The sequence below is a fragment of the Miniimonas arenae genome, from assembly GCF_006351005.1.
GTDB classification, from domain to species: Bacteria; Actinomycetota; Actinomycetes; order Actinomycetales; family Beutenbergiaceae; genus Miniimonas; species Miniimonas arenae.
This window is the reverse complement of sequence record NZ_VENP01000026.1, coordinates 1-47,586: the sequence shown is the minus strand read 5'-3', so window position 1 is coordinate 47,586 and position 47,586 is coordinate 1. Positions and strand designations below refer to the sequence as shown.

Annotated in this window: 34 protein-coding genes and 2 pseudogenes; 15 read left to right on the top strand and 21 right to left on the bottom strand. The window is 72.6% G+C overall.

Going from position 1 to position 47,586, the window contains the following annotated elements:
• Positions 1 to 286: 286 nt before the first annotated feature.
• A complete protein-coding gene (gene xylB / locus FH969_RS08350; RefSeq protein ID WP_139986903.1) occupies positions 287 to 1,720 on the bottom strand; it encodes a xylulokinase in 1,434 nt (477 codons plus the stop codon).
• Positions 1,721 to 1,857: 137 nt separating this feature from the next.
• Positions 1,858 to 3,039, bottom strand: coding sequence for a xylose isomerase (xylA, locus tag FH969_RS08345; RefSeq protein WP_139986901.1), 1,182 nt, complete (start codon positions 3,037 to 3,039; stop codon positions 1,858 to 1,860).
• A gap of 100 nt (positions 3,040 to 3,139) precedes the next feature.
• On the opposite strand from xylA, the gene FH969_RS08340 reads away from it, so the two are divergent.
• The 3 genes from FH969_RS08340 (at position 3,140) to FH969_RS08330 (ending at position 5,332) form a co-directional block, all read left to right on the top strand.
• Positions 3,140 to 4,342, top strand: coding sequence for an ROK family transcriptional regulator (locus FH969_RS08340; protein WP_180359723.1), 1,203 nt, complete (start codon positions 3,140 to 3,142; stop codon positions 4,340 to 4,342).
• A gap of 97 nt (positions 4,343 to 4,439) precedes the next feature.
• Complete coding sequence (locus FH969_RS08335; protein WP_234417820.1) at positions 4,440 to 5,120, top strand: DsbA family oxidoreductase; 681 nt, start codon at positions 4,440 to 4,442, stop codon at positions 5,118 to 5,120.
• Positions 5,117 to 5,332: a hypothetical protein gene (locus tag FH969_RS08330; protein ID WP_108718190.1), complete on the top strand. Its 216-nt coding sequence runs from the start codon at positions 5,117 to 5,119 to the stop codon at positions 5,330 to 5,332. Before FH969_RS08335 ends, FH969_RS08330 begins: the two co-directional genes overlap by 4 nt.
• Here the strand turns inward: FH969_RS08330 and FH969_RS08325 are convergent.
• Entirely contained in the window at positions 5,313 to 6,644 is a 1,332-nt protein-coding gene (locus FH969_RS08325; protein WP_108718191.1) for an MFS transporter, read from the bottom strand. The genes FH969_RS08330 and FH969_RS08325 overlap by 20 nt on opposite strands.
• A gap of 67 nt (positions 6,645 to 6,711) precedes the next feature.
• On the opposite strand from FH969_RS08325, the gene FH969_RS08320 reads away from it, so the two are divergent.
• A complete protein-coding gene (locus FH969_RS08320; RefSeq protein WP_108718192.1) occupies positions 6,712 to 7,287 on the top strand; it encodes a winged helix-turn-helix domain-containing protein in 576 nt (191 codons plus the stop codon).
• Positions 7,288 to 7,492: 205 nt separating this feature from the next.
• Here FH969_RS08320 and FH969_RS08315 read toward each other — a convergent pair.
• The 8 genes and pseudogenes from FH969_RS08315 to rhaI form a co-directional block, all read right to left on the bottom strand.
• Positions 7,493 to 9,547: pseudogene (locus FH969_RS08315) on the bottom strand (bifunctional aldolase/short-chain dehydrogenase).
• Positions 9,548 to 10,071: 524 nt separating this feature from the next.
• Entirely contained in the window at positions 10,072 to 10,836 is a 765-nt protein-coding gene (gene kduD / locus FH969_RS08310) for a 2-dehydro-3-deoxy-D-gluconate 5-dehydrogenase KduD (RefSeq protein ID WP_139986897.1), read from the bottom strand.
• Between the two features lie 132 nt (positions 10,837 to 10,968).
• Positions 10,969 to 12,129, bottom strand: coding sequence for a beta-galactosidase BglB (gene bglB, locus FH969_RS08305; protein WP_199916534.1), 1,161 nt, complete (start codon positions 12,127 to 12,129; stop codon positions 10,969 to 10,971).
• 88 nt (positions 12,130 to 12,217) lie between these two features.
• Entirely contained in the window at positions 12,218 to 13,552 is a 1,335-nt protein-coding gene (locus tag FH969_RS08300; protein WP_246071784.1) for an MFS transporter, read from the bottom strand.
• A gap of 503 nt (positions 13,553 to 14,055) precedes the next feature.
• Positions 14,056 to 14,433: an L-rhamnose mutarotase gene (locus FH969_RS08295; RefSeq protein ID WP_139986895.1), complete on the bottom strand. Its 378-nt coding sequence runs from the start codon at positions 14,431 to 14,433 to the stop codon at positions 14,056 to 14,058.
• A 1-nt stretch (position 14,434) separates the two neighbouring features.
• Positions 14,435 to 15,259, bottom strand: a complete 825-nt coding sequence (locus FH969_RS08290; protein WP_139986894.1) for a class II aldolase/adducin family protein — start codon at positions 15,257 to 15,259, stop codon at positions 14,435 to 14,437.
• A gap of 118 nt (positions 15,260 to 15,377) precedes the next feature.
• On the bottom strand, positions 15,378 to 16,907 hold the full coding sequence (locus FH969_RS08285; RefSeq protein ID WP_139986892.1) for a rhamnulokinase: 1,530 nt from the start codon (positions 16,905 to 16,907) through the stop codon (positions 15,378 to 15,380).
• Positions 16,908 to 16,912: 5 nt separating this feature from the next.
• Entirely contained in the window at positions 16,913 to 18,100 is a 1,188-nt protein-coding gene (gene rhaI, locus FH969_RS08280; protein ID WP_108718198.1) for an L-rhamnose isomerase, read from the bottom strand.
• A 370-nt stretch (positions 18,101 to 18,470) separates the two neighbouring features.
• Here rhaI and FH969_RS08275 point away from each other — a divergent pair, with 370 nt between their 5' ends.
• The 3 genes from FH969_RS08275 (at position 18,471) to FH969_RS08265 (ending at position 21,487) form a co-directional block, all read left to right on the top strand.
• The gene (locus FH969_RS08275; RefSeq protein WP_108718199.1) at positions 18,471 to 19,145 is read left to right on the top strand and encodes a rhamnogalacturonan acetylesterase; all 675 of its coding nucleotides are present in this window, start codon (positions 18,471 to 18,473) and stop codon (positions 19,143 to 19,145) included.
• Positions 19,146 to 19,173: 28 nt separating this feature from the next.
• A complete protein-coding gene (locus FH969_RS08270; protein WP_139986890.1) occupies positions 19,174 to 20,232 on the top strand; it encodes a LacI family DNA-binding transcriptional regulator in 1,059 nt (352 codons plus the stop codon).
• Positions 20,233 to 20,467: 235 nt separating this feature from the next.
• Entirely contained in the window at positions 20,468 to 21,487 is a 1,020-nt protein-coding gene (locus tag FH969_RS08265) for a LacI family DNA-binding transcriptional regulator (protein WP_234417824.1), read from the top strand.
• Between the two features lie 51 nt (positions 21,488 to 21,538).
• Here FH969_RS08265 and FH969_RS15975 read toward each other — a convergent pair.
• Together FH969_RS15975 and FH969_RS08255 are read right to left on the bottom strand one after the other, a co-directional pair.
• Positions 21,539 to 22,234 (bottom strand): annotated as a pseudogene (locus FH969_RS15975) (LD-carboxypeptidase).
• Positions 22,235 to 22,290: 56 nt separating this feature from the next.
• Positions 22,291 to 23,292, bottom strand: coding sequence for a LacI family DNA-binding transcriptional regulator (locus tag FH969_RS08255; protein ID WP_108718202.1), 1,002 nt, complete (start codon positions 23,290 to 23,292; stop codon positions 22,291 to 22,293).
• Between the two features lie 129 nt (positions 23,293 to 23,421).
• On the opposite strand from FH969_RS08255, the gene FH969_RS08250 reads away from it, so the two are divergent.
• The 4 genes from FH969_RS08250 (at position 23,422) to FH969_RS08235 (ending at position 28,996) form a co-directional block, all read left to right on the top strand.
• Positions 23,422 to 24,744: an ABC transporter substrate-binding protein gene (locus FH969_RS08250; RefSeq protein WP_108718203.1), complete on the top strand. Its 1,323-nt coding sequence runs from the start codon at positions 23,422 to 23,424 to the stop codon at positions 24,742 to 24,744.
• A 104-nt stretch (positions 24,745 to 24,848) separates the two neighbouring features.
• Entirely contained in the window at positions 24,849 to 25,784 is a 936-nt protein-coding gene (locus tag FH969_RS08245; RefSeq protein ID WP_342777003.1) for a carbohydrate ABC transporter permease, read from the top strand.
• Positions 25,781 to 26,680, top strand: a complete 900-nt coding sequence (locus FH969_RS08240; RefSeq protein WP_108718204.1) for a carbohydrate ABC transporter permease — start codon at positions 25,781 to 25,783, stop codon at positions 26,678 to 26,680. Before FH969_RS08245 ends, FH969_RS08240 begins: the two co-directional genes overlap by 4 nt.
• Before the next feature lie 9 nt (positions 26,681 to 26,689).
• Entirely contained in the window at positions 26,690 to 28,996 is a 2,307-nt protein-coding gene (locus FH969_RS08235; protein ID WP_139986888.1) for a beta-xylosidase/alpha-l-arabinosidase, read from the top strand.
• On the opposite strand, the gene FH969_RS08230 is transcribed toward FH969_RS08235, so the two are convergent.
• From FH969_RS08230 to FH969_RS08200, 7 genes are all read right to left on the bottom strand, one after another.
• Entirely contained in the window at positions 28,983 to 31,112 is a 2,130-nt protein-coding gene (locus FH969_RS08230; RefSeq protein WP_139986886.1) for a beta-galactosidase, read from the bottom strand. The two genes, FH969_RS08235 and FH969_RS08230, sit on opposite strands and share 14 nt — an antisense overlap.
• Entirely contained in the window at positions 31,105 to 31,806 is a 702-nt protein-coding gene (locus FH969_RS08225; protein WP_159096406.1) for a DUF624 domain-containing protein, read from the bottom strand. Before FH969_RS08225 ends, FH969_RS08230 begins: the two co-directional genes overlap by 8 nt.
• A gap of 5 nt (positions 31,807 to 31,811) precedes the next feature.
• Positions 31,812 to 33,347 carry a GH39 family glycosyl hydrolase gene (locus FH969_RS08220; protein ID WP_313554618.1) on the bottom strand — a complete coding sequence of 512 codons (1,536 nt, stop codon included), beginning with the start codon at positions 33,345 to 33,347 and terminating at the stop codon, positions 31,812 to 31,814.
• Between the two features lie 117 nt (positions 33,348 to 33,464).
• Positions 33,465 to 35,153: an ABC transporter substrate-binding protein gene (locus FH969_RS08215; RefSeq protein ID WP_108718208.1), complete on the bottom strand. Its 1,689-nt coding sequence runs from the start codon at positions 35,151 to 35,153 to the stop codon at positions 33,465 to 33,467.
• 66 nt (positions 35,154 to 35,219) lie between these two features.
• On the bottom strand, positions 35,220 to 36,155 hold the full coding sequence (locus FH969_RS08210; RefSeq protein ID WP_425462455.1) for a carbohydrate ABC transporter permease: 936 nt from the start codon (positions 36,153 to 36,155) through the stop codon (positions 35,220 to 35,222).
• Positions 36,152 to 37,132, bottom strand: coding sequence for an ABC transporter permease (locus FH969_RS08205; protein ID WP_108718210.1), 981 nt, complete (start codon positions 37,130 to 37,132; stop codon positions 36,152 to 36,154). The genes FH969_RS08210 and FH969_RS08205 overlap by 4 nt, the downstream gene beginning before the upstream one ends.
• Positions 37,129 to 39,477 (bottom strand): beta-xylosidase/alpha-l-arabinosidase, encoded by a 2,349-nt coding sequence (locus FH969_RS08200; RefSeq protein ID WP_139986882.1) that lies wholly within the window; start codon positions 39,475 to 39,477, stop codon positions 37,129 to 37,131. Before FH969_RS08200 ends, FH969_RS08205 begins: the two co-directional genes overlap by 4 nt.
• Positions 39,478 to 39,654: 177 nt before the next feature.
• Between FH969_RS08200 and FH969_RS08195 the strand changes: the two genes are divergently transcribed.
• From FH969_RS08195 to FH969_RS08180, 4 genes are all read left to right on the top strand, one after another.
• On the top strand, positions 39,655 to 40,668 hold the full coding sequence (locus FH969_RS08195; protein WP_108718211.1) for a LacI family DNA-binding transcriptional regulator: 1,014 nt from the start codon (positions 39,655 to 39,657) through the stop codon (positions 40,666 to 40,668).
• 11 nt (positions 40,669 to 40,679) lie between these two features.
• Positions 40,680 to 42,116 carry a serine hydrolase domain-containing protein gene (locus FH969_RS08190; RefSeq protein WP_139986880.1) on the top strand — a complete coding sequence of 479 codons (1,437 nt, stop codon included), beginning with the start codon at positions 40,680 to 40,682 and terminating at the stop codon, positions 42,114 to 42,116.
• Positions 42,117 to 42,153: 37 nt separating this feature from the next.
• Positions 42,154 to 44,250, top strand: a complete 2,097-nt coding sequence (locus tag FH969_RS08185) for an alpha-glucuronidase (protein WP_108718213.1) — start codon at positions 42,154 to 42,156, stop codon at positions 44,248 to 44,250.
• Positions 44,251 to 44,510: 260 nt separating this feature from the next.
• On the top strand, positions 44,511 to 47,318 hold the full coding sequence (locus FH969_RS08180; protein WP_180359720.1) for an endo-1,4-beta-xylanase: 2,808 nt from the start codon (positions 44,511 to 44,513) through the stop codon (positions 47,316 to 47,318).
• An 82-nt stretch (positions 47,319 to 47,400) separates the two neighbouring features.
• On the opposite strand, the gene FH969_RS15235 is transcribed toward FH969_RS08180, so the two are convergent.
• On the bottom strand, positions 47,401 to 47,586 hold a 186-nt coding region (locus FH969_RS15235), incomplete at its 5' end, for a hypothetical protein (RefSeq protein WP_180359719.1).

Here is a 47,586-nt window from a genome sequence, read left to right as displayed (position 1 = left end):
CGTCCACCCCAGACGCGGCAACAGCTCCCGCGGCGCGCCTGCGGTGGACACCGCCACCGCCACGTCCACCCCAGACGCGGCAACACCTCCCGCGGCGCGGCCCACGTGGACACCGCCACCGCCACGTCCACCCCAGACGCGGCAACACCTCCCGCGGCGCGGCCGGGGTGGACACCGCCACCGCCACGTCCACCCCAGACGCGGCAACAGCTCCCGCGGCGCGGGCCCACGTCGACAGGCCCCCGCCGGGGAGGGCGGGGGCCTGTCGCGGAAGCGGGAGGTCGCCTCAGCGCGAGAGGAAGAGCTCCTGCGCGCGGGCGTACTGCTCGCGCACCACGGGCGCGCTCGGCGCGCTCGCGACCTCGGTCGCGGTGTGCGCGAGCGCGGTCCAGGCGGGCAGGTCCGCCGTCGGGTCCTCCTGAGCGTCGAGTACCCACGCCGCCTGGCGCGCGGCGCCGTCGGCCACGTACTCCCCCGGCGCGGGCAGGAGGATGTCCTGACCGAGGACGCTCGGGGCGACCTCGCGCAGCGCGGGCGACTTCGCCGCGCCCCCGACGAGGCGCAGCGAGGCGACCTCGAGGCCGAGCGCGCGCACGGCGTCGAGCCCGACGCCGAGCCCGCAGACGATGGCCTCGAACGAGGCCCGCGCGAGGTTCTCCCGCGTGTAGCTCGCGTGCGTGACGCCGTGGAGCGCACCCATCGCGTCGGGCCGGTTCGGGGTGCGCTCACCGTTCAGGTACGGCACGAACGTCAGGCCCTCGCTGCCCGCGGGGGCGGCGAGCGCGAGGCGCGCGAGCTCGTCGTGGTCGAGGCCGAGCAGCGCGCGCGTGGCGTCGAGCACCTGGGCGCAGTTCACGGTCGCCACGAGGGGCAGGTAGTTGCCGGTCGCGTCGGAGAACCCGGCGACCAGGCCGGTGGCGTCGGCGGGCGGGTCGGCCACGATCGCCGAGACCACGCCGGAGGTCCCCACCGAGAGCAGGACGTCGCCGGGCCCGAGGCCGAGCGCGAGGGCGGCGCCGGCGTTGTCACCGGTTCCGGGGCCGACGAGCGCGTCGGCGCCGAACGTCGTGGTGCGGCCGACCGCCTCACGGAAGCCCGCGACGCGCGGCAGCACGATGTCGTCGCGGCCGAACGCGTGCGCGAGCAGGTCGAGGCGGTACTCGCCGGTCCGACCGGAGAAGTACCCGGTGCCGGACGCGTCGGACGCGTCGGTGGTGAGGTCGCGCAGGTCGCTGGACCCGCGCAGGCGCCACGTGAGGTAGTCGTGCGGGAGGCAGACGGCGGCGACCCGGGCAGCGTTCTCGGGCTCGTTCTCGGCGAGCCAGCGCAGCTTCGTCGCGGTGATCGAGGCCACCGGCACCGTGCCGGTCTCCTCCGCCCAACGCTGCGCGCCGAGCTCGGCCACGAGGTCGGTTGCCTGGCGGCCGGAGGAGTTGTCGTTCCAGAGCATGGCGGGACGGACGGGCTCGCCGTCGGCGTCGAGCGTCACCATGCCGTGCTGCTGGCCGCCGACGGCGACGGCGACGACGTCGGCGATCCCGCCCGCGCGCTCGACGGCGAGCTCGAGGGCCTCCCACCACACGCGCGGGTCGACCTGGGTGGTCTGGGGGTGGCTCGCGGCGCCGCTGCGCACGAGCGCGCCCGTGTCGGCGTCGCGGACGACGACCTTGACGGACTGGGTGGAGCTGTCGATCCCGGCCACGAGGCGGCGAGCGGACATGGGTGTTCCTTCGAGGTGTGCTGGTGGGCCGGGCGGGAGCACGGCCCGGGGGCCGGGCGGGACGAGCAGGGACGGCCGGGCTCCCGGCAGCGCGGGCGGCGTACGCGCCGCCCGCGCCGCCGGGAGCCCCGGAGTCGTCAGCCGATGAGGTGCTCCAGCGCGAGCTGGTTGAGCGCGACGTAGTTCGTCTCGCGGGCACCCGCGGCGTCGGCGTCGAAGTCCTCGAACGCGCTGCGGTCGGCGAGCAGGTCGGCGAGGGTCTCGCCCTCGGCGAGGGTCGGCTTCGCGGCCTCGAAGATGCCGGCCGCCTCGAATGCCGCCTGGGTGCGCGGGTCCTCGCGGTACGCCTTGGCCTTCTCGGCGAGCAGCAGGTAGGTGTCGATGTTCGCCTTCGCCGACGCCCACACGCCGTCGAAGTTCTCGGTGCGCGAGGGCTTGTAGTCGAAGTGGCGCGGGCCGGTGTAGCGCGGGCCGCCGTTCGGGAAGCCGTTCTCCACGAGGTCGACGGTGAAGAACGCCGACAGCAGGTCGCCGTGGCCGAACACGAGGTCCTGGTCGTACTTGATGGACCGCTGGCCGTTGAGGTCGATGTGGAAGAGCTTCTCCGCCCACAGCGCCTGGGCCAGGCCGTGGGTGTAGTTCAGGCCCGCCATCTGCTCGTGGCCGGTCTCGGGGTTGAGGCCCACGATGTCGCCGTGCTCGAGCTCGGCGATGAAGCCGAGCGCGTGGCCGACCGTCGGCAGGAAGATGTCGCCGCGGGGCTCGTTGGGCTTGGGCTCGAGCGCGATGCGCAGGTCGTAGCCCTTCTCCTTGATGTAGCCGGCGACGGTGTCGATGCCCTCGCGGTAGCGGTCGAGCGACGCGTTGACGTCCTTGGATCCGTCGTACTCGGCGCCCTCTCGCCCGCCCCACATGACGAACGTCGAGGCGCCCAGCGACGCCGCGAGGTCGACGTTGCGGATGACCTTGCGCAGGCCGAAGCGGCGCACCGAGCGGTCGTTGGCCGTGAAGCCGCCGTCCTTGAACACGGGGTGGCTGAACGTGTTGGTCGTGACCATCTCGATGACGAGGCCGGCCTCGTCGGCCGCCTTCTTGAAGCGCTCGAGGATCCGCTCGCGCTCGGCGTCGCTCGTGCCGAACGGCACGACGTCGTCGTCGTGGAACGTCACGCCCCACGCGCCGGCCTCGGCGAGCGGGCCGAGGTAGGCCCACGGGTCGAGCTCGGCCCGCGTCGGGTCGCCGAACTGGTCCTTGCCCGCCCATGCCACGGTCCACAGACCGAACGAGAACTTGTCCTCGGGGGTTGCTGCGCGCACCATCACTGCCTCTTTCGTCGGCATCCTTGCTCGACGGCGTCGATCGTCGTCGATTTGATTTACCGGATGAACTTATAGCCGGATGTGCGCTACGGTCAACCCCGTGGACGAGGATCTCGGCGAGCCGCGCGGCGTGTCGGCGTCGGCGCGCGACGCCTCACCGCGGGGGCGCCGCGACGCCGCACGCCAGGGCGCCCTGCGAACCCACAACCTCGCGCTCGTCCTCGAGCACGTCGCGCGAGCCGAGCCGCTGTCGCGCGCCGAGGTCGCCGAGCGCGCCGGCCTCACCCGCGCCACCGTCTCGAGCCTGGTCGAGCTCCTCCTGGCCGCGCGCATCCTCGAGTGGTCGCCGTCGACGACGGCGCGCACGGTGGGCCGCCCCGCCGCGCCCGTCCGTCTGGCCCGGGGGACGCTTGCCGGCCTCGGGCTCGAGGTCGGCGCCAACCACCTCGCCGCCGTCGTCGTCGACCTCACCGGCGCACGCCTCGCCCAGCGCGAGGTGCGGGGAGACTTCGCTGCGCCGTCGCCGGCCGACACCCTCGCCCGGCTGGCGACGCTCGCGTCGCTCACCTGGCAGCAGGCCGCGGCGCAGCACCCTGGGCTCACGCTCCTCGGCGTCGAGGTCGCGGTGCCCGGCATCGTGCGCGACGGCGTGGTGCTCGACGCCCCCCGGCTCGCCTGGGTCGACGTGCCGGCCGAGGCGATCGTCCGCGCGGCGCTGCGCGACGCCCGGGGCGCCGACGCGTCCGACGAGATCCCGGTCGCAGTGGGCAACGAGGCCTCGCTCGCCGCGGTCGCCGAGGCGCACGCACGCGGCGGCGCTTCGTTCCTCTACCTGTCCGGCGGGATCGGCGTCGGCGGCGCGCACGTCGTCGACGGCCGCGTGCAGGGCGGCGCGCACGGCTTCGCCACCGAGCTCGGGCATCTCACGGTCGACCCCGCCGGTCCGCGCTGCCGCTGCGGCGCGACGGGCTGCCTCGAGCAGTACGTCGGGGCCCAGGCGCTCGCGCGCACACCGCTGCCGGAGGCGGGCTGGGCGCTCGGCGTCGCGCTCGCGGCGGCGGTGAACCTGCTCGACGTCGAGACCCTCGTGCTCGGCGGCACGCTCGCCCCGCTCCTGCCGCAGCTGCGCGCCCCGCTCGAGGCCGAGCTGGCCACGCGCGTCCTCGCCTACCCGTGGGCCCGGCCGGCGCTCGACGCCGCGCGCGTGCACGACCTGCCGAGCCTGCAGGGGGCCGCGCTCGGGCCCGTGCTCGCGGTGCTCGCCGACCCCGAGCGCGTGGTCGTCGGGCACGGCACCGATTGAGGAGCGGCCTGGCGGGCGGCGTGACGGAAACGCCCGACGGAACGCCCGACGGAATGCGCAGCGCCGGCCACGGGTTGCACGCTGCGTGAGCGAAGCCGTGAGTCAACCCCTGGGTGAACCCCTGCAGGTCGAGGTCTGGTCGGACGTCCAGTGCCCCTGGTGCTGGATCGGACGCCGTCGGCTGCAGGAGGCGGTCGCCGCGACGGGCGAGGAGATCGAGCTGGTCTACCGCTCGTTCGAGCTCGCCCCCGACGTCCCCGTCGACTACGACGGCACCTCGGTCGACTTCCTCGCCGATCGCAAGGGCATGCCGCGTGACCAGGTGCGGGCCATGATGGCCCGCGTCACCGAGATCGCCGCGGGCGACGGCCTCGAGTACCACCTCGAGACCGCGCGCCAGACGAACACCGTGCTCGCCCACGAGTTGCTCCACCTCGCGCGCGAGCGCGGCGTCCAGGAGCACCTCAAGGAGCGGCTGTTCGGCGCCTACTTCACGGAGAACCGCCATGTCGGCGACGTCGAGGAGCTCGTCTCGCTCGCCGTCGAGAGCGGGCTGGACGCCGCGGAGGCCCGGGCGGCCCTCGCCGACCACCGGTACCTGCCCGCGGTGCGGGCCGACGTCGCGCAGGCGCGCGCCTACGGCATCAACGGCGTCCCGTTCACCGTGGTCGACGGTGCGCTCGGGGTGTCGGGCGCGCAGTCCGCGGACGTGTTCGCGGCCGCGCTGCGGCAGGCCCGCGCGGCGCGCGCGGGTGCGACGTCGGTGACCGCCTCGTGAGCGCGGCCTCGTCCGCGCGCGAGCCCACCCGGGCGGTGCACGACGGCGAGCCCACGCCGTCGCCCGTCCGCTCGCCCTTCGTCATGGTCGGGCACCCGGTGGCGGCCGCTCCGGCCACGGCGGCCGACGGGGACGGGGACGGCCTGTGCGTCAACGGCATCTGCGTGGTGCCGGCGCCGGCGAAGAGCGGCGTCAGGCCTGCGGCCGACTGACGTGGTCGGTGTCGACGGCGTTCACGGCGTCCTCAACCGCGTACTCGTCCTCCTCGGCCACGGGCAGCGCCCGCATCCGCCAGAACGGCCCCGCCACCACGAACAGGCAGGCCGGCACGCCCGCGACCGCGCCGAGCCACACCGTCGGCACCACCCCGAGCCACTCCCCCAGCACGCCCGCGAGCAGCGCGGCGATCGGCATCGTGCCCCACACGCAGAACCGGATCGAGGCGTTCATCCGGCCGAGCAGCCGGGCCGGCGTGATGCGCTGGCGGAACGAGACCTGCGTGACGTTGTAGACGAGGATCGCGGCGCTGGCGAGCATCCCCTGCGCCGCGAGCACGGGCACCACCCAGCCCGTCGGTACCAGCGTGACCAGCGGGAACGCGAGCCCGACCACGCTGAACGCGATCGCCGAGAGCGGGATCGCCCGGCCCTCCCCGACGGCTCGGACGAACCGGGGCGTCAGCGCGGCGCCGGCGAGCCCACCGACGCCGCCGAGGGAGAACACCAGCCCCCACGTCGCCGGCGACAGACCCAGGGTGCGCAGCACGAGGATCGGCGCGAGCGTCACGACGATCGTCGAGCAGAGGTTGGACACGGCCGTCGTGCCGACGATCCGGCGCAGCAGCGGGTGGCCGAGCACCCAGTGCAGCCCCTCCGCGATCTCGGTGCGCAGCGGCTCGCGCTCGTGCGCGGGCCGCACGACCTCGTGGTCGCGCGTGCGCAGGAGGGCCACGAACGACGCGACGTACGTGGCCGCCGTCGTGAGCACCGCGATCGGTGCGGACACGGCACCGACGAGCCAGCCGCCGAGGCTCGGCCCCGCGAGCGCCGCGAGCTGCTGCGTGGACTCCAGCTTGCCGTTCGCCTCGGGGATCGCGTCGCGGTCCACGAGCGCGGGGATCACGCTCTGGTAGGAGACGTCGAAGAACACCGTCGCCACGCCGATGACCAGCGCGACTGCGACGAGGTGCCAGACCGTGAGGTGCCCGCCCAGCCACAGCGCGGGGATCGCCAGGAGCACGACGGCGCGCACGGCGTCGGCCACGATCATCACCCGGCGCTTGCGCATCCGGTCGATCCACGCACCCGCCGGCAGCCCGACGACCAGGAACGCCGCCACCGACGCCGCGTTGAGGACCCCCACCTCGAGCTCGCTCGCGTGCAGGAGCACGACGGCGAGCACCGGCAGCGCGAGTCCGGTCACCTCCGCGCCGAGCTGGCTCAGCGCCTGGCCGCCCCAGAACGTACGGAAGTTGGCGTCCCGCCACAGGGAGCGATGCTCCCCAGCCGCGAGTGATTGGGTCATGTCAATCAGTATCGGGAGGGCGATTGAGTTCTGTCAATCACTGCCGGTGCGTCGGTAGGCTCGCGAGATGGCGGACGAGCGCGCGACGGACGAGCAGCCGGATACCGGACACCGGGGGGAGCGCCCGGACCCCGCCGACGACGACGCCCCCGCCGCCGAGGCCGTCGCCCGCGCGCTCAGCTCGCCCCTGCGAATGCGGATCCTGCGCCTGTGCGCGTTCGACGCGCGCACGAACAAGGAACTCGCCGAGCTGCTCGACCTCAACCCTGGCACGGTGCTGCACCACGTGCGCACGCTCGTCGACGTCGACATGCTCGCGCCGCAGGAGCCCCGGACGGGTCGGCGCGGGGCGAAGGAGATCCCCTACAAGGCGACGGGTCGCTCGTGGCACTCGCGCGTGCCGGGGATGTCGATCGTGCTGCTCGAGACGATGCGCCAGCAGCTGGCGGGCGTGGACCCGGACGAGGTCGCGACGACCTGGATGGGACTGCGGCTCAACGCCGCGCACAAGGCGGAGCTGGACCAGCGCCTCTACGGACTGATCCAGGAGTTCAAGGAGCGCGGCCCGGACCCCGACGGCGACGCCTGGTCCCTCGTCACGGTGCTGCACCCGGACCGCAACCCGGCCGGCCCGCCCGCCTGACGTCTCGAGCGGCTCGCCGCGTCGAAGATCCTCTCGCGAAAGGACGGACTTCCTCTCGCGAAAGGACCGACATCCTCTCGCGAAAGGACCGACATCCTCTCGCGAAAGGACCGACTTCCTCTCGCGAACGGGCTGGCGGGATGCACGACGGCGAGGCACGGATCGATCCGTGCCTCGCCGTCGGGGACGCGTGCGTCAGGGCGGGTCAGCGCAGGAACGCCGCCGCGACGCCGGAGTCGACCGGGATGTGCAGGCCCGTGGTCTGGACGAGGTCCGGACCGGTGAGCGCGGCCACCGCGGCGGCGACGTGCTCGGGCAGCACCTCCTTCTTCAGCAGCGTGCGCTGCGCTTAGTACTGGCCCAGCTCCTCCTCGGGCACGCCGTAGACGGCCGCGCGCTTGGCGCCCCAGCCGCCGGCGAAGATGCCCGAGCCGCGGACCACGCCGTCGGGGTTGATCCCGTTGACGCGGATCCCGTGCTCGCCGAGCTCGGCGGCCAGCAGACGGACCTGGTGCGCCTGGTCGGCCTTCGTGGCCGAGTAGGCGATGTTGTTCGGGCCCGCGAACAGGGAGTTCTTCGAGGCGATGTAGACGATGTCGCCGCCGAGGTTCTGCGCGATCATCGCGCGCGCCGCCTCGCGGGCCACGAGGAAAGAGCCGCGGGCCATGACGTCGTGCTGGAGGTCCCAGTCCTTCGTCGTGGTCTCCAGGAGCGGCTTGGAGATCGACAGCCCGGCGTTGTTCACGACGAGGTCGACGCCGCCGAACGCGAGCACCGTGGCCTTGACGAGCTCGGCCACGGCCTCCTCGGACGTGACGTCCGCCGCGACGCCGACAGCGACGTCGGGGCCGCCGATCTCGGCCGCGGCCGCCTGCGCCTTGGCCTCGTCGAGGTCGGCGATGACGACGCAGGCGCCGTCGGCCGCGAGCCGCTCGGCGATCGCCTTGCCGATGCCCGACGCCGCACCCGTCACCACCGCGACGCGCGTGGCGAGCGCCTTCGGCTTCGGCATCCGCTGGAGCTTGGCCTCCTCCAGCGCCCAGTACTCGATCCGGAACTTCTCGTTCTCGTCGATCGGGGCGTAGGTCGAGATGGCCTCGGCACCGCGCATCACGTTGATCGCGTTGACGTAGAACTCCCCCGCCACGCGCGCGGTCTGCTTGTCCTTGCCGAACGAGAACATCCCGACGCCGGGCACGAGCACGATCGCCGGGTCGGCACCGCGCATCGCGGGGCTGTCGTCGACCTTGTTGCGCTCGTAGTAGCCGGCGTAGTCGGCCCGGTAGGCCTCGTGCAGCTCGTGCAGGCGAGCGACGGCGTCCTCGAGCGGCGCGTCGGTCGGCAGGTCGAGCACGAGGGGCTTGACCTTCGTGCGCAGGAAGTGGTCGGGGCAGGAGGTGCCGAGCTCGGCCAGGGGGGCCAGCTTCTCGCGCGAGACGAAGTCCAGCACGACGTCGGAGTCGGTGAAGTGGCCGACCTGCGGCTTGTCGGCGGACGCGATGCCGCGGATCACCGGCGCGAGGGCGGCGGCGCGCTCGCGGCGGGCGGCGGCCTCGAGCGGCTCGAACCCGGCGCGCACCGCGCCGAAGGGGTGCTCGCCGCGGGCGGCGAGCTCCGCCGTCGTGCGCTCGATGTACGCCTCGGCGGTGCGGATGATGTCGAGGCTGCGCGCCTCGGCCTCCTCCGAGTCCTCGGCCCAGGCGGTGATGCCGTGGCCACCGAGGATGCAGCCGATGGCCTGCGGGTTGGCCTCCTTGATGGCGGCGATGTCGAGGCCGAGCTGGAAGCCGGGGCGGCGCCAGGGCACCCACACGACGCGGTCGCCGAAGATCTCGCTCGTGAGGCGCTCGCCGTCGGCGGACGTCGCGACGGCGATGCCCGCGTCGGGGTGCAGGTGGTCCACGTGCGCGGCGTCGACGAGGCCGTGCATCGCGGTGTCGATCGACGGCGCGGCGCCGCCCTTGCCGTGCAGGCAGTAGTCGAACGCGGCGACCATCTCGTCCTCGCGGTCCACGCCCGGGTAGACGTTCGGGAGCGCGCGGAGTCGGTCGAGGCGGAGCACGGCGAGGTTCTTCTCGGTCAGCGTGCCGAGGTCGCCGCCGGAGCCCTTGACCCACAGCAGCTCGACGTCCTCACCCGTGACGGGGTCGGTGGCGGAGCCCTTGGCGGACGTGTTGCCGCCCGCGTAGTTGGTGACGCGGGGGTCGGACCCGAGGCGGTTGGAGCGCGCGACGAGGGCCGCGGCCGGGGACTGGGACATCGGTGTCTCTCCTGGTCTCTGAATCGTTTCAGGGATCAGCGTATCCGGGACCTTGGTCCCGGTCAACCGGTTCGCTCTCCCGTGGGTGCGTGTCCGTGACCACAGCTCGGCTCTCATGGTTCCGGCCCTGCTCCAGCACCGGGGATCGAGCACCGCGGCGCGCCGACCGGATCCCCCGTCTCGAGGCGCGATGTGCCGTACCGCTGCGCGGCGTGCGCGCCGTGGACCAGCGCAGGCACGAGTCGTTCGCGGTAGTTCAGAGCCACAGCGCTGTGGCTGTGCACTCGAGCGAGGCCCGAGCTTCACCGGGGAGCCGGCATGCCGGAAATGGCGGGATCGCGCGGGTCCGCCAAGCGGAACCCGGGTCGCGAAGCGGCCGCGCGAGTAACAGCGCTGTCAGGCCGGCGCGAGGCGGTCCCAGCGCTCGACGCCGAGCCCCGCCCGCGGACGCGCGCCGGCCCCCGGCGCCGAAGCGCCGGGGGCCGGAACGAGAGCGCGCGACCAGCGCGCGGCGCGAGCGCGCGTCAGCGTACGAGCCACCCGCCGTCGACGGGGATGATCGCACCGTTGAGGTAGTCCGACGCGGGCGAGGCCAGGAACACGAACGGTCCCTGCAGGTCCGCGGGCGTCCCCCACCGCGCCGCCGGAATACGGTCCAGGATCGACTTCTCCCGCGCCTCGTCCGACCGGATCGGCGCCGTGTTCGCCGTCGCCATGTACCCCGGCGCGATCGCATTCACATTCACGTTGTGCGCCGCCAGCTCGTTCGCGAACGACTTCGTGATCCCCGCGACCGCGTGCTTGCTCGCCGCATACCCCGGCACCAGGATCCCGCCCTGGAACGACAGCATCGAGGCGATGTTGATGATCTTCCCACCGCCCTGCGCCACATACCGCCGCGCCGCCGCCTGCGACAGGTGGAACACCGCGTCCAGGTTGATCGCCAGCACGTCGTCCCAGTCCGAGGCCGGGTGCTCCAGCAACGGCGCCCGACGGATGATGCCCGCGTTGTTCACCAGCACATCGATACGCCCCAGAGAGTCCACGACCTCCTGCACCGCCGCGTCCAGCTCCTCCGGAGTCGCCTTGATCAGGTCCGCCTCGATCAGGTGCACCCGACGCCCGAGCGCCTCGATCTGCTCCGCGGTCTCGGTCGCCGGCGCACGGTCCAGCAGCGCGACATCCGCACCCGCCTCCGCGAGCGCAACCGCCGCACCCTGGCCCAGGCCACGGGACGAACCCGTGACAAGAGCGACCTTTCCATCCAGACGGAACGAGTCGAGAATCATGAGGATCCTTTCGAGAGGGGGACCCGGGCGCCGCCCGGGCCTTCGGTAGGTCAGTGGTCAGTCGGTCACATCGCGCACGGTCTCGTCGCGCGCGTCGACGTCGGGCACTCAGAGGCGCCCGACGGCGAACGATCAGTAGTAGGTCCGGCGGTACTCCGCGAGGCACAGGATGGCCATGGCCTGCCCGTACGGCATCGAGGTCAGCGGGATCTGGTGGTAGAAGTCCAGGCTGGGCCCCATGCCGGTGCCGAAGGAGACCTGCTGGAGCTCGCCGTCGTCGCTCACGTTGGCGATGATCGCGCGGATCGCCTTCTCGCCGACCGCGGCGAACCGCTTGTCGAGGTACCCCTTGCGCACGCCCTTGAGGATCCCGTAGGCGAAGCCCGCGGTGGCCGACGCCTCGAGGTAGGAGTCCGGGTCGTCCAGCAGCGTGTGCCACAGACCTGAGTCGTCCTGCAGGTCCGCGAGGGCTTCGACCTGGGCCTGGAGCACCTCGATCAGGAAGCGGCGCACCGGGTCGCCCTCGGGCAGGTCGAGCAGCTCGAGGAAGTCCGGGATCACCATGGTGAGCCAGGAGTTGCCCCGGGCCCACCGCGCGCGGGCGAAGTTGTGCCTGCCCTCGAAGGTCCAGCCGTGGAACCACAGGCCGGTCTCGCGGTCCATGAGATAGGCGACGTGTGTGAGGAACTGGAACGTCGCCTCCTGCACGTAGGCCGGCCGGTCCAGCAGCAGGCCGATCTTCGTCAGCGGCAGCACCGTCATCATGAGGGTGTCGTCCCACAGCTGGTGGTGGTTCTCCTCCGCGAGCGTGAGGTGCTGCATCCCGCCGTGCGGCGTGCGCGGCATGTCCCGCATGGCCCACTCGGCCCAGGCGTCCAGCCAGGGCAGGAGCGTGCGGTCGCGGGTCTCCTCGTAGCGGTACGCGAGCGTGAGGAAGGGCGCCATGGTGTTGACGTTCTTCGTGGTGCCCTCGGCGAACCGTGCGGTGAACCAGTCGTCGATGATCTGGCGCGTGGCCTCGTCGCCCGTCTGGTCGTAGTACTGCCAGATGCCGTAGAGCCCCACGCCGTGCGTCCACTCCCACCCGGCCCAGCCCTTGGTGTCGATGACGCGGCCGTCGTCGAGGCGGAGCAGGAACTGCCCCGTCTCGTCCGTGATGTGGACGAGGTTGTCGGTGAGCCGGTGGACGAGGTCGTCGATCTCGTCCCGCGTGGCGACGCGCTCCGGCGCCCGCAGCAGCGCGCTGTGCTTCACCGGCCACGCCTTCTGCACCATCGGGTTCCACTGCTCCATCTCCGGTCCTACGTCCTCTCCTCGGGCGCCACCGCGTCGGGGCGTCGTGTGTGGCTGGGGGGCGGCGTCGGGCGCCGCCCCCCAGGTGTCAGGCGGTCTCGAGCTCCGCGAGCGACTTGCCCTTGGTCTCCGGCGTCAGCAGCGTAGCGACCGCCGCCACGACGCAGATGCCGAACGTGACCAGGCCGATCGTGAGCGGGACGTTGGTCGACCCGGGAGGCGCGATGGCCGTGAAGAGCGCCGGGAAGAACGAGGCGAGCATGAGGCCGATGTTCTGCGACACGGCGAAGCCGGTGACGCGGATGCGCATCGGGAACTGCTCCTGGAAGAACGTCGCGAACGTCGCGTTCCACATCTGGAAGAAGATGCCCTGGACGATCACGACCATGACGAACACGAGGAACAGGTTCCGCGCGTCCACCGCGGCGAGGTAGACCCCGGCGAGCGCACCGCCGGCGATGCCACCGACGAGCATGAAGACGCGGCGGCCGATCTTGTCCGAGAGCGCCCCGAAGATCGGGATGGTGACGACGGCGGTGATGTTGGCCACCAGCGTGACCCAGAGCAGGTCGCTCTTGCTGAAGCCGATGTCGTACCCGTCCTGCGTGGCGTAGGAGACGCCGAACACCAGGGTCGCCATGCCGATGACGTTCGTGAAGGTCATGAGGATGCAGCGCACGACGGCCCACGGGTGGGTCTTCATCAGCTCGACGAACGGGAAGCGCCGCTTCGGGGCGTCGGCCTGGGCGAGGTACGCGGGCGGCTCCTGCACCCGGCGGCGGATGAGGTAGCCGGCGACGATCACGACGGCGCTCAGCAGGAACGGCACGCGCCAGCCCCAGGACTCGAAGTGCGCGTCGTCCAGCACGATCGACAGGGGCAGCATGACGCCGGTGGCGAGGATCGAGCCGACCTGCGTGCCCTGGAGGCTGAAGCTCGCGAAGAAGCCGCGGCGCTCGTCCGGGGAGTGCTCCACGATCATCGCGCTCGCACCGCCGAGCTCGCCGGCGACGGCGAAGCCCTGGATCAGGCGCAGCAGCACCAGCAGGATCGGGGCGAGCATGCCGACCTGCGCGTACGTCGGCAGGAGGCCGACGGCGAGGGTCGAGAAGCCCATGAGGAGCATCGCGAACACGAGGACGTTCTTGCGTCCCTTGCGGTCTCCCCACGCGCCGAGGACGACGGCGCCCACGGGCCGGGCGACGTACCCGACGGCGTAGGTCGCCAGCGAGGCGATGATCCCGACGGTCTTGTTCTCGCTCGGGAAGAAGATCGCCGGGAAGACCAGCGCTGCTGCCTGCGAGTAGAGCGCGAAGTCGTAGTACTCCAGCGCGCTCCCGATCCAGCCGCTCATCGCGGCGCGCTTCGGGTCCCTCGTGCCAGCGGCCACCTCGGCCGTGGTCACACTGTCGGTGTTGCTCATGGTTCTTCTTCCGTCATCGCTGACGAGGAGCCTGGCGGGCCCCTCCTGGGCTTGGTGCGTCGATGCACCGGGTTCCCTCCGTGCGGGGTGACTCCCGTGGCACCGTGCTGGTCACGGCGGTTGCCGTTCGGCCGATCGCGTTCTGACGAACGGGCCCGTTTCGTCCAGCGGAACGGCCGTTCCTCTGCGACTGAAACCATTCAAACACATCCCGCGCCGCCGCGGAAGGACCTTTTTGAATGGATTCAGGCCGATCGGGGTGGTAGGCGCGACGTGCGTCACACCCTGCGGCCGGCGCCCAGCGGCGAGCCGCGCGTCCGCTCGACCCGGTCCGCGCATCAACGCGGACGATTCCGGAGCGCCTGGCTCCGCAATCGTCCGCGTTGATGCGCGCGACACGACGGCCGACGCCGGACGCCCGTCCTGCACACCGGGCCGGCACGACGAAGGGCGCCCGCGCCGCTCGCGCGGCACGGGCGCCCTCGGGGTTCAGCGCTCGAGGTTCAGCGCTCCGGACGATCAGCGCCCGGCAGTCCGAGCCCGGACTCCTCCGCCGCGGCGAGCTGGTCGTCGAGGTTGAAGATCTCCGGGTGGTAGCTGAACCCCTCGTCGGGGTTCCCCTCCCCCACGAACAGCCGCGCCATCTCGGCCTGCCACCGTCCGTTGACCTCGGTGGCGGCCATCCGCGCCTGGGCGGCGTCGGCGTCATCGGCCTCGAAGAAGCCGATCAGCTGGCCGGTGTCGGAGAGGAAGAGCGAGTAGTTGCGCCAGCCCGCGTCCCGCAGGGCCCGCAGCATCTCGGGCCAGACCGCGGCGTGCGCGGCCTTGTAGGCGTCGAGGTGGCGCGGGTCGACCTGCGAGGTGAAGCAGTAGCGGGGCACGTCAGACCCAGCGCGAGTCGATGTTGAACTCGTTCGCGACCGAGGCGATCTCCTCGCGCGTGAGCCCCTCGGCGCGACCGCCCGCGGCGAGATCCATGTACTCGTACTTGGCGCCGGTCTCGGCGTACTCGATGCGGTCGACGGCGCGGGTCACCGACAGGTCCGACCGCGCCATCACGCCGTGCTTGCTCCACAGGGTGATCTCGAACTCGCGCAGGCCCTCGACGTTCGCGGCCATCATCTCGGCCGAGCCCGGGATGAAGAACGGGAGCACCTTGATGCCCTGGGACAGGGACACGATCGACTCCGGCTCCCAGCGCAGGATGCGGCGGTTCATCGACTCGTCGTCGCGGTACTCGGGAATGTGGGAGAGGTAGGTCAGGTGCGGCGGCTGGGCGTGCACGACGGCCTGGAAGTTCACCCCGCGGCGCGCGACCTGGTCCTCGTGGACGCCGAGGTGGGAGTTGAACTCACTGGTCAGGCGCTCGAAGAGGCGCTTCGGCGAGGTGTACATCGTGGCGTGCGTGCCGCCGTCGTGCACCTTCACGGCCGCGACGCACGACTCCGGGTCGGCGATGATCTGGCGCAGCCGGCGACCGGACCCCGTCACGAGCAGCGTGCCGCCCACGAGGTGCGGGGCGGGCAGCGGGAGCTCGATCTCCTCCTGGAGCGGGAACCGACGGCGCACCTCGGTGTCCCACCCGAGGTAGACCGAGATGTTGCCCGCGCCGGCCTCGGCGGCGTCGATCTCGGAGATGCGAGCGCCTGCCTCGCCCATGCTGTCGAGGATCTCCCCAAGACTGGGGCGAATGGGGGTGGTGCTCATCGGTGGATCCTTCCGTCGGTCGTTGACGTGGTTGAAACGTTTCATAGCGTACCGGGAGACATCGTCCTGGGGAAGGCCCTAGGTCCCCCCAGCGCGCGATCGTCCGCCCGCACCGCCATCACGGGTGCGCGCGACGCTCGGCGTCGTCCCAGGCGTCCGGCGTCGAGACGTCGCCCGCGCCGGGCTCGTACCGCCGCAGCGGCGTGGACCGCTCCACGACGCGCCGCAGGTCGCCGAGCGTGCCGTGCAGCACGCCGGCGGCACGCGCCTGGACGAGCACGTTGCCGAGCGCGGCGCCCTCGGCCGGGCCGGTCACGACCGGCACGCCGATCGCGTCGGCCGCGAGCTGCATGAGGGCCTCGTTGTGCACGCCGCCGCCGACCACGTGCACGACGGCGACGCTGCGGTCGGCCAGGGCGCTCACCTCGCGCACGGCACGCCGGTAGGCGAGGGCGAGCGAGTCGAGGATGCACCGCACCACCTCGCCGACGGTCTCGGGCACCGGCTGGCCGGTCGCCCGGGCGAGCGACGCGAGGCGCGCGGGCATGTCGCCAGGCGGCAGGAGGCTCGCGTGGTCGATGTCGACGACCGTGCGCAGGGGCTCGACGGTGGCGGCCTGCGCGAGCGCGTCGGCGAGCGGGACCTCGCGGCCCGCGGCCGCCCAGCCCCGCATCGTCTCGGTGAGCACCCACAGGCCCATGACGTTCTTGAGGTAGCGGATCGTGGCGTCCACGCCCGCCTCATTGGTGACGTTCGCGGCGCGGGAGGCCTCGGTGAGGACGGGCTCGTCGAGCTCGAGCCCGACCAGCGACCACGTCCCGCACGAGATGTACGCGGCGTCGGATCGGTCCATCGGGACGGCCACCACCGCGGAGGCGGTGTCGTGGGAGCCGACCGTCCAGACCGGCAGGAGCTCGCCGTCGGGCACCCCGAGCACGGCCGCGAGGCCGGGCCGGACGTGCCCCAGGAGCTCACCGGGCGCGACGAGCTCGGGCAGCACGCGGGCCGGCAGGCCGAGCCGCTCGGCGAGGTCGGTGGACCAGGTTCGGTAGGCGGCGTCGAGCAGGCCCGTGGTGGAGGCGTTCGTGATCTCGGCGCGCTCGACGCCCGTGAGCCAGGCCCCGAGCAGGTCCGGCAGCAGCAGCACGCGGTCGGCCTGCTCGAGCCGGGTCTCGGCGAGGAGCTGGAACGCCGTCGTGAACGGCTGCACCTGGAGCCCGTTGACGGCGTACTGGTCCGCCGCGCTCACCAGGTCGAAGACTCGCGCGAGGACGGGATCGGTGCGCATGTCGCGGTAGCAGGTGGGGTTGCCGAGGAGGCGACCCTCGCCGTCGACCATCCCGTAGTCCACCGCCCAGGAGTCGATCCCGATCCCGGCGAGGGGGCCGAAGCGCGCGACGGCGTCGCGCAGGCCCGCGAGGATCCCGCGCCAGAGCGCGGGCACGTCCCAGGTGAGGACCGCGCGCTCGTCCCCGCGCGTGGCGGGGACGAGCACGGGCTCGTTGGGGAAGCGACCCACCTCGGTGAGCTCGACGCGCTCGGCGCCGGGCTCTCCGACCACGGTGCCGACGATGACGCGCCCGGAGGTGGCGCCGAGGTCGACGGCCGCGAACGAGCGGCCCTGTGCCGCGCTGGACGTGCTGGACATCGAGGTCAGGCGCCCCAGCTGGCCTGGGTGCCGCCGACGCGCTCGGCCGCGACCTTCTCGGCGTAGCCGGTGGCGGCGAACGCCTTGATCGGGTCGGCGTCGAGGCCCTTGGCCTCGCGCACCTCGGCGAGGATCGGGCGCACGTCGGTGTTGAAGGCGTCCATGAGCACGGCGTGCGCGCCGAGGACGTCGCCGGCCTGCTGCGCCGCACCCAGGGCGTCGGCGTCCACGAGCAGGGCCTTCGCCGTCGCCTCCTGGACGTTCATCACGGACCGGATCTGGGCCGGGATCTTCGCCTCGATGTTGTGGCACTGGTCGAGCATGAAGTTCACGCCGAGCGCCGGGTCGAGGGCGCCCGCCTGGACGATCTCGTGCATGATCCGGAACAGCTGGAACGGGTCGGCAGACCCGACGATGAGGTCGTCGTCGGCGTAGTAGCGCGAGTTGAAGTCGAACGCCCCGAGCCGGCCCAGGCGCAGCAGCTGCGCGACGATGAACTCGATGTTCGTGCCCGGGGCGTGGTGGCCGGTGTCGAGGACGACCGTGGCCTGCTCGCCGAGGGCCATGCAGTGCACGAGGCTCGTGCCCCAGTCGGGGATGTCGGTCGTGTAGAAGAAGGGCTCGAAGAACTTGTACTCGAGCAGGATCCGCTCGCCCGGCTGCAGGCCCGCGTAGATCTGCTCGAGGCCCTCGGCGACGCGGTCCTGCCGCGCGCGGATGGAGTCCTGACCGGCGTAGTTCGTGCCGTCGGCGAGCCAGATCTTCAGGTCCGTGCTGCCGACGGCGCGCATCACCTCGAGGCAGTCGAGGTGGTGGGCGACGGCCTTGGCGCGCACCCGGGCGTCCGGGTTGGCGAGGCTGCCGAGTCGGTAGTCGTCGTCCTGGAAGACGTTGGAGTTGATCGCGCCGATCGTCATGCCCTGCTCGTGGGCGTACGCCGAGAGGGCGTCGTAGTCCTCGACCTTGTCCCACGGGATGTGCAGGGACACCCGCGGGGCGGCACCGGTGACGGCGTTGACCTGGGCGGCGTCGGCGATCTTCTCCCACGGGTCGCGGGGGGTGCCGGGGGTGCCGAACACCTTGAAGCGCGTCCCGGAGTTGCCGTACGCCCAGGACGGCACCTCGATGGTCTGCTGGGCCAGGACGGCCTTGGCTGCGGCGATGTCCACGATGACTTCCTCGATCCTTCTCATGCGCGTCGGATGCCGCGCTCGGTGCTGCAGGTGACTGCGGGTGCCGGTCGGTGGTGCTGGTGCTGTGCTGGGTGCTGCGCTCGTGCTCGTGCGGGTCTCGTTCCTCGACGGGCCGGCCGAGCGCTGCCTCGCGCTCGCCGGTGACCGTTCCGTGAACCGCCCCACACTCAATGAATCGTTTCACGCAGCCTACGGCCGCAGACGGGATGCCGTCAACCACGAAGGCCGGCCGAACGGGGCAGCTTTGACAGTTGATTCGATTCACACGTAGCGTCGCCGCCCAGAACAGACCCAGCGACGAAGGTGGGAGAACCATGGCACGACCAGCGGGTCCGCACGGCGCTCGAGCGCGCCTCGAGGGAGCGGCCGGATGACCACCGACCCGACCACCATCCACCTCGCGGGCGACTCCACCGTCGCACCCGGCCCCCTCGACGGCTCCGGCGTGATCGGCTGGGGCGGCGTCCTGCACGAGTTCGTCACCCGGCCCGTCGCCAACCGCGCGTTCGGCGGCGCGACCACCGCGACGTTCCTCGAGACCGGCCGCTGGGCCGAGACCCTCGAGGCGATCCGGCCCGGCGACGACGTCGTGATCCAGTTCGGGCACAACGACCAGAAGGACCCCGAGCTCGCGGCCGACGGCGGCTACATCGACAACCTCACCCGGTTCGTCACCGACGTGCGAGACCATGGCGGCCGCCCGATCCTGGGCACCAGCGTGGAGCGGTGCCTCTTCACCGACGACGGCGAGCTCCGGGTCTCGCACGGCCCCTACCCTCGCGCGGTGCGTCGCCTCGGCCGGACGCTCGACGTCCCCGTCATCGACCTCACGGCGTTCACCCGGTGGCTCTACCCGTGGCTCGGGCCCGAGCGCTGCCGCGAGCTCTTCCCCCACCCGCACCCCGAGAACGGCAACCCCGACACGACGCACTTCGGCCTCGCCGGGGCCCGCGCCGTCGCCGGCTTCGTCGCGCAGCAGCTGCGCGCCCTCGACGGGCTCGACGACGACCACCTGCCGCTCGGCTACTGGGGCATGGTGCCGTGAGGTCGCCAGGACCTGACGGAGCTGCCAGATGACCGCCGACAGCGTGACCACCGCCGCGCCCACGCCGGCGCGGCACCGGCCCTCGGTCATGGACGTCGCGCGACTCGCTCGCGTGTCGGTCGGCACCGTCTCCAACGTGCTCAATCGTCCGGAGCGAGTGTCCCCCCGGACCCGCTCCCGTGTGGAGTCCGCGATCGCGGAGCTGGAGTTCGTGCCGAGCGAGTCGGCCCGCCAGCTCCGGGCCGGTCGCGCGCGCAGCGTCGGGGCGATCGTCCTCGACGTGGGGAACCCGTTCTTCACGGCGCTCACCCGCGGCGTCGAGGACCGCATCGGCGCCGACGGCCTCGCGCTGCTCGTGTCGTCCTCCGACGACGATCCCGAGCGGGAGAACCGCGCGCTGCAGCTGTACGAGCAGCACGGCGTGCGCGGCGTGCTCGTCACGCCGGCAAGCGCCGAGCGCGCGGACCTGCACGCCCTGCGCGCGCGCGGCACGACGGTGGTGCTCATGGACGTCGACGGCGAGGACGAGCTCCCGAGCGTCTCCGTCGACGACGTGCTCGGGGCCAGCCTGCCCGTCGCACACCTGCTCGAGCTCGGGCACCGGCGGATCGCGCTCTTCAACGGACCGCTCACGATCCACCAGTGCGCAGACCGTCTCGCTGGGGCGCGGCTCGCCGTCGTGAACGCGGGTCTCGACCCGGACGAGGTGCTCGTCGAGATGCCGCTGCCGTCGCTCAACGCCGAGCACGGGACGCTCGCCGCCGAGCGCCTGCTGGCGTTGCCGGAGTCGACCCGACCCACCGCGATCTTCTGCGTGAACGACCTCGTGGCGCTCGGGGCGCTCAGCACGCTCGTGCGGGCGGGAGTCCCGGTGCCCGACGGCGTCGCGGTGGTCGGGTACGACGACGTGCCGTGGGCCGCGATGCTCGTCGTCCCGCTCACCACGGTGCGCCAGCCGACGCACGAGATCGGCTGGACAGCGGCCGACCTGCTGCTGCGGCTCGACGGCGAGGACGCGGTCGGGCCGACCCGCGTGCGGTTCGCGCCGGAGCTCGTGGTGCGACGTTCGTCCGACCCGGGGGCGTGAGGGCGCGCAGCGTGGACGCCGCGGTGACGGTGTCCACCGGGGACGCGCCGGACGGCCCCGTGCCGCGACTCACGTGGACGCGGCGGCCGCGGTGTCCACGAAGCACGCGCCCAACAAGCCCGTGCCGCGTCTGACGCGGACGCGGCCGCGACCACGTCCACCGACGACCCGCCGCTCCGGTACGCCCGGAGCGCCGCTGCGCCGAGCACCCGCTCTGAACCGTCACAATGTGCCTGTGAGACCCCGCCCCTCCGTCGCCGACGTCGCCCGCATCGCACGCGTGTCCGTCGGTACCGTGAGCAACGTCCTCAACCGGCCCGAGCGCGTGTCGGAGGGGACCCGGGAGCGCGTCCTGGCCGCGATCGAGGAGCTGGACTTCGTGCCCAGCGCCTCCGCGCGGCAGCTGCGCGCCGGTGTCGCGCAGACGGTCGGAGCGATCGTGCTCGACGTCGGGAACCCCTTCTTCACGCTCATCGCGCGCGGCATCGAGGACCGGCTCGAGGCGGACGGCCTGGCCCTGCTGGTCTCGTCCTCCGACGACGACCCCGCGCGCGAGACCCGGTTCCTCAACCTCTACGAGCAGCACGGCGTGCGCGGCGTGCTCGTCACCCCGTGCGGGCCCGACCTGTCCGACTTCGAGGCGCTGCGCGAGCGCGGCACGCACGTCGTCCTCATGGACGCCGACGCGGACTCCTCCTTCCCCTCGGTGTCGGTGGACGACGTGCACGGCGGGTCGCTCGCCGTCGGGCACCTCGTGGCGCGCGGCCACGAGCGGATCGCGTTCGTGAACGGCCCGGCGTCGATCCGTCAGTGCGTGGACCGCCTCCTCGGCGCCCGCGCCGCCCTGGCCGACGCGGGCCGGTCCCCGAAGGACCTCCTCGAGGTCCCGATCACGTCGCTCAACGTCGAGTCGGGCGACGACGCCGCCCTGCGCATCCTCGCGATGCCCGAGGACGAGCGGCCCACCGGCATCTTCTGCGTCAACGACCTCGTGGCGCTCGGGGTGCTGCGCACCCTGCTGCGCCGGGGCGTGCGCGTGCCGCAGGACATCGCGGTGGTCGGCTACGACGACATCTCCTTCGCCGGGATGCTCATGGTGCCGCTCACCACGATCCGTCAGCCCATCCACGAGATCGGCTGGGCCGCCGCGGACCTGCTGCTGCGCCAGGACGACCGCGCGAGCGGCCCCGAGCACGTCCAGTTCACCCCCGAGCTCGTGGTGCGGATGTCCTCCGACCCGGACGCGACGCCCTAGACGCGACGCCCTAGACGCGACGCCCTAGACGCGACGCCCTACCGCGACGCCCTACCGCACCGCCGGCTCGAGCAGCGCGAGCGTGCGCTCGCCCGCGTCCAGGCCCACCCGGATCCCCACCGGCATCGGCAGGTTCGCCCCGGCGTGACCGACGTCCACCCCGGCCAGCACCGGGATGTCGCGGTCCCCGAGGACGTCGTCGACGATCTCGCGCAGCGACGGCTCGCCCGGCCCGTCGAGCCCGGCGATGTCCCGCGGCACGCCCACGACCATCCCCGAGATCCGGTCAAGGATGCCGGCGTGCCGCATCACCTGCAGATAGCTCCACACGTGCGCGGCGATCCCGCCGATCTCCTCCCAGAACAGCACCGCGCCGTCGAACCACTCCGGCGGCACGGCGAACCGGGTCGCCTGCACGAGCGCGAGGTGCAGCAGCGAGAGGTCGCTGTACCCGAGGACGGGCTTGGGATCGGCCCGGATCGCGTCGAGGTCGACGAGGTCGAACTAGCCGAAGACGGTCTGCCCGCCGTCGCTCGCGACGATCGCCCGCACCTCGGGGTCGCGCAGCAGCCCGTTGAGCTCGGCGGCGATCTGCGCGGGCGACGCCGAGCTCCACCACCGCTGTCGGCCCACCTCGAGCAGGGGTGCGCGCCGGACGCGGAAGCCCATGCCCTCCAGGACGCGCTCGGTCCGCGTGACGTTCGGCTCGTACATCGCCGGGAGCGGGCCGGAGAGCGACGCGATCACCACGAGATCCCCGCGCCGCAGCGCGCGCGGACGCAGAAGCTCGGGCGCCGTGGCACTCACCGCCGTGGCACGGCGGTGCTCGCGCGCACCACGAGCTCCGTCCCCAGCCGCACGTGGGGGTTCACCGGCTCGCTGCGGCGCAGCAGGTCGAGCAGCATCGCGGCGGCCACGGCGCCCATCTCGCTCATCTGCTGGCGCACCGTGGTCAGGCCCGGCACGCTTCGCGCGGCCTCGGGCACGTCGTCGAAGCCGACCACCGAGAGCCCACCCGGCACGTCGACGCCGCGCTGGGTCGCCTCCTCGATCGTGGCCAGCGCCGACAGGTCGTTCGCGGCGAACACGGCGGTCGGCGGCTCGGCGAGGTCGAGCAGGGCCGCGGTGGCGCGGCGCGCGCCCTCGCGCTGGTAGTCGCCCGCGACGACGAGCGCGGGGTCGACGGCGAGCCCCGCCTCGGTCATCGCGCGGCGGTAGCCCGCCTCGCGCCCGCGCGAGGACTCCAGGTCCGGCCGGCCCGAGATGAAGGCGATGCGGGTGTGGCCGAGGTCGAGCAGGTGCCGGGCGGCCTGGTAGCCGCCGTCGTCGTTGTCCGAGACGACCGACGGCAGGCGCGACGTGCCGGTGTGCGGGTCGATCGCCACCACCGGGATCGTCGTGGCGACCTCCGTGACCGTGGGGGTGACGAGGACCGCGCCGTCGATGAGCGTGCCGCTGAGGCGGGACAGCGAGCGCCGCTCCCAGCCCTCGTGCAGCCGTGCGCCGGCCCCGGCGTACGCGAGCAGCTCGTACTGGGTCTCCCCGATCCCGCGCGCGACGCCCTTGAGCACCTCGGCGGAGAACGGCTCGAACTCGGGCACGAGGATGCCCACCACGTTGGTGCGGCTGGAGCGCAGGCTGCGCGCGACGATGCTCGACTCGTACCCGAGCGTCTCGATGACGCCCTGGACGCGCACGGCGGTCGCACCCGCCACGCCGTCCTTGCCGTTCAGCACCTTGGAGACGGTCGCGACCGAGACGCCGGCCTCGCGCGCCACGTCGACGATGGTCACCCGCGACTGCACGAGCCGAGCATAGCCACGTGCGTCGCAACTAAAACGTTATCGATAACGATTGACACGCCCTGGGTCGCAGTGCGAGGGTCGCCCCCAACGGGCTTCCCGGCCCGGTCAACGAGGACGAAAGGACGTGGGATGCGCACATCACTTCGCGGGACGACCGCTGCGCTGGCGACCCTCGCCGTGCTGTCGCTCGCCGCATGCGGCTCGGGCGACTCGGGCGACGGCGGATCGGGGGACGCCACGGGCGACGGCGGCTCGGGCGGGGACGCGGTCACCATCACGTGGTGGCACAACTCCAACACCGGCGAGGGCAAGGACTACTACGACCAGGTCGCCAAGGACTTCGAGGACGCCAACCCCGGCGTGACCATCGAGGTCTCCGCCATGCAGCACGAGGACATGGGCACCAAGCTCGACGCCGCGATGCAGAGCGGCGACATGCCCGACATCTTCATGGAGCGCGGCGGCGGCGAGCTGCGCGACAAGGTCGACGCCGGCCTCGTCAAGGACATCACCGACCAGGTGGGCGACCAGCTCGACGTGATCGGCGGCCAGGCGGCCGGCTGGCAGGTCGACGGCCAGACGTACGCGCTGCCGTTCTCCCTCGGCGTCGTGGGCTTCTGGTACAACAAGGACCTCTTCGAGCAGGCCGGCATCACGGACACGCCGACCACCTGGGACGAGTTCTACGACGTGCTGGACAAGCTCGAGGCCGCGGGCATCACGCCCATCTCGGTCGGTGCCGGCGACAAGTGGCCCGCCGCGCACTACTGGTACTACTTCGCGCTGCGGCAGTGCTCCGAGGACACGATCAAGGACACCGTCGCCTCGCTCGAGTTCACGGACGAGTGCTGGGTCCGGGCCGGCGAGGACCTCGAGCAGCTGGTCGCGGCGGAGCCGTTCAACCCCGGCTTCCTCACCACGGCGGCGCAGAGCGGTGCGACGAGCGCGTCCGGCCTGCTCGCGACGGGCAAGGTCGCGATGGAGCTCGCGGGTCACTGGGAGCCCGGCGTGATGCAGGGCCTCACCGAGGACGGTCAGGGCCTGGGCGAGGCGACCGGCTGGTTCGCGTTCCCCGAGGTCGACGGCGGGGACGGGGCCGAGGGCGCCGCTCTCGGCGGTGGCGACGCGTGGGCCGCCTCGGCCGACGCGCCCGACGAGGCGGTCGAGTTCATCAAGTACCTGCTGTCGGACGAGGTGCAGCAGGGCTTCGCCGAGCTCGACATGGGCCTGCCGACCAACCCGGCCGCGCGTGACTCGGTCAGCGACCCCGCGCTCGCACAGCTGCTCGAGGTGCGCGACTCCGCGCCGTTCGTCCAGCTGTACTTCGACACGGAGTTCGGCCAGTCCATCGGCGGTGCGATGAACGACGCGATCGCGCTCCTGTTCGCCGGTCAGGCGACCCCGCAGGACATCGTCGACCAGACGCAGGCCGCCGCGGACGCCGAGAAGTGACGACGGCGGACAGCGCACCGGGTGCGCCGTCCGCTCAGGTCCCACCGCTGGAGGCCGCCCTCAACGCGAGGGCGGCCTCCCGCCGGGGCCGTCGGCGCGGCGGCGTGGACGTCCGCACGGCCCTGGAGGTCACGCTCTTCGTGGCACCGGCGCTCGTGCTCATGGCCGTGTTCATCGTGTGGCCCGTGCTGCGCGCGGTGCAGTGGTCGTTCTTCCGGTGGAAGGGCTACGGGCCGCTGGAGGACTTCGTCGGGCTGCGCAACTACGTCTCGGTGCTCACGAGCGAGGTGTTCCAGGGAGCGGTGCTCCACAACCTCATCATCGTGGTGGCCTCGATCGCGATCCAGCTGCCGCTCGGCCTGCTCATCGCGCTGCTGCTCAACCGCCGGATCCGTGGCCGCGCGGCGCTGCGCACGATCATCTTCGTGCCGTACGTGCTCGCCGAGGTCATCGCCGGCGTCGTCTGGGTGCAGCTGCTCCAGCCCCAGTACGGGATCATCGACCAGTGGCTCGGCGCGCTCGGCCTGCCCAGCCCCGAGCAGGGCTGGCTCGGCACGCCCGACCTCGCCCTGAGCACCGTCATCGTGGTGCTGTCCTGGAAGTACCTCGGGATGGCCGTGATCCTGCTGCTCGCGGGCATGCAGGGCGTGCCGGACGAGCTGAGCGAGGCCGCCCAGATCGACGGCGCCTCCTACTGGCGCACGCAGTGGCACATCACGTTCCCGCTGCTCGGGCCGACCATGCGGACCTGGGCGTTCCTCTCGATGATCGGCTCGCTGCAGCTCTTCGACATGGTCTGGATCCTCACCAAGGGCGGCCCCGCGAACGCGACGACCACCATGGCGACGTTCCTGCTCACCGAGGGCCAGCGGCGCTCCAACTACGGCATCGCGTCCGCCGCGTCGGTCGTGCTGTTCGTCGTCGCGCTCGTGCTCGCCCTCCTCTACCAGCGGTTCATCCTCAGCCGGGACAACACGGTCGACCGGCCGGCGAAGACCCCTCGCCCCCGACGCAGCACCCCGAAGGCGGTCACGGCATGAGCGCCGCAGCCCCCACCCGCGACCTCACCCCGCGCCGGCCGGCGCCCGACGCGGCCGAGGCGACCCCTCGCCGTCGGGCGATCGGGCGGCCGAGCCCGTGGGTCTACGTCCTGGCCGCGATCGTCGTGTTCTTCACGCTGCTGCCGGTGCTCGTCGGCGTCATCGGCGGATTCCGTACCAACGCCCAGCTCGCGGAGAACCCGGCCGGCTGGCCCGACCCGTGGGTCTTCGACAACTACCTCAACGTGCTGCAGGGCAGCCAGTTCTGGCGCTACACGCTCAACTCGGTCGCGATCGCGACGATGTCCACGGTGCTCGTGGTGGTGTGCGGGATCATGGCGGCCTACCCGCTGGCGCGCTACCAGTTCCGCGGCCGCGAGGGCCTGTTCACGATCTTCGTCATGGGGCTGCTGTTCCCCGCGACCGTCGCGGTCATCCCGCTCTTCATCATCACCACGCGCGAGCTGCACCTCGGCAACACGTGGGCCGGCATCGCCCTGCCCCAGGCCGCGTTCGCGCTGCCGCTGACCGTGGTGATCCTGCGCCCGTTCCTGCAGGCGATCCCGAAGGAGCTCGAGGAGGCGGCGATGCTCGACGGGACCGGGCGGATCGGCTTCTTCTGGCGGATCCTGCTGCCGCTCTCGCGGCCCGGCATGGTCACCGTCGGCGTGCTCGCGTTCGTCGGCTCGTGGAACGCCTACCTGCTGCCGCTGCTCCTGCTGCAGGGCGACATGCGCACCCTGCCGCTCGGCGTCGCCGACTTCTCCTCCGAGCACGCCTCGGACACGGCCGGGGTGTTCGCGTTCACGACGCTGTCGATGATCCCCGCGCTGATCTTCTTCCTCACCGCGCAGAAGCAGATCGTCGGCGGGCTGCAGGGCGCGGTCAAGGGCTGAGGGGACACGATGACCACCACGCAGACCACCACGCAGACGACGAACGAGCGCACCGCGCTCGACCTGCTCACCACGATGACGCTGGAGCAGAAGGTCGCCCAGCTCATCGGCTACTGGATCGACCGCGGCGAGGAGGTCGTCGCGCCCATGGCGGGCGAGATGGCCACGTCGAGCGCGTACGAGGACGTCACCCGGCACGGCGTCGGGCACCTCACACGGGTGTACGGCACGCGTCCGGTCGACCCGGTCGAGCGCGCGCGGTGGCTGTGGGCCGAGCAGCGTCGCCTGCGCGAGCGCTCGGGCCACGGCATCCCCGCCCTCGTGCACGAGGAGTGCCTCACGGGCCTGGCGGCCTGGCGCGCCGCGACCTTCCCGACCCCGCTGGCGTGGGGCGCGAGCTTCGACCCCGAGATCGTCGAGCGGATGGGCGCTCTCATCGGGGAGTCCATGCGCAGCCTCGGCGTGCACCAGGGGCTCGCGCCCGTGCTCGACGTGATCCGCGACCCGCGCTGGGGCCGCGTCGACGAGTGCATCGGCGAGGACCCCTACCTCGTCGGCACGGTCGGCACCGCCTACGTGCGCGGCCTGCAGTCCGCGGGCGTGCACGCGACCCTCAAGCACTTCGTCGGCTACTCCGCCTCGCGCGCCGGGCGCAACCACGCGCCCGTCTCGATCGGTCCGCGCGAGCTCGCCGACGTCTTCCTCCCGCCGTTCGAGATGGCCGTGCGCGACGGCGGCGCGCACTCGGTGATGAACTCCTACAGCGACCTCGACGGCGTGCCCGCGGCCGCGTCGCGCGCGCTGTTCACCGACCTCCTGCGCGAGCAGTGGGGGTTCGACGGCGTGGTCGTGTCCGACTACTTCGCCGTCGCCTTCCTGCAGCTCATGCACGGCGTGGCGACCTCGCCCGCCGAGGCCGCCGCCCTCGCGCTCACGGCCGGGATCGACGTCGAGCTCCCCACCGGCGACGCCTACCTCGCCCTCGTCGACGCGGTGCGCGAGGGCAGCCTTGAGGAGGCCGTGGTGGACCGCGCGGTGCTGCGCGTGCTCACCCAGAAGGCGGAGCTCGGCCTGTTGACCGAGACGTTCGAGGGCCACGGGCCCGACGTCGTCGACCTCGACCCGCCCGGCCACCGCGCCCTCGCGCGCACGCTCGCCGAGGAGTCGGTCGTCCTGCTGGCGAACGACGGCGTGCTGCCGCTGGGCAGCGCCGAGCGCGCACCGGCGCGCGTCGCCGTGGTCGGCCCGAACGCCGACCGCGCGGCTGCGCTCATGGGCTGCTACTCCTTCGTCAACCACGTGCTCGCCCACCACCCCGACGTCGAGCTCGGCCTCGCGCTGCCGACGCTCGCTGAGGCGCTGCGCGCCCAGCTGCCCGACAGCGAGGTGGTCACGGCGCTCGGCTGCGAGGTCGAGGGTGAGGACCGCTCGGGCTTCGCCGAGGCCGCCGAGGTCGTCGCGAGCGCCGACGTCGCCGTCGTCGTGCTCGGCGACCAGGCCGGGCTGTTCGGGCGCGGCACGGTCGGCGAGGGCAACGATGTGGAGTCCCTCGAGCTGCCCGGCCAGCAGCGCGCCCTCGTGGCGGAGCTGCGGCACACCGGCACACCGCTCGTCGTCGTGCTGCTCACCGGCCGGCCGTACGCGCTCGCGTGGGCGCTCGACGGCGAGGACCGGCCGAACGCCGTGCTGCAGTCCTTCTTCCCGGGCGAGGAGGGCGGCGCGGCGATCGCGCGGCTCCTGACCGGCGCGGCCTCACCGTCCGGGCGCCTGCCGGTGAGCCTGCCCCGCGCGGCGGGCGCGCAGCCCTACGGCTACCTGCACCCCGTGCTCGGCGGCCCGAGCGAGGTGACGAGCGTCGACCCGACGCCGGTGCGCCCGTTCGGCTTCGGGCTCACCTACACGACCTTCGCCCGGACCGACCTGACCACGCCCCCGACGTGCCCGACCGACGGGACGATCGCCGTCGAGGTCACCGTGACGAACACGGGCGCGCGCGAGGGCACCGACGTCGTGCAGCTGTACGCGCGCGACGTCGCCGCCAGCGTGGTGCGGCCGGTCGCACAGCTGCTCGCCTACCAGCGCGTGACGCTCGCGCCCGGCGCGTCGGCCCGGCTCGCGTTCGAGGTCCCGACGGCGCGGCTCGCCCTCACCGACCCGGCCTGGCGCCGGGCGGTCGAGCCGGGCACGGTCGAGGTCTGGGTCGGCGGGTCGTGCGCCGAGCGCGAGGCCGAGGGACGCGTCGAGCTGGTCGGCCCGCTCGCGCCGGTCGGGCCGGCGTCGGGGCGGATCGCGCGCTGCTCGGTCAGTCCCGCCTGAGCACCACGACGTCGGTCGGGGCGAACGTGACCTGCTCCCCCGCGGCGTACGTCCGGCCGGTGAGGAGGTCCTCCCCGCCCGCGTGCAGCGCGACCGTGACGGGCGCGCCCCCGTGGTGCAGCAGGAAGTCGACCACCGTGCCCGACGGCGCCACGCGCGTCGCGAGCTCGAGTCCCGTCACGTCGGCGTACGGCCCGAGCAGGTCGTGCCGCGCGAGCGCCGTGCGCACGACGTGCGCGAGGCCCTCCTGCGCGAGCTCCGTGCCCAGGTACCAGACCTCGCCCGTCGATCCATGGGCACCGTCGACGCGCCGCCTGGTCACCGCGGGCTCACCGGCGTAGAAGTCGGCGCCGTAGCGCGCCACGACCTCGGCGCCCTCGGGCACGAGCACCTCGAACAGGAGGCGCGCGTCGACCGTGCGGGGAGCCGCGCCGTCGGGCGCCGTGCCCTCGAAGATCACCGGGTTGACGACGTCGGGCTCGGCGGCGTCCGTCTCCGCGACCCGCACCCCGGCGAGCGCGCCCAGCGGTCCGGGCACGTCCGCGAGGAAGCGGCGGTCGTCCTCGTCGACGCGGCCCGACAGGTAGCCGGTCAGCACGGTCCCGCCGCGCGCGGCGACGGCCTCGAGCGCCTCGACGACGCCCTCCTTGACCAGGTGCAGCAGCGGCGCCGCGACGACGTCGTACCCGCTCAGGTCGGCCGTCACGGGCACGACGTCGACCTGCGCGCCGGCCTCCCAGAACGCCCGGCCCCACTCGAGGACCGTAGGCAGGTAGCGCACGAGCCGGTTCGGTCCGTCGGCCATCTCGACGGCCCACCACGAGTCCCAGTCCACGAGCAGGGCCGCGCGGGCGGGCGTGCGAGCGCCGAGCACGGTGGTGCCGAGCCGCTCGATCTCGGCGCCGAGGCCGGCGACCTCGCGGAACGCGCGCGTGTCCAGCCGGCCGGAGTGGTCCAGCACCGCGCCGTGCGTCATCTCGCAGGCGCCGCGCGAGGCGCGCATCTGGAAGAAGAGCACCGAGTCCGAGCCGTGCGCCACGGCCTGCCACGACCACAGCCGCATGACGCCGGGCCGGCGCACGGGGTTGACGTCGCGCGAGGCGGTCACGGTCGGGGTCTGCTCCATGAGCCAGAACGGCGCGCCGTCCTTGATCCCGCGCATGAGGTCGTGCGAGAGGGCCGTGCGCCAGGGCTCGTCGGCCCGGGGCGGGTAGTTGTCCCAGGAGGCGAAGTCCAGCTCGCTCGCCCAGCGGTGGTAGTCCAGCGGCTGGAAGAAGCCCATGAAGTTCGTCGTCACGGGCAGGTCGGAGTGCGCGCGGATGGCGTCCTTCTCGGCGCGGAACGCGGCGATCGCGTTGTCCGTGCTGAACCGGTAGTAGTCCAGGGCGATGCCCTGGAAGGCGGTGTAGCCGCGGCCGCGCCAGTGCTCCGTGAGGGCGCTGGGGGGCACGATCTCGTCCCAGTCGGTGAACCGGTGGGACCAGAACGTCGTGTTCCACGCCTCGTTGAGGTCCTCGAGCGTGCCGTAGCGTGCCTGCAGCCAGAGTCGGAACTCCGCGGCGCACAGATCGCACCAGCACGCGCCACCGTCGCCGCCGTACTCGTTGCCGATGTGCCAGGCGACGACGTTGGGGTGGTTCGCGTAGCGCTCGGCGATCCGGCCGGCGATGCAGGCCGACAGGCGGCGGAAGTTCGGCGAGCTCCAGCACGCGTTGTGCCGCTGGCCGTAGCGGTGGCGCCGGCCCTCGAAGTCGACCCGGGTCACGTCGGGGTAGGCCCGCGCGATCCACGGCGACAGCGCGCCGGTCCCGGTCGCGAGGCAGATGGAACGGCCCTCGGCCGCGGCGCGCGCGACCATCTCGTCCAGCGCGGTGAAGTCGAACGTGTCCTCGGCCGGCTGGGTGAGCGACCACGTGAAGACCCCGAGCGTCACGGTGGTGATCCGCGCGACGTCGAACGCCTCGTAGTCGGCGTCCCAGGTCGCCTTGTCCCACTGCTCGGGGTTGTAGTCGCCCCCGAACGCCACGCCCGGGACCTCGGGCAGCCGGGCCGGGGTCGGCGCCGGAGCAGGGGTGCGCAGGCGGGGCACGGAAACGGCGGAGGGCGCCTCAGTCATGGACGGTGAACCTCTCGGTGACGTCCCGGACGAGCGGCCGGGACAGGGCGTGCAGGAACAGGACGACGGTCCAGAGCAGGAGGAGGGCGACGACGTCGGTGGTCACGACCGTGATCGCGGACAGCACCACGATGAGGCTGAGAGCGCCGAGGCTGAACCGCCACTGCGGCACGAGCTCGGCCACCGCGATCCGCGCCGCGTCGCGCAGCCGGAAGGAGAAGCGCACCTGCAGCACCGCCATGTGCGCGGCCCACACCGGCAGGAGCAGCAGCAGGAGCGCGCTCACCGGCCCGAGCAGCGCACCGCCCTCGATCTCCTGGAGGTGGGCGAGGTTCACGCCGAGCACCGCGACGACGACCAGCAGCGGCACCCACCACGTCAGCGTCCCGAGCGCCTCGCGGCGGTAGGTGCGCCAGAACGGCCGGGCCGGGGAGAGATCGGGTTCGACCTCCCACCCCCGCGCGGCGCCGAGGCCCGCGACGAGCGCGGGTCCGGCCGGCAGCAGCGCGAGCACGTACAGCGGCACGTTCGAGGAGTCGCGGTCCAGGAGCAGGATCGCCGCGATCGTCGGCAGGAGCGCGACGACGAGCATCACCTCGAGCACGATCACGCGGTAGATCCATGCGGCACCGCGGGACAGGGGTCCGCGGCCCACCTCGTCGTCGTTCCGCCCGGCACCGTCGCGCTGCGTCATGACAGTCATCCTGTCGGGTCCGCGTGGCCGAGGAGGCGGTCCTCGGTCAGCCAGGCCGGATTCTCGTCCCGGCTGCCCGTCACCTCGACGAGTGCGATGCCGTGCCGGCCGAGGTCGGCGCTGACGTGCCAGACGCCGTCGACGGCGTGCACGCGGCTCACCCGGACGGCCGGCGCCGAGGCGTCGTGCAGGTCGGCGGTGGCGCGGTGGTCCGGCGCGAGCGGGCTGCCCATGGCCTGCCAGGCCGTGCGGACGTTGCCGCGCTCGGCGTCGACGTGCCGCTCGACGACGACCGCCGAGCCGGCGCCCGGGAGAGCGAGCCGCACGCGGTGGCCGCGCTCCGCCGTCGTGCTCCCGTCCAGGGGCTGCCACAGCAGCGCGCTGATCCGGCCGTCGGCGTGCCGGGTGACGAGGTGGTCCTCGCCGCTGGCGAGGACGTCGGACCCCAGGCGCGCCATGAAGGAGTAGAGGTGGAACGCCGGCTTGCGCAGCTGGCGGTGGCCGAGCAGGCCGAAGCCGCCGTGCAGCGGCGCCGTCGGGATGCCGACCTCCTCGAACACGTCGCACAAAGTCCAGTAGGAGAACGAGGCGACGTGCTCGCCGCCGCGCGCGAGGACCGGGGCCAGGTAGGCCGCCTGGTAGGCGGTGTCGTGGATCGGGTTGTCCGGCCGGTAGGAGGAGGAGAACTCCGTGATGTGCACGGGCAGGTCCGCCAGCGCGGTGCCGGCGAGCAGGTCGCGCGGCGTGGCGAACTGCTCGAGCAGGTGCTGCGGCGGGCGCAGCGTCTGGTGCACGCCGAACGGGACGTGCTGCGCGGGGCCGGTGGTGTAGGCGTGCTTGCTCACGAAGTCGCAGGGCGCGCCGTCGCGCGCGACGAAGTCGGCGAACCGCGGCAGCCAGTCGTCCGACCCGGGCGAGATCGCGGGCCCGCCGACCTGGATGTCGGCGTCGACGTCCTTCACGGCGCGGGCGGTCGCGGCGTAGAGCCGGTGGTAGGCGGCCTCGTCGGCGCCCTGCCAGAAGGTCTCCAGGTTGGGCTCGTTCCACACCTCGACCGGCCACGTGCGCACCCGCTCGATGCCGTAGCGGTCCACGAGGTGGCGCAGCAGCGCGCGCACGAGCGCGGCCCACGCGTCGTGGTCGCGCGGCGGGGTGACGTTGCCCTTCCACCAGAACACGGTCTGGTCGCCCGAGGCGAGCGCCGCGGGCATGAAGCCGAGCTCGAGGAACGGGTCGAGGCCGGCCTCGAGCCACGTGTCGATCACGAGGTCCACGTAGGCGAAGCCGTACCGCACGCCGGCGAACCCGGCGGCGTCGTAGGGCTGCACGAGCCCCATGTCGTCGTGCAGGATCCCGTGCGCGCGGGTGGCGCCGAACCCGATCTCGTCCTGGACCACCTCGAGGGAGTCGCGGTAGTCGGCGTGCAGCACCTCGCGGGTGCGGCCCGTGCCGACGCACGCGCGCCACGCGTCGGGCAGCGTGCCGATCGGCCGGGCGGGGACGAGCACCGGGGCGTCGGTCTCGCGGGCGGTGGCGATCACGGGTGGGCCCTCCTGGGTTCGGATGGTGCGGGGTGGTGCGGGGTCACGCGGGTGGTGCTGAGAGTGCCGGGCGCGCCACCGGCCGGCCGCCCGAGGGCGACCGGCCGGTGGAGGTGCTCAGCCCTGCGTCCGCTGGTAGGCGGTGTTGTAGGTGTCGATGAGCGTCTGCGCGCCGAGACCGTTGATCTCGTTGACGTAGGCGTCCCAGTCGTCCAGCGAGCGCTGGCCGGTGATGAAGCCGGCGGTCGCCGCCTGCACGGCGTCCTTGATCTGGGAGTCCAGCAGCGAGGTCTGCTCGAGCTCCATCTCGTTGAGGCCCGCGGCCGGGGTCACCGGGAGGGTCTCCTTCTTGTCCAGGACGTTGTTCGTCCACTCCTTGATCTCGTCCGACATCACGGACTGGAGCAGGTCCTTGGACGAGCCGTTGGCGAGGAGGAACACGCCGTTGGAGAAGCCGTAGTCGGCGTTGAGCTTCTTCGGCGCGCCCGGGTTGAGGGCGTTCCAGCCGATGTCGGCGTTCAGCGTGCGAGCGCCCGAGGCGTCCTTGGTGTAGGTCTCACCGTCGACACCCCACTGGGCGAACTCGATGCCCTCGTCGGAGTAGTACAGCCAGTCGATGAACTGCAGCATCGCCTTGAAGTTCGGGCTGTCGGCGGCCGAGCTCGAGAGCATGAGGCCGGAGGAGAGCTGGCTGCCGGCGAGGTTGTTGCCCGCGGGGCCGTCCGGGATCACGATGAGGCGCAGCGGCACGTCGGCCTGGCCGGCGTCGGCGAACTTCGTCCGGTAGGACGTGATCTCCTGCGTGTTGCCGGAGATCGCGGCGCTCTGGCCGGAGATGAACTTCTGGATCGCCTGGTCGTCGCTCTGCGTGATCTCGGGGTCGAGCACGCCGTCGGACACGAGGCTCGCCGCGTAGGTGACGAGCTCCTTGTAGGCGTCGGACGTGCCGTTGAGCACGAACTCGCCCGAGTCCTGGTCGAACCACGTGTTGGTGTAGCCCCAGCCGGCGCTCGCGCCGAAGTTGGGCGCGACCACGTTGAGGAAGGCGCCGAGGGTCGTGGTGTCGGTCCAGCGGTCCGACATCGCGTAGGTGATCTCGGGGTTCGCGGCCTTGACCTTCTCCAGGTCCGCGAGGTAGTCGTCCCACGTGGCCGGGTCCTCGGTGATGCCGGCCTTCTCCCACATGTCCTCACGGATCACCACGGAGTACTGCACGTCCGGGATCTCCCGCAGGCCGGGCAGCTGGTAGATCTTGCCGTCCTCCTGCTTGTGGGTGTCGAGCTCGGCCTGCAGGCCCCAGTCGGCGACCTTCTCGGAGAAGTTCGGCATGTACTGGAAGTAGTCCGAGATCGGCAGCAGCGCGCCGCCGGAGACGAACTGCGTCTCCTGACCCGGGTAGGTCACCGAGATGATGTCCGGCGAGTCGCCCGCGGAGATGAGCAGGGCCTTCTTCTGGTCCCAGTCCGCCAGCGGGATGTCGGTGCGGGTGAACGTGACGTTCTGGTTCGCCTCGAGCTGGGTGAAGATCAGCCAGTCGTCCTTGACGGGGTAGTTCGGGTGGTCGCGGTACATGAGGCTGAAGTCGACCGGCTCGGTGGCCTTGAACGTCGTGCCCGCCTCGAAGTCCTCCATCGCGCCGACCGAGTGCTCGGCGTCGATGGTGGCGCCCTCGGCGACCTCGCCGGTGCCGTCGCCGCCGCCGGTGGCGTCGTTGCCGCCTCCGCCGCCGCCGGAGCACGCCGTGAGGACGACGGCGAGTGCGGCGACCGCCGCCACGCCGGCCGACCGCCTGCGAATGTGAGCCATGTATCTCTCCTTCTGTGAACGTCGTCGTTCGACGCTGGGTGGTGGGGAATACCGAGTGCGGGCAGGTCAGCCCTTGACCGAGCCGAGCATCACGCCCGACACGAAGTACCGCTGGATGAAGGGGTAGAAACAGATGATCGGCAGGACGGTGAGCAGCATCGTCACCGACTGGATGTTGGCGCCGATCTGCACGGCGTCCGTCCCGGCGCCGCCCGTGACCTCCTGCGAGCCGGTCGCGGCCGCGATGAGGCTGCGCAGGTAGACCGTGACCGGAAAGAGCTCCTTCTTGTCCAGGTAGAGGAATGCGCTGAACCAGGAGTTCCACATGCTCACCGCGTAGAAGAGCGTCATCGTCGCGAGGACGGCCTTCGACAGCGGCAGCACGATCCGGCCGAACACGCCGTACGTGGACAGCCCGTCGATCGAGGCCGCCTCCTCGAGCTCCACGGGGAAGTTCTCGAAGAAGGACTTCATGACGAGCAGGTTGAACACCGACAGCGCGCCCGGGATCACGATCGCCCAGATCGAGTTGCGCCAGCCGAGGTAGGAGGCCACGAGGATGTAGTTCGGGATGAGGCCGCCGCCGAAGAACATCGTGAAGACCGCGATCCCGACGAAGAACCCGCGGGCCTTGAGCTGCGGCCGGCTGAGGGCGTACGCGTACGTCGTCGTCAGCACCATCGCGATGATCGTGCCGAGCACCGTGTAGATGATGGTGTTCTTGTAGTTCGTCCAGAACATCGGGTCGCTCATCACGGCCGTGAAGGTCGTGGTGTTGAACCCGCGCGGGATGAGGTTGACCTGGCCGGCCGCGATGTAGCCCTCCGAGGAGAACGCCTTCGCGACGAGGTTGACGAACGGGTAGAGCGTCACCACGCAGACCAGGCCGAGCAGCGACACGTTGACCACGCGGAAGATCCGGTAGCCCGTGCCATCGCGGACCGTCCCGCCCTCGGTGCGGACCGCCGCGATGTCCGGCGTTGCTGTCAGGGGATCGGTCACCACAGCGAGGCTCCAACCGCGCGCCGCGAGAAGAAGTTCGCGGAGAGGACGAGCACGAGCCCGATGATCGCCTCGAAGAGGCCGATCGCCGTCCCGTAGGAGAACTGGGCGGACTGGATGCCGACCCGGTAGAGGTAGGTCGAGATGACGTCCGCCGTGGAGTAGATGAGCGGGTTCTGCAGGAGCAGGACCTTCTCGAACCCGACGGCCATGAAGGAGCCGATGTTGAGGATGAGGAGCACCATCATGGTCGGGCGGATGCCCGGCAGCGTGATGTGCCAGGTCTGCTTCCACCGGTTCGCGCCGTCGATCCGGGCGGCCTCGTAGAGCTGGTCGTCGATCGTGGTGAGCGCCGCGAGGTAGAGGATCGTGCCCCACCCGACGGTCTGCCAGACCTCGGAGGAGACGTAGATCGTGCGGAACCACTCGGGCAGCTGCATGAACGGGATGGGGTCGACGCCGAACGCGCCGATCACCTGGTTCACCGTGCCGTTGACGGCCGTCAGCTGGAACACGATGCCGACCACGATGACCACGGACATGAAGTGCGGCAGGTAGGAGATCGTCTGCACGATCTTCTTGAACCGCCGCGAGCGCAGCTCGTTGAGCATCAGTGCCAGCACGATCGGCAGCGGGAAGCAGATCGCCAGCGTCAGCGCCCCGAGGATGACCGTGTTCCAGAACACCGACCAGAACTGCGGGTTGTGGATGAACATCTCGAAGTAGTAGAAGCCCACCCACTCCTCGCCGAAGATCGAACCGCCCGGCTTGAACCGGCGGAACGCGATCACGTTCCCGGCCATCGGCAGGTAGCGGAAGAACAGCAGGAACACGATCGGCAGGATCAGGAACGTGTACAGGCGCCAGTCGCGCTTGAGGGCACGCGCCCAGGTGTGCTTGCGCTCGATGTGCCGGGGTCGCTCGGCGTCGACGTCGGCGTCGGCCTTCGGACCCGCGGTGGTCGGAGTCACGCTCATCCCACACTCACCTCCTCAGCACGCGCCTCGACGGCGAGGTGCGTGGCGGTCACGAGCCGGCGGTCCACGCCCGGCTGACGGATCTCGCCCACGAGCGTGAGCGGGACGACGGCGTGCACGTCGGCGCTGGAGCGCGCCACGCGCAGCTCGACGGCGCCGGGTTCGACCACCCGGGTCCCGTCGACGCCGGGGAACGATGCGAGGTCGGCGTGCACGGTGAACGTGACGACCGCTCGCGTGCCGGGCTCGACAGCCACGCGCCGGTAGGCGACGAGCCGGGAGTCGGGCCGGGTGACCTGCGCGACGGGGTCGTGCAGGTAGAGCTGGACGACGTCGCGTACGACCTCGTCGGTCTCGTTGGTGAGCGTCACGCTCACCTCGACCTCGCCGTCGACCGCCCACTCGGTGGCCTCGCAGGCGACCTCGCCCCACGCGGCCTCGTGGTAGGAGCGGCCGTGCCCGAAGGGGAACAGCGGCGTGGGGTCGATGTTCGACACCCCGTTGGCACGACCCAGCGGCGGCGCGAGGTAGGTGCCGGGCTGCGAGCCCGGGTCGCGCGGGATGCCGACGGGCAGGTGCCCCGACGGGTCGACCGCGCCGGTGAGCACCTCGGCGATCGCCTGGCCGCCGAGCTGGCCGGGGAAGAACGTCTGCACGAGCGCGGCCGCGGGGTGAGCACCCTGCGTGAACGCGCCGAGCGCGTACGGCCGGCCCGAGAGGACGAGCACGACGACGGGCGTCCCGGTCGCGAGGACCGCCTCCACGAGCGCGTGCTGCTCGCCCGGCAGGCGCAGGTCGGGCGCGTCGCAGCCCTCCCCCGACGTGCCGCGGCCGAACAGTCCGGCCTGGTCGCCGACCACGACGAGCGCGACGTCGGCCGCCTCGGCCGCGGCGACGGCCTCGGCGAAGCCGTCCCGTCCGGGCGCCTTGACGTCGCAGCCCTTCGCGAGCGTGACCTGGCCGGGGTGCGCGGCGCGCAGCGCCTCGACGACGGTCGGGATCTCGATCCCCATCCCGGCCTCGGGGTGGTGCACGCCCACGTGGGCGGGGAAGGAGTAGCAGCCGAGCATCGCGTAGGGGTCGTCCGCGAGCGGGCCGACGACGGCGAGCCGCGCCTGGTCCGCGAGCGGCAGGACACCGCCCTCGTTCGCGAGGAGCACGACCGCCTCGCGGGCGATCCGCAGGGCGACGTCGCGGTGCGCGGGCGTGTCGAAGTCGGGCTCGGCGTCGACCTCGGGCGTCCAGTCCGGGTCGAGAAGGCCGAGCTCGGCCTTCTGGATCAGCACGCGCCGCAGGGCGCGGTCCACGAGCTCCTCCGGCACCTGCCCGGCCCGGACGGCCGCGACGAGCGGCTCGCCGTAGGCGAAGACGGACGGGAGCTCGACGTCGATCCCGGCGGAGAGCGCCTTGCCGGCGGCCTCGCCGTCGGTCGCGGCGACCCGCTGCAGCGTCTTGAGGAAGGCGATGGCGAAGTAGTCGGCGACGACGACGCCCTCGAAGCCCCACTCCTCGCGCAGCAGCTCGGTGAACAGGCGCCGGTCCGCGGCTGCGGGCACGCCGTCGACCTCGGCGTAGGAGTTCATCACCGAGCGCGCGCCGCCCTCGCGCAGCGCCGTCTCGAACGGAGGGTAGAAGACGTCGGCCATCTCGCGCGGTCCCGCGGAGACCGGCGCGTGGTTGCGCGCGCCGCGGGAGGCCGAGTAGCCGGCGAAGTGCTTGAGCGTGGCGACCAGGCCCGTGCTCTCCAGGCCGCGCACGTACGCCGAACCGACCGTGCCGATGAGGTAGGGGTCCTCCCCGATGGTCTCCTCGACGCGGCCCCACCGGTAGTCCCGCACGACGTCGAGCACCGGCGCGAGGCCCTGGTGCACGCCGACGGAGCGCATCGCCACGCCGATCTGCTCGGACATCTCGGCGACGAGCTCCGGGTCGAACGTGGCACCCCACGACAGCGGCACCGGGTAGGCGGTCGCGCCCCAGGCGGCGAAGCCCGCGAGGCACTCCTCGTGCACCTGAGCGGGGATGCCGAAGCGGTTGGCCGCCATCACGGCGCGCTGGGAGCGGGCGAGCGAGCGAGCCCCGAGCACGGGGTCGACCGGCGCGGTGCCGAACGGCCGGGTGAGCTGCCCGAGGCCGTCGACGATGACGTCGGCGAAGGTCGGGCCGTGCTGCGTCATGTCGCCCTGGTAGGGCGCGACGTCGCCGCCGGAGGCGTCGGCGCCGACCCACAGGCCCACGAGCTGGCTCGTCTTCTCCTCGAGCGTCATCGCAGCGACGAGCGCGTCGGCCCGTTCCTGCGGCGTGCGGCGCACGTCGCGCCACACCTCGCCAGCTCCCTCGACCATGACTCTCCACTTCACCGTGGTGTCGAAACTTTCGCACTCGACATCGATATGCTTTCGACGGGAGCCGTAAGCCAGGCTGCGCGACGGTGTCAACATCGTGACGTCGGTCACCGGTAACGGGTTGATGACGGCCCGTTCGACGTGGTTGACTTCCGACACTTTCGGAAAGGGGGGCCCATGGCCCAGGGGCGCGCCACGATCGCGGAGATCGCGCAGGAGGTCGGGGTCTCGGTCCCGACCGTCTCCAAGGTCCTCAACGGGCGCACCGACGTCGCCGAGGCCACCCGCGCGAAGGTCGAGGAGGCGCTCGCGCGGCACGCCTACCGCAAGCCGGTGTCGGGGCGGCCCGCCGGTCCGCGGCTGCTCGACCTCGTCTTCCACCAGGCCGACAACATGTGGGCGCAGGAGATCGTCAAGGGTGTCGAGCTCGTCTGCGGCCCGGCGCGGATCGGCGTGGTGCTGTCCGAGCTCGGCGGCTCGCACCGCCCGCCGCAGGAGTGGATCGACGACGTCATGGCGCGCCGACCGCTCGGCGTGCTCCTCGTCCTGTCCGGGCTCGACGAGACGCAGAGGCACCAGCTGAGCTCGCGCTCGATCCCCTTCGCCGTGGTCGACACCGAGGGCGAGCAGCCCGCGGGCGTGCCCACGGTGGGCTCGAACAACTGGAACGGCGGCCTCGCCGCGACGCGGCACCTCCTCGCGCTCGGGCACCGTCGGATCGGCGTGATCTCCGGTCCGGCCGACGTGCTGTGCAGCCGCGCCCGCGTCGACGGCTACCGCAGCGCGCACGACGAGATGGGCGTCGCGCGCGACCCCGGCCTCGTGCGCTGGGGCGAGTTCATCGCCGAGAGCGGGTACGCGCACGGCCGCGACCTCCTGGACCGCCCCGACCGGCCCACCGCGATCTTCGCGGGCTCGGACTACCAGGCCATGGGCGTCATGCGCGCCGCGCGCGAGCTCGGCCTGCGCGTCCCGGACGACCTCTCGATCGTGGGCTACGACGACCTGCCGGTGACCGAGTGGCTCAACCCGGCGCTCACCACCGTGAACCAGCCGCTGCGCGAGATGGCGGGGCTCGCCACCCGGATGGTGCTCACCCTCGCGGAGGGCCGCCGGCCCCCCTCGCCGCGGGTCGAGCTGCTCACCGAGCTCGTCGTGCGGTCCTCGACCGCGCCGCCGCCCGCGATCTGAAGGAAGCGACGATGCCAGACCTGCCCACCGCCACACCCGAGTCCCACGGACTGCCGAGCGCGGCGCTGCTCACCCTGCTCGACACGCTCGGGACGGGCCTCGACCCGCACGCGATCGTCGTGGCGCGGCACGGCCGGGTGCTCTTCGAGGCCGCGTGGCGCCCCTACGGCCTCGACGACCCGGCGCTCGTCTACTCGGTGTCGAAGACGTTCACGTCGATCGCGATCGGCCTGCTCGCCCACGAGGGGCGGCTCACGCTCGAGGACGGCGTCGACCGCCACCTCGACCTGCCCAACCCCCACGGCCTCACGCTCACGCACCTGGTCACGATGAGCACCGGGCACAGCCGCGAGCAGACGCTCGCGCTGCCGTTCGACGTCGCGGCCCTGCTGACCACGCCGCCCGCGCACGCGCCCGGCACGCACTTCGCGTACAACTCCCCCGCCACGTACGCGCTGTCCGCCGTCGTCACCGCGATCACGGGCGAGACGCTCACGCAGTACCTGCGCCCGCGCCTGCTCGATCCCCTGGGAATCGGCGAGCGCTGGTGGAAGGACCTCGGCGGCCTCGAGGAGGGCTTCTCCGGCTTCCACGTCACGGTGCGCGACATCGCGCGCCTGTCGATCGCCCTCGCGGCCGGCGGTGTCGTCGACGGCGCCCCGGTGATCCCCGCCGACTACGTGGCGGCCATGTCCCGGCCGTGGTCGGACACCCGCGACCCCGACGCCCCCCGGGTGGCGAACGGAGAGCCGGACACCCCCGACCACGACTGGGCGCAGGGCTACGGCTTCCAGGTCTGGCGGAGCAGGCGCGGGTACCGGCTCGACGGCGCCCTCGGCCAGTTCGGCGTCGTCGTGCCCGAGCGCGGCATCGTCATCGCCTACCAGGGCGCCACGGCCGACGCCGGCCGCACCCTGCAGGCGTTCTGGGACCTGGTCGACGCGTTCTCCGACGAGGAGGTGGGCGCCGTCGACGAGACGGCGGTCGAGGACGCGCACGCGCAGCTCGCGCGCCGCGTCGACGCCCTCGACGTCTGGGACGCCCGCGCGAGCCTCGGTCCGGAGCTCGCCGTCGACCACGACACCACCGGGTGGCGCATGACGGACGACGGCGAGCGCGGCTGGGTCCTGCACCTCCCGGAGGTCGCGGCGCACCCGGGCGGGGCGGTGCGCGTGTCCCGCTCGCACTGGGCGCGCACCGTGCTGACGCGCTCGACGCCGACTCTGCGTCCCGACGACGCCGCACCCAGCCCGGGCCACCTCGTGCTCGCGGCCCGCGGCGAGGAGACGTCCGACGGCGGAGTGCGCGCCCACGTCCTCGTCACCACCTCCCCGCACCGGATCGAGGTGGTGCGTGCGAGTGACGGCACGGTCACCGCGCGCTGGCACATCCCACCGCTGTGGCGGCCCGAGCTGGCGATGCTCGAGGTGCCCGGCCCGCTCACCTGACCACCCCACCCGCCAGCACCCGAACTCCCCCGGAGCCATGACCACCCACACCGCGAACACCGCTGTCCACCCCGCCTGGCTGCCCGACGCGGCGCTCGCCCCCCTGCGCACGCGCACCGTCGCCGTGCTCGGGGAGGGGGTGTGCCTTGACACCGTGCGGGCCGAGCTCGCCGACGCCCGGCCGGCGGCGCCCGCGGAGGCGACGCTCGCCGTCGCGCGTCTCGACGCCTCGGACGCCGCCGCGGGCACCTCGGACCTCGCGGCGGCCCTGGGCCTCGATCCCGGCGCGCTGCCGACCCTCCCGGCGAGCGGGTTCGCGATCGTCCGCACGGCGGGACGCGCCGTCGTGCTCGGGGCCGACGACGCCGCGGCGCTGCGCGGCCTGTACGCCCTGGCGCGCGAGCACGCGGTCGCCGCGCTGCGCAGCGAGCCGCACCCCGACGGCGTGACGACGTCCGCGCCCGCGATGCCGCTGCGCATGCTCGACCACTGGGACAACATGACGGTCCACCCGGTGATGGGGCAGGTCGAGCGCGGCTACTCGGGCGGCTCGATCTTCTTCGCCGACGGCGAGGTCCGCACCGACCTCTCGCGTGTGCGCGCCTACGCCCGGCTGCTCGCCGCGACCGGGATCGACGCCGTCGCGCTCAACAACGTCAACGTGCACGCGCGCGAGGCGCGGCTGCTCACCGACGGGCTGCCCGACGTCGCCCGCGTCGCCGCGCAGCTGCGCGCGTACGGCATCCGCACGTTCCTGTCGGTCTCGTTCGGCTCGCCGCGGCTGCTCGGCGGCCTCGACACGAACGACCCGCTCGACCCGGGCGTCGCCGCGTGGTGGGCCGAGGCGGCGAACGCGGTGTACGACGTCGTGCCCGACTTCGGCGGGTTCCTCGTCAAGGCGGACTCGGAGGGCCAGCCCGGCCCGTTCGCGTACGGGCGCAGCCACGCCGACGGCGCCAACGTCCTCGCGGCCGCGCTCGCGCCGCACGGCGGGACCGTGCTGTGGCGCGCGTTCGTCTACAACCACACCCAGGACTGGCGCGACCGCAGCACCGACCGGGCGCGCGCCGCGTACGACCATTTCGCACCGCTCGACGGCGCCTTCGCCGACAACGTGATCGTGCAGGTCAAGCACGGCCCGATGGACTTCCAGGTGCGCGAGCCGCTCTCGCCGGTGATCGCCGCGATGCCGCGCACGCGCGTCGCGCTCGAGCTCCAGGTCACCCAGGAGTACACCGGCCACCAGCGGCACGTCTGCTACCTCGCGCCGGCCTGGCGGGAGTACCTCACGTTCCCGCTCGACGGCGAGCGCACGGTGGCCGAGATCGTCGCCGGAACGCCCGGCGGGGGTGCCGGCCAGGCCCGGCCGTCCCACCCGGCCGGCGGGATCGCGGCGGTGTCGAACGTCGGCGACGACGAGTTCTGGACCGGCCACCCGCTCGCCCAGGCGAACCTTTACGCGTTCGGCCGGCTCGCGTGGGACCCGACCCTCGAGCCGGACGCCGTGCTCGAGGAGTGGATCGCGCTCACGTTCGCCGGCGCCGGACCGGCCGCCCTCCCGCGGATCCGGGCGGCGCTGCACGCCGTGATGGCCGGCTCGTGGCTGCGGTACGAGGGCTACACCGCGCCGCTCGGCGTCGGCTTCATGGTGACGCCGGGCACGCACTACGGGCCCTCGGTCGACGGCTACGAGTACTCCCCGTGGGGCACGTACCACTTCGCCGACCGCGACGGCGTGGGCGTGGACCGCACGCGCGCGACCGGCACCGGCTACACCGGCCAGTACCCCGCGCCGTGGCGGGACGTCTACGAGTCGCGTCGGACGTGCCCCGACGAGCTGCTGCTGTTCTTCCACCACGTGCCGTACGACCACGTGCTGCACTCGGGCAAGACGGTCATCCAGCACGTCTACGACTCGCGCGCCGACGCGGTGGCCGAGCTCGACGACGTGGACGCGCAGTGGGAGTCGCTCGCCGACCTCGTCGGCACCGCGATCCCGACCGCGCTCGACACGCGGGTCCGCGAGCGCCTGGCCGAGCAGCGACGCAGCGCCGTCGAGTGGCGCGACCAGGTGCGCAGCTACTTCTTCCGCAAGTCCGGCGTGCCGGACGCGACGGGGCGCCGGATCTACTGACGCGTTCGTGGGCCTACTTTCGGACACTGTTCTCGAAACAGTTCCGAAAGTATTGCCCTGACGCGTCTCGGGCTCGTACGGTCGCCTCACCGCCGTCATCCCCACGACGGCGGGCCGCGGACTCGCACAGGCGCGAGCCGCGGACTCCTGACGAGAGGGAGACATCCGTGCACCCCAGCGCAACGCGGCGCAGGCTAGTCGAAAGTTTCGGAGCGGTCCTCGCGCTCGGGGCGAGCCTCGCCCTGGTCGCCCCCGCCGCCATGGCCGACGACGTCGAGGTCATCAGCGCCGTCGACTTCGACGACGGGACGACCGGAGCGTGGCAGCCCTCGGGCACCCAGTCCTTCGACTACGTCCCGGACGACGACGGCGGACTGGCGCTCGCCGTCGTCGACCGCTCCGCCGACTACGTCGGCATCCAGTCCCCCGCCGGGCTCTTCGACGGCTACGCGGCCGGCGACGTCCTCACGTTCTCGATGCAGGTGCGCCTCGCGCCGGGCACCCCGGCGAGCCAGGCCCGCTTCGTCATGAAGCCCGAGTACACGTGGATCGGCAACACCGCCGTCACCGCCGACGCGTGGACCACGGTCACCGGCACCTACACCGTGCCGGACGGCGCGACCGGTCGGCAGGCCTACCTCGGCACCGGCAACGGGACCGCGACCTACACGTACTACGTTGACGACCTCACGGTGACCGCCCCGGTCTCCGGCACGCCCGGCGAGAACGCCTCCACCCTGGACCCGCTGAGTGACACCGTGGACTTCCCGCTCGGCGTCGCGATCGACCAGCGCGAGACCGTCGGCGCGGCGGCCGACGTGCTCACACGCCACTTCGACCAGATCACGGCCGAGAACCACATGAAGCCCGACGCCTGGTACGCCGCCGACCACACGTTCACCCCGAGCGCCCAGGCGACGACGCTGATGAACTTCGCGGCCGCGAACGACCTGCGCGTGTACGGGCACGTGCTCGTCTGGCACAGCCAGACGCCGGACTGGTTCTTCCAGCGCGACGACGGCACGCCGCTGACCTCCAGCGAGGCGGACAAGGAGATCCTGCGCGAGCGCATGCGCACCCACATCTTCTCGATCGCCGAGTACCTCTCGGGCACCTGGGGCTCGTTCGGCAGCGACACCAACCCGCTCGTGGCGTGGGACGTGGTCAACGAGGTCGTCGACGACGGCAGCGCCACGGCCGACGGGCTGCGCCGCAGCCCGTGGTACCAGGTGCTCGGCGCCGAGTACATCGACCTCGCCTTCACCTACGCCGACGAGGCGTTCAACGACGTGTACGCCGACCCGTCGACGGACCGCCCGGTGTCGCTGTTCATCAACGACTACAACACCGAGAGCGGCGGCAAGCAGGACCGCTACTTCGCGCTCGTGAGCTCGCTCATCGAGCGCGGGATCCCGGTCGACGGCGTGGGTCACCAGATGCACCTCAACCTCGGCGTGCCGATCAGCCAGCTCGACGCCACGCTGGACCGGTTCGCGGCGCTGCCCGTGGTCCAGGCCGTCACCGAGCTCGACGTGCCCACGGGCACGCCCGTGACCCAGCCCGGTCTCATCGAGCAGGGCTACTACTACCGGGACGCCTTCCGGGTGTTCCGCGAGCACTCCGCCGACCTGTACTCGGTCACGGTGTGGGGGCTCACGGACGGGCGCTCCTGGCGCGACGACTCCGGTGCGCCGCTGCTGTTCGACGACGCGCTGCAGGCCAAGTACGCCTTCTGGGGCGCGGCCGACGGCGAGCTGCCGGCCACGCCCGAGTCCGCCGACTCCTTCCAGGCCGACGTCGCGCTCGACGCCGACGTGGCGGGCGACCTCGCGTGGCGCCAGCTCCCCACGATCGCGGTCGGGGACACGGCCCGGTTCCAGACCCGCTGGACGGCCGACCACCTCACCGTCTACGTGGACGTCGACGACGCCAGCGTCGATGCCGGCGACGCCGTCGCCCTCTCGGTGGGCGACGCCGAGCTGGTCGTGCCGCGCAGCGGCGGCGACGGGTCCGTCCCCGCGGTGGTCACGCCGCGCGACGGCGGGTACACCGTCGTGCTCCAGGCGCCGCTCACGGGCGCGGTCGCGGGCGACGTGGTCGACCTCGACGTGCGCGTGACCGATGGCGGCGACGTCGTCGGGTGGAACCGCGAGGGCACGCTCGGTGCTCTCACGCTCGTGGACCCGCTCGGCTACCTCGAGGTGGCCGAGACCGCACAGGAGCCGGTGATCGACGCCGTCGTGGACCCGCAGTGGGCGCAGGCTGACGTGGTGCCGACCGACCTGCAGATCGAGGGCACCGGCGGCGCGAGTGCGCAGGTCCGGACGCTGTGGCGGGAGGACACGCTGTACGTGCTCATGGACGTCACCGACCCGGTGATCGACTCCACCGGCTCGAACCCGTGGACGCGGGACTCGGTGGAGATCTACGTCGACGCAGGCAACTCCAAGGCGGGCGCGTACACCGCCCTCGACAGCCAGATCCGGATCGGCGCCGACGGCGCGGTCACGTTCGGGACCGGCGACGCCGCGGCGCAGGCCGCGCGACTGACCTCGGCGGTCGCGACGACCGGGACCGGGTACGTGGTCGAGGCGGCGATCTCGCTCGCGGGCACGGGTGGTGCGGGCACGTTCCACGGCCTGGACTTCCAGGTCAACGACGCGAGCGGCGGCGAGCGCACCGGAATCCGGAACTGGGCGAACCCGACCGGGCTCGGCTACCAGTTCACGTCGCAGTGGGGCGTGGGCCAGCTCGTCGAGGCCCCGCCGGTGGTGGTCCCGGACCCGTCGCTCACGCTGTCGGCCGACCGGGTGCGGATCGCCGGCTCGGTGCGCGTCGACCTCGCGGACTTCACGCCGGGTCAGCGCGTCACCGTCCGCACGACGTGGGCGCCGGCGCCGTGGCTGACGCTCGTCACCGCGCGCACGACGGTCGTGGTGGGCGCGGAGGGCACGGCCAGCACGACCGTGCGCGGGCTGCCGCTGCTCCTGCTCGGCCCCTACGAGATCAGCGCCGTCGTCGACGGCGCGAAGGTCGCCTCGGCGCCGCTCGTGGTCTCGCTGCGGTAGCCAGGCAGTGCCGACGGGCGGGGTGGGAGCGCGCGCTCCCACCCCGCCCGTTCACCGTGACCGATCGCCCGCGTTCGGGCCCTCAGCGCTCGTAGCGGACCCCGCGGAAGGTCACCGCTGGACCCGTCGCGGGCCCCTCGGCCACGAGCGCGAGCACCGCACCCGCGAACGACTGCGCGGTCTCGCCGCTCAGCGCGCGGTGCGGGACGCGCGCGAGCACGCGTCGCAGGGCCGCCGCGGGAGCATTCGGGGCGCCGCCCTCGTCCGA

Excerpts from the sequence above, each read along its gene's own strand:
- FH969_RS08200 (WP_139986882.1), bottom strand. The coding sequence starts at position 39,477 with ATGGTCGAGGGAGCTGGCGAGGTGTGGCGCGACGTGCGCCGCACGCCG.
- FH969_RS08320 (WP_108718192.1), top strand. The coding sequence starts at position 6,712 with ATGGCGGACGAGCGCGCGACGGACGAGCAGCCGGATACCGGACACCGG.
- FH969_RS08180 (WP_180359720.1), top strand. The coding sequence starts at position 44,511 with ATGGCCGACGACGTCGAGGTCATCAGCGCCGTCGACTTCGACGACGGG.
- FH969_RS08205 (WP_108718210.1), bottom strand. The coding sequence starts at position 37,132 with ATGAGCGTGACTCCGACCACCGCGGGTCCGAAGGCCGACGCCGACGTC.
- xylA (WP_139986901.1), bottom strand. The coding sequence starts at position 3,039 with ATGGTGCGCGCAGCAACCCCCGAGGACAAGTTCTCGTTCGGTCTGTGG.
- FH969_RS08325 (WP_108718191.1), bottom strand. The coding sequence starts at position 6,644 with ATGACCCAATCACTCGCGGCTGGGGAGCATCGCTCCCTGTGGCGGGAC.
- rhaI (WP_108718198.1), bottom strand. The coding sequence starts at position 18,100 with ATGAGAAGGATCGAGGAAGTCATCGTGGACATCGCCGCAGCCAAGGCC.
- FH969_RS08215 (WP_108718208.1), bottom strand. The coding sequence starts at position 35,153 with ATGGCTCACATTCGCAGGCGGTCGGCCGGCGTGGCGGCGGTCGCCGCA.
- xylB (WP_139986903.1), bottom strand. The coding sequence starts at position 1,720 with ATGTCCGCTCGCCGCCTCGTGGCCGGGATCGACAGCTCCACCCAGTCC.
- FH969_RS08195 (WP_108718211.1), top strand. The coding sequence starts at position 39,655 with ATGGCCCAGGGGCGCGCCACGATCGCGGAGATCGCGCAGGAGGTCGGG.
- FH969_RS08225 (WP_159096406.1), bottom strand. The coding sequence starts at position 31,806 with ATGACGCAGCGCGACGGTGCCGGGCGGAACGACGACGAGGTGGGCCGC.
- FH969_RS08250 (WP_108718203.1), top strand. The coding sequence starts at position 23,422 with ATGCGCACATCACTTCGCGGGACGACCGCTGCGCTGGCGACCCTCGCC.
- FH969_RS08185 (WP_108718213.1), top strand. The coding sequence starts at position 42,154 with ATGACCACCCACACCGCGAACACCGCTGTCCACCCCGCCTGGCTGCCC.
- kduD (WP_139986897.1), bottom strand. The coding sequence starts at position 10,836 with ATGATTCTCGACTCGTTCCGTCTGGATGGAAAGGTCGCTCTTGTCACG.
- FH969_RS08270 (WP_139986890.1), top strand. The coding sequence starts at position 19,174 with ATGACCGCCGACAGCGTGACCACCGCCGCGCCCACGCCGGCGCGGCAC.
- FH969_RS08290 (WP_139986894.1), bottom strand. The coding sequence starts at position 15,259 with ATGAGCACCACCCCCATTCGCCCCAGTCTTGGGGAGATCCTCGACAGC.
- FH969_RS08285 (WP_139986892.1), bottom strand. The coding sequence starts at position 16,907 with ATGTCCAGCACGTCCAGCGCGGCACAGGGCCGCTCGTTCGCGGCCGTC.
- FH969_RS08235 (WP_139986888.1), top strand. The coding sequence starts at position 26,690 with ATGACCACCACGCAGACCACCACGCAGACGACGAACGAGCGCACCGCG.
- FH969_RS08300 (WP_246071784.1), bottom strand. The coding sequence starts at position 13,552 with ATGAGCAACACCGACAGTGTGACCACGGCCGAGGTGGCCGCTGGCACG.
- FH969_RS08190 (WP_139986880.1), top strand. The coding sequence starts at position 40,680 with ATGCCAGACCTGCCCACCGCCACACCCGAGTCCCACGGACTGCCGAGC.
- bglB (WP_199916534.1), bottom strand. The coding sequence starts at position 12,129 with ATGGAGCAGTGGAACCCGATGGTGCAGAAGGCGTGGCCGGTGAAGCAC.
- FH969_RS08240 (WP_108718204.1), top strand. The coding sequence starts at position 25,781 with ATGAGCGCCGCAGCCCCCACCCGCGACCTCACCCCGCGCCGGCCGGCG.
- FH969_RS08230 (WP_139986886.1), bottom strand. The coding sequence starts at position 31,112 with ATGACTGAGGCGCCCTCCGCCGTTTCCGTGCCCCGCCTGCGCACCCCT.
- FH969_RS08275 (WP_108718199.1), top strand. The coding sequence starts at position 18,471 with ATGACCACCGACCCGACCACCATCCACCTCGCGGGCGACTCCACCGTC.